The organism is Amycolatopsis orientalis DSM 40040 = KCTC 9412 (genome assembly GCF_000478275.1).
Lineage (GTDB): Bacteria > Actinomycetota > Actinomycetes > Mycobacteriales > Pseudonocardiaceae > Amycolatopsis > Amycolatopsis orientalis.
Genome location: NZ_ASJB01000031.1, coordinates 115,343 through 173,013 on the forward strand (window position 1 = coordinate 115,343; position 57,671 = coordinate 173,013).

41 protein-coding genes and 1 pseudogene (2 of these 42 running past the window's edge) are annotated in these 57,671 nt (G+C 70.6%); 11 read left to right on the plus strand and 31 right to left on the minus strand.

Features of this window, described 5'->3' with window-relative positions; all coding sequences use genetic code 11:
- A protein-coding gene (locus tag L324_RS09630; RefSeq protein WP_037305776.1) for a nucleotide sugar dehydrogenase crosses the window boundary here: on the plus strand, positions 1 to 759 show its 3' portion. Its footprint begins 501 nt before the window's first position; 759 of the gene's 1,260 nt are visible here — the last part of the coding sequence; its start codon lies beyond the left edge, outside the window; it ends in the stop codon at positions 757 to 759.
- Between the two features lie 67 nt (positions 760 to 826).
- On the opposite strand, the gene asnB is transcribed toward L324_RS09630, so the two are convergent.
- Entirely contained in the window at positions 827 to 2,578 is a 1,752-nt protein-coding gene (gene asnB, locus L324_RS09635; protein ID WP_037305777.1) for an asparagine synthase (glutamine-hydrolyzing), read from the minus strand.
- A 104-nt stretch (positions 2,579 to 2,682) separates the two neighbouring features.
- Here asnB and L324_RS09640 point away from each other — a divergent pair, with 104 nt between their 5' ends.
- Both L324_RS09640 and L324_RS09645 read left to right on the plus strand, forming a co-directional pair.
- Positions 2,683 to 3,090, plus strand: coding sequence for a VOC family protein (locus L324_RS09640; RefSeq protein ID WP_037305939.1), 408 nt, complete (start codon positions 2,683 to 2,685; stop codon positions 3,088 to 3,090).
- 358 nt (positions 3,091 to 3,448) lie between these two features.
- Positions 3,449 to 4,084, plus strand: coding sequence for a carbonic anhydrase (locus L324_RS09645; protein ID WP_037305778.1), 636 nt, complete (start codon positions 3,449 to 3,451; stop codon positions 4,082 to 4,084).
- Here L324_RS09645 and L324_RS09650 read toward each other — a convergent pair whose 3' ends face one another.
- The 11 genes from L324_RS09650 to L324_RS09700 all read right to left on the minus strand — a co-directional run bounded on the left by L324_RS09650 (position 4,085) and on the right by L324_RS09700 (position 14,094).
- The gene (locus tag L324_RS09650; protein ID WP_037305782.1) at positions 4,085 to 4,657 is read right to left on the minus strand and encodes a hypothetical protein; all 573 of its coding nucleotides are present in this window, start codon (positions 4,655 to 4,657) and stop codon (positions 4,085 to 4,087) included.
- Positions 4,654 to 5,181 carry a DUF6286 domain-containing protein gene (locus L324_RS09655; protein WP_037305783.1) on the minus strand — a complete coding sequence of 176 codons (528 nt, stop codon included), beginning with the start codon at positions 5,179 to 5,181 and terminating at the stop codon, positions 4,654 to 4,656. Before L324_RS09655 ends, L324_RS09650 begins: the two co-directional genes overlap by 4 nt.
- A complete protein-coding gene (locus L324_RS09660; protein ID WP_051173809.1) occupies positions 5,178 to 5,591 on the minus strand; it encodes an Asp23/Gls24 family envelope stress response protein in 414 nt (137 codons plus the stop codon). Before L324_RS09660 ends, L324_RS09655 begins: the two co-directional genes overlap by 4 nt.
- A gap of 4 nt (positions 5,592 to 5,595) precedes the next feature.
- On the minus strand, positions 5,596 to 5,772 hold the full coding sequence (locus tag L324_RS43065; protein WP_037305786.1) for a hypothetical protein: 177 nt from the start codon (positions 5,770 to 5,772) through the stop codon (positions 5,596 to 5,598).
- On the minus strand, positions 5,769 to 6,065 hold the full coding sequence (locus tag L324_RS09670; protein ID WP_037305787.1) for a hypothetical protein: 297 nt from the start codon (positions 6,063 to 6,065) through the stop codon (positions 5,769 to 5,771). The genes L324_RS43065 and L324_RS09670 overlap by 4 nt, the downstream gene beginning before the upstream one ends.
- Positions 6,062 to 6,532, minus strand: a complete 471-nt coding sequence (locus L324_RS09675; protein ID WP_037305788.1) for an Asp23/Gls24 family envelope stress response protein — start codon at positions 6,530 to 6,532, stop codon at positions 6,062 to 6,064. The genes L324_RS09670 and L324_RS09675 overlap by 4 nt, the downstream gene beginning before the upstream one ends.
- A 161-nt stretch (positions 6,533 to 6,693) precedes the next feature.
- Positions 6,694 to 8,292 (minus strand): ABC transporter substrate-binding protein, encoded by a 1,599-nt coding sequence (locus tag L324_RS09680; RefSeq protein ID WP_037305791.1) that lies wholly within the window; start codon positions 8,290 to 8,292, stop codon positions 6,694 to 6,696.
- Positions 8,293 to 8,302: 10 nt separating this feature from the next.
- Complete coding sequence (locus L324_RS09685) at positions 8,303 to 9,205, minus strand: serine hydrolase (protein WP_037305792.1); 903 nt, start codon at positions 9,203 to 9,205, stop codon at positions 8,303 to 8,305.
- Complete coding sequence (locus L324_RS09690) at positions 9,202 to 10,590, minus strand: serine hydrolase (RefSeq protein WP_037305793.1); 1,389 nt, start codon at positions 10,588 to 10,590, stop codon at positions 9,202 to 9,204. The genes L324_RS09685 and L324_RS09690 overlap by 4 nt, the downstream gene beginning before the upstream one ends.
- A gap of 121 nt (positions 10,591 to 10,711) precedes the next feature.
- Positions 10,712 to 12,346 (minus strand): PucR family transcriptional regulator, encoded by a 1,635-nt coding sequence (locus L324_RS09695; RefSeq protein WP_152546777.1) that lies wholly within the window; start codon positions 12,344 to 12,346, stop codon positions 10,712 to 10,714.
- 182 nt (positions 12,347 to 12,528) lie between these two features.
- Positions 12,529 to 14,094: a sigma-70 family RNA polymerase sigma factor gene (locus L324_RS09700; RefSeq protein WP_152546778.1), complete on the minus strand. Its 1,566-nt coding sequence runs from the start codon at positions 14,092 to 14,094 to the stop codon at positions 12,529 to 12,531.
- 353 nt (positions 14,095 to 14,447) lie between these two features.
- Between L324_RS09700 and L324_RS09705 the strand changes: the two genes are divergently transcribed.
- Positions 14,448 to 14,858 carry a hypothetical protein gene (locus L324_RS09705; RefSeq protein WP_037305795.1) on the plus strand — a complete coding sequence of 137 codons (411 nt, stop codon included), beginning with the start codon at positions 14,448 to 14,450 and terminating at the stop codon, positions 14,856 to 14,858.
- Between the two features lie 112 nt (positions 14,859 to 14,970).
- Positions 14,971 to 15,285 (plus strand): hypothetical protein, encoded by a 315-nt coding sequence (locus L324_RS09710; protein ID WP_152546779.1) that lies wholly within the window; start codon positions 14,971 to 14,973, stop codon positions 15,283 to 15,285.
- An 89-nt stretch (positions 15,286 to 15,374) separates the two neighbouring features.
- On the opposite strand, the gene L324_RS09715 is transcribed toward L324_RS09710, so the two are convergent.
- Positions 15,375 to 15,809, minus strand: coding sequence for a hypothetical protein (locus L324_RS09715; protein WP_037305799.1), 435 nt, complete (start codon positions 15,807 to 15,809; stop codon positions 15,375 to 15,377).
- Positions 15,810 to 16,082: 273 nt separating this feature from the next.
- On the opposite strand from L324_RS09715, the gene L324_RS40885 reads away from it, so the two are divergent.
- On the plus strand, positions 16,083 to 16,484 hold the full coding sequence (locus tag L324_RS40885; protein WP_051173811.1) for a hypothetical protein: 402 nt from the start codon (positions 16,083 to 16,085) through the stop codon (positions 16,482 to 16,484).
- A gap of 212 nt (positions 16,485 to 16,696) precedes the next feature.
- Positions 16,697 to 17,457 (plus strand): annotated as a pseudogene (locus tag L324_RS09725) (SDR family NAD(P)-dependent oxidoreductase).
- Between the two features lie 82 nt (positions 17,458 to 17,539).
- Here L324_RS09725 and L324_RS09730 read toward each other — a convergent pair.
- The 9 genes from L324_RS09730 to L324_RS09770 all read right to left on the minus strand — a co-directional run bounded on the left by L324_RS09730 (position 17,540) and on the right by L324_RS09770 (position 43,726).
- A complete protein-coding gene (locus L324_RS09730) occupies positions 17,540 to 18,475 on the minus strand; it encodes a TauD/TfdA family dioxygenase (RefSeq protein ID WP_037305802.1) in 936 nt (311 codons plus the stop codon).
- Entirely contained in the window at positions 18,472 to 19,749 is a 1,278-nt protein-coding gene (locus tag L324_RS09735) for an ATP-grasp domain-containing protein (RefSeq protein WP_037305803.1), read from the minus strand. The genes L324_RS09730 and L324_RS09735 overlap by 4 nt, the downstream gene beginning before the upstream one ends.
- Positions 19,746 to 21,017 carry an ATP-grasp domain-containing protein gene (locus L324_RS09740; protein WP_037305804.1) on the minus strand — a complete coding sequence of 424 codons (1,272 nt, stop codon included), beginning with the start codon at positions 21,015 to 21,017 and terminating at the stop codon, positions 19,746 to 19,748. The genes L324_RS09735 and L324_RS09740 overlap by 4 nt, the downstream gene beginning before the upstream one ends.
- The gene (locus L324_RS09745) at positions 21,014 to 26,446 is read right to left on the minus strand and encodes a non-ribosomal peptide synthetase/MFS transporter (RefSeq protein WP_037305805.1); all 5,433 of its coding nucleotides are present in this window, start codon (positions 26,444 to 26,446) and stop codon (positions 21,014 to 21,016) included. The genes L324_RS09740 and L324_RS09745 overlap by 4 nt, the downstream gene beginning before the upstream one ends.
- Positions 26,443 to 29,481, minus strand: a complete 3,039-nt coding sequence (locus tag L324_RS09750; protein ID WP_037305806.1) for a non-ribosomal peptide synthetase — start codon at positions 29,479 to 29,481, stop codon at positions 26,443 to 26,445. Before L324_RS09750 ends, L324_RS09745 begins: the two co-directional genes overlap by 4 nt.
- Positions 29,482 to 29,579: 98 nt before the next feature.
- Entirely contained in the window at positions 29,580 to 34,928 is a 5,349-nt protein-coding gene (locus L324_RS09755; protein ID WP_037305944.1) for a type I polyketide synthase, read from the minus strand.
- A 10-nt stretch (positions 34,929 to 34,938) separates the two neighbouring features.
- Complete coding sequence (locus L324_RS09760) at positions 34,939 to 38,403, minus strand: non-ribosomal peptide synthetase (RefSeq protein WP_037305807.1); 3,465 nt, start codon at positions 38,401 to 38,403, stop codon at positions 34,939 to 34,941.
- Positions 38,400 to 41,828, minus strand: a complete 3,429-nt coding sequence (locus tag L324_RS09765; protein ID WP_037305808.1) for a beta-ketoacyl synthase N-terminal-like domain-containing protein — start codon at positions 41,826 to 41,828, stop codon at positions 38,400 to 38,402. The genes L324_RS09760 and L324_RS09765 overlap by 4 nt, the downstream gene beginning before the upstream one ends.
- A gap of 488 nt (positions 41,829 to 42,316) precedes the next feature.
- The gene (locus L324_RS09770; protein ID WP_037305809.1) at positions 42,317 to 43,726 is read right to left on the minus strand and encodes an alpha/beta hydrolase family protein; all 1,410 of its coding nucleotides are present in this window, start codon (positions 43,724 to 43,726) and stop codon (positions 42,317 to 42,319) included.
- Between the two features lie 217 nt (positions 43,727 to 43,943).
- On the opposite strand from L324_RS09770, the gene L324_RS09775 reads away from it, so the two are divergent.
- On the plus strand, positions 43,944 to 44,954 hold the full coding sequence (locus L324_RS09775) for a hypothetical protein (RefSeq protein WP_152546780.1): 1,011 nt from the start codon (positions 43,944 to 43,946) through the stop codon (positions 44,952 to 44,954).
- Between the two features lie 122 nt (positions 44,955 to 45,076).
- On the plus strand, positions 45,077 to 46,636 hold the full coding sequence (locus tag L324_RS09780) for an alpha/beta hydrolase (protein ID WP_037305812.1): 1,560 nt from the start codon (positions 45,077 to 45,079) through the stop codon (positions 46,634 to 46,636).
- Between the two features lie 275 nt (positions 46,637 to 46,911).
- Here the strand turns inward: L324_RS09780 and L324_RS09785 are convergent, their stop codons facing one another.
- From L324_RS09785 to L324_RS09805, 5 genes are all read right to left on the minus strand, one after another.
- Positions 46,912 to 47,394 carry a hypothetical protein gene (locus tag L324_RS09785; protein WP_037305814.1) on the minus strand — a complete coding sequence of 161 codons (483 nt, stop codon included), beginning with the start codon at positions 47,392 to 47,394 and terminating at the stop codon, positions 46,912 to 46,914.
- A gap of 322 nt (positions 47,395 to 47,716) precedes the next feature.
- Positions 47,717 to 48,151, minus strand: coding sequence for a hypothetical protein (locus tag L324_RS09790; RefSeq protein WP_037305815.1), 435 nt, complete (start codon positions 48,149 to 48,151; stop codon positions 47,717 to 47,719).
- Between the two features lie 112 nt (positions 48,152 to 48,263).
- The gene (locus L324_RS09795) at positions 48,264 to 50,027 is read right to left on the minus strand and encodes a hypothetical protein (RefSeq protein ID WP_037305816.1); all 1,764 of its coding nucleotides are present in this window, start codon (positions 50,025 to 50,027) and stop codon (positions 48,264 to 48,266) included.
- 96 nt (positions 50,028 to 50,123) lie between these two features.
- A complete protein-coding gene (locus L324_RS40890; RefSeq protein ID WP_051173812.1) occupies positions 50,124 to 51,008 on the minus strand; it encodes an AMIN-like domain-containing (lipo)protein in 885 nt (294 codons plus the stop codon).
- A 326-nt stretch (positions 51,009 to 51,334) separates the two neighbouring features.
- On the minus strand, positions 51,335 to 52,507 hold the full coding sequence (locus L324_RS09805; protein WP_152546781.1) for a hypothetical protein: 1,173 nt from the start codon (positions 52,505 to 52,507) through the stop codon (positions 51,335 to 51,337).
- Between the two features lie 173 nt (positions 52,508 to 52,680).
- On the opposite strand from L324_RS09805, the gene L324_RS09810 reads away from it, so the two are divergent.
- Positions 52,681 to 53,163, plus strand: a complete 483-nt coding sequence (locus L324_RS09810; protein WP_051173813.1) for a DUF6069 family protein — start codon at positions 52,681 to 52,683, stop codon at positions 53,161 to 53,163.
- 1 nt (position 53,164) lies between these two features.
- Here L324_RS09810 and L324_RS09815 read toward each other — a convergent pair whose 3' ends face one another.
- Positions 53,165 to 54,055: a universal stress protein gene (locus L324_RS09815; RefSeq protein ID WP_037305818.1), complete on the minus strand. Its 891-nt coding sequence runs from the start codon at positions 54,053 to 54,055 to the stop codon at positions 53,165 to 53,167.
- A 177-nt stretch (positions 54,056 to 54,232) separates the two neighbouring features.
- Here L324_RS09815 and L324_RS09820 point away from each other — a divergent pair, with 177 nt between their 5' ends.
- Entirely contained in the window at positions 54,233 to 55,273 is a 1,041-nt protein-coding gene (locus L324_RS09820) for a zinc-dependent alcohol dehydrogenase family protein (protein ID WP_037305819.1), read from the plus strand.
- Positions 55,274 to 55,332: 59 nt separating this feature from the next.
- On the opposite strand, the gene L324_RS09825 is transcribed toward L324_RS09820, so the two are convergent.
- The 3 genes in view from L324_RS09825 to L324_RS09835 are tightly spaced (at most 22 nt apart) and all read right to left on the minus strand, a layout consistent with a single transcriptional unit that may run on beyond the window.
- Positions 55,333 to 56,028: a CBS domain-containing protein gene (locus L324_RS09825; RefSeq protein WP_037305820.1), complete on the minus strand. Its 696-nt coding sequence runs from the start codon at positions 56,026 to 56,028 to the stop codon at positions 55,333 to 55,335.
- 22 nt (positions 56,029 to 56,050) lie between these two features.
- A complete protein-coding gene (locus L324_RS09830; RefSeq protein ID WP_037305821.1) occupies positions 56,051 to 57,640 on the minus strand; it encodes an ABC transporter permease in 1,590 nt (529 codons plus the stop codon).
- Positions 57,637 to 57,671: the final stretch of an ABC transporter ATP-binding protein gene (locus L324_RS09835; protein WP_037305824.1), read on the minus strand. It continues 868 nt past the right edge of the window; 35 of the gene's 903 nt are visible here — the last part of the coding sequence; the start codon falls outside the window, past its right edge; its stop codon occupies positions 57,637 to 57,639. The genes L324_RS09830 and L324_RS09835 overlap by 4 nt, the downstream gene beginning before the upstream one ends.

Consider the following 57,671-nt stretch of genomic DNA (forward strand, 5'->3'; position numbering starts at 1 on the left):
AAGGTCGTCGGCGGCCTGACGTCGTCGTGCGCCGCCGCGGTGGCGGGATTCTACGGCCGGTTCGTCGACGACGTCGTCCCCGCCAAGGGAACGCGCGAGGCCGAAATGGCGAAGCTGCTGGAGAACACCTACCGGCACGTGAACATCGCGCTGGTGAACGAGATGGCGGTGTTCTGCCACGAACTCGGCATCGACCTGTGGGACGTCATCTCGTGCGCCGCCACGAAACCCTTCGGTTTCCAGTCGTTCCGGCCGGGTCCGGGTGTCGGCGGGCACTGCATCCCGATCGACCCGAACTACCTGTCGTACAAGGTGCGCACGCTCGGCTACCCGTTCCGGTTCGTCGAACTGGCGCAGGAGATCAACTCGCGCATGCCGCGTTACGTCGTCGAACGGGCGCAGGCCATGCTCAACGAATCCGGCCGGGCGCTGCGCGGTGCTCGGGTGCTCCTGCTCGGCGTGACCTACAAACCCGACATCGCCGACCAGCGGGAGTCACCCGCGCAACCGGTCGCGGCGCGGTTGCGGGCGCTGGGCGCCGACGTCGTCTACCACGATCCGCACGTCACGGACTGGCGCGTGCACGGCGACGCGATCCCGCGCGTGACCGACCTGGCCGGGGAACTCGCGTCGGCGGATCTGACGATCCTGCTGCAGAAGCACACCGCCTACGACGTCGACGTCCTCGCCGCCGGCGTGCGCCTGCTGCTGGACACCAGGGGTGCCGTTCCCCACGACGCTCACGTCGTCGCCCTCTGACACCCTCGCGTTCAGTCCTCTGGATGCGGTTTACCCCCGCATTTAGAGGACTGAACGCGTATCGGGTCTAGAGCACCAGCCGGACGCGGTAGGCCCTGAGCCAGTCGTTGAGCTGCAGGGTGGTCTCCAGCGCGGGCCGGGTCAGCCGTCCCGCGGGGAACTCGTCGTTCAGCAGCGGCGAGAGTGGTTCGTCCTTCGCGAGGATCAGCTTCCGCAGCCGGTCACGCAGGATCCGGTCGTAGGAATCGTCCTCAATGGACGGATACGGGGTCTTGGCACGGTCCAGCACCTCGGCGGGGAGCAGCTCCTTGCCGACCGCGCGCAACAGGCTCTTCTCCCGGCCGTCGAAGTTCTTCATCGACCACGGGACGTTGAAGGTGTACTCGACCAGCCGATGGTCGGTGAACGGCACCCGCACCTCCAGCCCGGCGGCCATGCTCATCCGGTCCTTGCGGTCGAACAGCACCTGCGCGTGCCGGGTCAGCCCGAGGTAGGTGACCTCGCGCATCCGGGCCTCCAGCGGATCCTCACCGGCCACAGTGGACAGTTCGGCGACGGCGGAGTCATGGCTGTCGCGTTCGTACTCACGCAGCCCGAGTTTCGTCATCAGGTCCGGCGCGAACAGCAGGTCGAGGCCTTCGTGGCGGCTTCGTCCCGAATGGACCCACGGGAAGGTGCCCGACCAGACCGCCTCGGGATTCCGGTACCAGCGGTAACCACCGAAGACCTCATCGCCGCATTCTCCGGACAACGCCACCGTCGACCGCTCCCGGACCAGCCGGAACAGCTCGTGCAGCGACGCGTGTTCGTCACCCTTGGCGATCGGCAGGTCGTACGCGGTCAGCACGGCCGCTTTCACCGGCGGCGCGAGAAGATCCACGGTGGTGTGCAGGATCTCCTCGTACCGCGCGCCCACGTGGTCCGCGACCAGGCGCGCGTGCACATGGTCGAGGTTGTCGCCCGGCTGGTCGGTCACCTTGACCGAATAGGACCGGACGTCGGAGGTCCTGGCCGCGAGCGCGGTCAGCGTGCTGGAGTCGAGTCCGCCCGACAGCAGTGTGCACAGTGGCACGTCCGCGACCAGCTGGCGGGTGACGGTGTCCTCCAGCAGCTCCCGGACCCTGGCGACCGTGGTGGCGAGGTCGTCGGGATGCTCCCGGACCTCCAGCGACCAGTATTTCCGAAGGTCGAGCCCATCGCGGCGGACTCGCAGCGTATGCCCGGGCGGCAGCTCGCGCATCCCGCGGAAGACGGCGTGCCCGGGGTTCTTCGCCACCGAGAGCAGATCCCGCAGGCCGTCCGCGTCGAGGACGCGTTCGGCGAGCGGGTTGGCGAGGATCGCCTTCGGCTCCGAACCGAAGAGGACACCGTCGGCGGTCGGGTAGTAGAAGAGCGGCTTGACGCCCATGCGGTCGCGGACCAGCAGCAGCTCGTCGCCGTCCCAGATCGCGAACGCGTACATCCCGTTGAGCCGGTCGACGAACGCGTCGCCCCATTCGAGGTAGGCGCGCAGGACGACCTCGGTGTCACTGCGGGTGTCGAACCGATGGCCGCGGGCGGTGAGCTCCGCGCGCAGCTCACGGAAGTTGTAGACCTCACCGCTGTAGGTGAGCACGGCCGTACCCGCCGTCATCGGCTGGCGGCCGCCGTCGAGGTCGATGATGGACAGCCGCCGGTGCCCCAGCGCCGCGTGCGGGGAGAGCCAGATCCCGCCGGCGTCGGGCCCCCGCTTCGCCATGGTGTCCGTCATCGCCTCGACCGTGTCGCGTTCCCGCGTCAGATCCCGCCCGAAATCCACCCAACCGGTGATGCCGCACATGGCTCCAGCCTCGCACCGGGACGGCGGTCACGGAGACTCCCGTATTGCCGGACCGATCAGGAATCGAGAAGCGCCCGAAGCCGACCTCACCTAGCGTGATCGCCATGGACATCAGCATTCACGGGAGCTTCCTCCCGCAGAACGACCCCGAAGCCGCGCTGGCCTTCTACCGCGACACCCTGGGCTTCGAGGTGCGCAACGACGTCGGCTACGACGGCATGCGCTGGATCACCGTCGGCCCGCCCGGACAGCCCGTGTCGATCGTGCTGCACCCGCCCGCCGTCGACCCCGGCATCACCGAGGACGAACGCCGCGTCATCACCGAGATGATGGCCAAGGGCACCTACGCGAGCATCCTGTTCTCCTCCGACGACCTCGACGGCCTCTTCAAGCACCTCCAGGAGGCGGGCGCCGAGATCATCCAGGAACCGACCGACCAGCCCTACGGCCTCCGCGACGGCGCCGTCCGCGACCCCGCCGGGAACCTGATCCGTATCCAGCAGCGCGTCTGAGGGCGACGAGGTGCCGACCACGGGAGGGCCCATGCCGAGCCCCGAGGAGATCCGGAACGGGTGAGGCGGGGTCGAGCATCGCCCGGCTCAGGCCGGAGGGCAGTGTCGTGCTGACCGACCTCGTGGCGGAGATGCCGGACATCGCCGCCACGACGGGCGACGGCGCGAGGAAGCATCACCATCGAGACCACGGTGTGCAGCGCCGCCGACCTGCCCTTCGGCGACGGCCGGGTTCGCCCGCGTGCTCAAACCCGGCGTGCGACTCCGCCCGTCAGGCGCTCGGCTCCATTCCTGTGACATGTGCAACGAGACCTGCGTCATGTCCGATTCGCCGTTTTTCGAGCGGTAGTCTCTCCCCATGATCGACGCGCAACTGACCCCCTCCGAGGCTTTCGACCTGTTGCTCGCCGGAAACCGGCGGTTCGTCGCCGGAACACCCGAGCACCCGAACCAGGACGCCGCCCGCCGCGCCGAAACCGCACCCGGGCAACGCCCCTTCGCAGCCCTCTTCGGCTGCTCGGACTCCCGACTGGCCGCCGAGATCATCTTCGACCGCGGCCTGGGTGACCTCTTCGTCATCCGCACCGCCGGCCACGTCGCCGGTGCGGAAGTGCTGGGCAGCATCGAGTACGCCGTCAGTGTGCTGGACTGCCCGCTGGTCGTGGTCCTCGGCCACGACTCCTGCGGCGCGGTCGCCGCCACCCGCGCCGCCCTCACCGACGGTCTCGGCACCAACGGCTTCGTCCGCGACGTCATCGAACGCGTCACGCCCAGCGTGCTCGCCGCCCGCGCCGCCGGCCTCAGCGAAGACGACGACATCATCGCCGAACACATCCGCCAGACCGTCGACCTCCTCACCGACCGCTCCCGGCTCCTCGCCGACAAGATCGAATCCGGCCAAACCGCCATCGCGGGCCTGTCCTACCGGCTCGCCGACGGCAGCGCCCGCGTGGTCACCACCCGCGGGGTATCCGCGGAAGCGACCACCGGCTGACTAAAGGGCGCGGGCGCCCGTCTTGGCGGAGAAGCGGAACTCGACGGTCACCGGCAGTGTGTCGAGGTCGAGTGCCTGCCGCAGCCGCGGCAGGCCGTCGGTGTCGATCCGGCGGCGGATTTCGGTGACGTCGCCGTCCTGTTCGGCGCTGATCACCAGCGCGACGGCCGGTGCCTGGTGGGTCCCCGCGAGCGTCGCGTGCGCGGCGTGGACGCCGGGATAGTCCGAGACCTCGGTGACGAACGGCTCGATCGCGGCGCCCGCGGCCAGCTCGGTGCGACCGGCGGCGGGATCGGTCTCGAAGCGCCAGGTGTGGGTCTTGGGCTTCCGGGTCAGCTGCGCGACGAGCCACCGCAGCACGAGCAGCCCCAGCACGACCGCGACCGCGACCGCGACGTAAAGCGCCCAGGTCGGTGGCTGTCCCGTACCCGCCACCAACGCGGATTCCGGTCGCAGGACGGTGAGCCTGCCGGAATGGGTCAGCAGGGTGAAGACACCGGCCGCGATCAGGACGAGACCGGACAAGGCGAGCAGCGTGCGATTGAGCCGGGCGGGCCGGTTGAGGCTGGTCATGACGTGCTCCTGGCGCTGCGGACCTTGACCTGGACGGCCGGGCGCGGCGCGGGGTCGATCTGGTCGAGCCGGTGCGTGATCGCGCCGCGAACGGCTTCGGCGAGACCATCGGTGGTCGCCCGCCCGGTGCTCACTTTCGCGGACACCTTGCGGGACTTGAGTTTCACCGTCGCGCTGGACACACCGTCCACTGTGGCGGCCGCGGCGCGAAGGGTGGAGCGGTAGCTTCGTCGCGAGGCTCCGGAGTCCAGCTCGCCTTGGAGCGGCAGGACGGTGAGCCTGCCCGGCAGCACCGCCGCCAAGAACAGGATCAGCCCCAGCAGAACCGCGACGCCGCCGATGACGGCCGTCGCGAGGTCACTCCAGCGCAGATCGTGCAGGGTGCCGGCGACGGTTTCGTAGCGGATCCAGGGCGGTTCGCCGAGAAGCATCTGGACCGCGACGACCGCCACGAGGGCGCAAGCGGCGAGCAGGACGATCGCGGTGAGAGTCGCGGGAACGCTGCGGCGTGGGCGGCGTTTCACTGGACCCTCCTGGTTTCGGCGGTAGCGGTGTGCAGCGCGGTGACGGTGATGTCCACTCGCGACACCGTGAGACCGGTGAACTCTTCGACGCGGCGCATCAGATGGCGGCGGGCGTCCTCCGTGGTACGCGAGACCGACATCGGATAGCTGATGGAGATCCTGACATCGAGGCTCGCGGTACCGCCGGTGACTCTCGCGGTGACCTTGGCGCTGTTGTCGATGTCCTCGCCGCCGACGGCGACACCGAGCACGCGGCTCGCGGCGCCGCCGACACCGTCGACCTCGGTCACCGCGTGCGCCGCGATCCGTTGCACCGTGCTGTCGGAAATGGTGAGGACGCCCCGGTCTCCGGCGTCGGCGGGAGCCGTCCCGAGGGTCGCGCCCGGCACAGTGGACAGAGTGGCTGTCATGGGGTCAGCCCCTGTCGCGGCCGGTGAGTTGCGAAAGGTCGAGCTTGCCGTCGAGGACACGGCCCGCCAGCAGTCCGAGGGCACCGAGGACCAGGACGACGATGAAGGCGCTGAACCCGCCGAAGGCGGCCGCGAGGCCGAGAGCGAGCCCGGTGAGCAGGCCGAGATGCGTGGAATTCATGGTTTCTCCTTGGCTGGCGCGGAGGCGATATCGCCGATCCGCACATGGACCGGGAGGCCGATCGGCCCCACCGCCGCGCGGACGTCGTCACCGATCTCGACGGCTGTCGCCGGGTAACGCCCGGTGACCCCGATGGTGATCTCGTCGTCGCGGACGCGGACCCCCGCGATCCGGCGCCCGCGCAGGAGGGTGGCGATCTCGCCGAACCGGCCGCTGTGCAGACCCGCGACATGGGGTCGGGCCCGCACAGCGGCGGCGATGCGGTCGGCGTCGATCTCGACGCCGGTGGTCACTGGACGCGGCCGGTGTCGCTCTTGGCGTCCTCGTCCTCGTCGTCGCCGGGGATGTGGACGTCGGAGACGTTGATGTTGACCTCGACGACCTCGAGTCCGGTGATCTGCTCGACCGCGCCGATGACGTTCCTGCGCACCGCGCGGGACAGATCGGCGATGGACACGCCGTATTCGACGAGGATCTGCAGGTCGACCGCGGCCTGCTTCTCGCCGACCTCGACCGACACCCCCTGGCTCGCCGAGGCCGTGGCACCGGGGATGCGCTCACGGATCGCGCTGAACGCCCGGGCCGCACCGCCGCCCAGGTCGTACACGCCGGAGATCTCCCGCGTGGCCAGTCCGGCGACCTTCGCCACGACGGTGTCGGCGATGGTGGTGGCACCCTTGCTCGACTCCAACGCGCCCGTGCCGGCCTTCTCCACCTGGGACGACTGGCTGGGAACCTTGGTGGCGGTCGAATTCGTCATGACTTCTCCTCGGGTCGGTTCTAGCGGTCTCGATGGAAGTTCACGCTCGCTCCATCCTTACTTCCACACCACTAGGACCCCGCCCTGAGGAGATCGTCACGACCCCATCGTGTGACACCCGTCCCTCCCGGCACCGAGCTGGACGCCCCCGGGCGCGCCGGTCAGTCGTACATCCGGATCGACGACGGCTGGAGGAAGGTGTTCGAGATTTCGAACCTCGCCTTGTTCCCGAAGGTCGGGAGCACCGAGTTCGCGAACTGTGCGACGTCCTGGCGTTCGAACAGCGCCGTCTCCGCGGCCAGCCAGTCCGGGCAGCCCGCGTCCCCGGCCTGGGTGGCCGCCTTGGCGACCAGCGCGTCGTACCGCGGGTTGTCGATATGCGCGAAGTTCGTGCCCTCCGGGGGACGGCTGCCGGATACGAACGGGACCAGCTGGCTCGGCAGATTCAGGCTGACCGGTGCCAGCGAAAGGTCCCAGTCGCCGGTGGCGAACATCGTCTGGCTGATCGCCGGGCTGTCCAGGCCCTTGAGCGTGACGTCGACGCCCGCCTCCTTCCAGCCTCGCTGCATCAGCTCGGCGGCCGGTGTCATGGTCGCGCCGATCTGCGTGCCGTAGATGGCGGTCAGCGCGAGACGCTTGCCCTCCCTCACCCGGATGCCGTCCTGGCCCGGTTTCCAGCCCGCCGCGTCGAGCGCGCCCTTGGCCGCGGCGAGATCGAAGCCGGGGATGTGCCCGGTGGCGGAGTCGCCGGTGCACGCCGGGGGTTCCATGGTGATCAAGCTCCGGACCGGGGCGCCGGTGTCCCGGGTCAGCACCTTGGCGACCGGGGCGAGGTCGACTGCCTGCACCAGCGCGCGGCGCATCGCCTGGTCCGCGCCGAACCGGCCGGGTGCCTGGTTGAACCACAACTCGCCGAACGCCACGGTCGTGTCGGCGTGGAACAACCCACGCGCCCGCAGCCGCTGCTGGTCCGGCCCGATCACCTGGGCGGCGTTGAGTTCGCCGGACAGCAGCAGGTTCGCGACGGTCGTCATGTTCGGGATGACCCGGATGACCACCTTGTCCGGCAAGCCTTTCTGCCGCGGATCGAAGGTACCCGGCCCCCAGTTGTAGTCCTTGCGCCGGGTCAGCGTGTAGTGGTCGTTCGGGACGATCTCGGACACGGTGAACATGCCGGTTCCGTGCTCGCCCTTGGCCAGGGTCTTGCGGTCGGCGAGGCCCTTCGCGCAGACGATCGGGACGTTGCCGACGTTGCGCAGCAGGAACGCGTCCGGTGCCCCGCTGGTGACCTTCACGGTGCCCGCGGAATCGTCGGCGACCGCCTTCGTGCCCACCTGCACCGTGTTGCCCGCGATCGGTGACTTGTTCGCCGGGTCGCCGATGAAGTTGATGTTCGCCGCGACGTCCTTCGCGGTGAGCGGGCTCCCGTCGGGACAGGTGATGCCCTCGCGCAGGGTGAAGGACGCGGTGGTCGTGGTGGCGTCCCAGCGCGCCGCGAGCCCGGCCTCGGGCTGCCCCTTGCCGTTCATGCCGAGCAATCCGTCATAGAGGTAGCGATCGATCTCACCGGCGACCGAGAGCACGGTGAGCGCCGGGTCGAGCGTTCCCGGATCCGAAGCGACCGAATAGGTGAAAGTCCTGCCGTCGGCCAGTTCCCGGTTCGCGGCCGGATCCGTCCCGGAGGGCGCCGGTGCCGTGCACGCGCTCACGGTCAAAGCCACCACGACTGCCGTCACGGCGGTGTGCCGAGCAGTTTTCATGGGAGTTCTCCTACGGTGTCACGTTTTCGGCGAGAAGGTGGTCGACGGCCAGCCGGGCGGCGGCGCCGATCGACGCGTCGACCTCGGGAAGGCGGTCGTCGAGGGAATGGGCGCGCGTGAACACCGCGACCGCGAACCGGCGGCCCCCGGGCAAGGTCAGCACTCCCGCTTCGTTGCGGATTCCCGGCAGCGTCCCGGTTTTCGCGGCTATCCGCACCCCGGACGGGAATCCGGAGGACAGCCGGTGCGGCCAGATCTGCTGGGCCATGATCGTCCGGACGCGTTCGCAGGCTTCGGGTTCGCCTGCCCGGTCGGTCCAGATCGCGTCGAGCAGTGCGGTCGTCTCGCGCGGCGTCGACGAGGTTTCCCTTTCCGGATCGCACATCGACAGGTTCCGCACCTGTTCTTCGGTGGCCTCGGCCAGCAGCGCGTCGATCTCGGCGAGTTCGGTCCCGCCGAGTTCGGCGACCCCGATCCGGAACGAGTCCTCGCAGGAGCCGATCAGCCGGGTGCGGATCAGCCCGAGGTCGGCGACCACCCGGCAGATGGTCTCCTGGCCGAGCCTGTTCCAGATCAGGTCGGTCGCCGCGTTGTCGCTCATCGTGAGCATGAACCAGGCGAGGTCGCGCCAGGTCATCTCGACGTCGTCCGCGCAGCCCGCGGTGCCGATGCCGCCGATCCGGTACCGCGCGGTCACCTTCGTGTACTCGGTCTCGTCGAGCCGTCCTGCCACCACTTCCCTGGCATAGGCGAGCGCGATCGGGATCTTGAACACCGAGGCGAGGACCACCTGATCATCGGCGCCGACCGACACCTCGGCACCGTCCGGCACGCCGACCTCCCTCGCGTGCAGCGACCCTTCGGCACCCGCGGCGGCGAACACGGCTTCGATCCGTTCGCGGATGTCGTTCACCGTGACACCCGCCGGTCCGCACGTCCATTGTGGAGGAACCGGGCACGGCCGGTGCCGTCGTCGCCGACGAACTCGTGGGCCACATAGGCGCCGGGGACTTCCGGGATGACGGCGACGAAGGTTTCGCCGTGCCACGGCAGCAGTTCGACCGTGCCCGAGGGCTCGTCGAGTTCGGCGAACTCCCCCTTCGGAGTACGCCGCAGCCAGAGCCGGCCGCCCTCGGCGGTAACGACGGTGGAGACGACCCGCGACGAGTACTCCCCCACATACCGGGAGAGATCGGCCGGGGCCTGCCCGGCATCCGGTTCGGGCAGTGGCGGGACCGTGACCCCGGCGAGGTCACTCATCAGCTTGGTGGCGATCTTGTGGTAGACCTTCAACGTGGCTCCGCCGTTGGTCATCAACGCGAACGCGACGCCGCGTTCCACCGCGATCCGCAGGAAGGCCGACTGGCCGATCGTGCCACCGTCGTGGCCGATCACGGTGCCGCCCTGCCAACCGAAGTCCACCCAGCCGAGGCCCCAGTGGGTACCCATGATGCCGAGATCCGGCACGGCGACCTGCCGCTCGCGCATCGCGCGCACCGACTCCGGCGACAGCACCTGGACGCCGTTGTCGGCCTTGCCCTCGTTCAAATGCAGGCGGGCGAAGGTCAGCAGATCGCGCGGGCGCATGATCAGCGTCGCACCGGCGGGCGCGTTGGAGCGGGCGAGCGACCAGACTTTCGTGGGCACCGGTTCGCCGCCCGGTTCCGGCAGGCTGTGGCCGACCGCGGCGCGATGGCGGATGGCGTCCTCGGCGCCGCAACCGGCGTGGGTCAGGCCGAGCGGGCCGATCAGCCGCTCGCGTACACAGTCGTCCCAGCACTGGCCTCGCAGCACCTCGACGATGCGGCCGAGCACGCAGTAGCCGGCGTTGCTGTAGGAGAACCGCTCTCCCGGCGGGAACAGCTGCGGCATATCCGCCAGCAACGGGATAAGCTTCGCCACCGCGTCCTCGCCGCTCCCGGTGTCGGCGAAGACGTCGCCTTCGAACCCGCCGGTGTGACACGCCAGCTGCCGGACGGTGATCGTGGCCGCGGCGCGGGCGTCGGCGACCCGGAACTCGGGCAGGTAATCGCGCACCGGACGGTCGAGGTCGACCAGGCCCTCGTCGACCAGCTGCATGATCAGCGTGATCGTCCAGATCTTGGAGATCGACCCGATCTGGAACACCGAGTCCGTTGTGGACTCCACCCCGGTGCTCGTGTTCACGACACCCGCCGCGTGCTCGACGATCTCGCCGTCGGCGAACACCGCGATCGCGGCACCGGGAACCTGGTGCCGGTCCAGCAGGGAGGCGAAATTCTCCCGGAGCCAGGTATCGATTTCCGAAATTTTCGACATGCGCACCTCTTGTCCGGTGTGGATGGTCCGGCGTTGCGGGAATGCTAGGTCCCGGCGGGAGGTCCTTTGTTCGTCCGGACCGAGGAGAGCGGAGGGGAAAGTTCGTCCGCACGGACGGGAGTCAGGCTTCTCCGGGCCGCATGCCATGAAGCAGCAAATGCAGCTGCACCATCGCCGCGAACCGGTCCCGGGGATCGTCGAGGTCGATTCCGCCCACCTCGGCCAGCCGGCGCAACCGGTAACGGAAGGTGCTCGGATGCACATAGGCCGCCGCCGCGGCGGCGTTGGCGTCCCCGAACGCGTCGAGCCAGCACCGCAACGTGTGCACGAACTGGGACTGGTGTTCCCGGTCGTAGGCCAAGAGCCTCGCGATCGGCCCGGTCGCGACATCGCCGCGGGCCGCGGACAGGTCCGCCAGCTCGAGCATCAGCGCGTCGACGTGCGCGTCCTCGGCCGTGAGCACCCGGTTGGAGCCGCCGTCGGCGAGCAGCACCCGCAACGCCCGGTCCGCCCCACTGCGGGAGTCGTACAGGCCCGCACCCTCGAGTGCCGGCGGTCCGACGCCGATCACCGCGGAGACCCGGTGCCCGATTCGTTCCAGGAACGCGGTGGCGACGCGCACCGAGCGTTCCTGATGATCGCCGTGGTTTCGGGGCACCGGCACGATTCCGTACGCGACGTCGCCGATGAGCGCGACCGCCGATCGCGGCTGGACCGCGCTCAGATGCATGGCGAACGCGTCGGCGACCCGCTGGCGTTCGGTGGCGAGCCAGGGATCGTCGCCTGCCGGGTCGAGCAAACCCAGCGCGAGAACGACAGCTGGTTGACCCAGCAGGCCGAGACGTGCGACGGCTTCCGGGGCCTGGCGTCCGCCTTCGAGCGCGGTACTCACCAGATCGGCTCGCAGCCGACGTTCGACATCGGCTCCGGCGCGCAACCGGAGCAGGTGCAACGCCACGATCTTCGAAGCGTCCGTCAGCGCCGCCGCACGTTCCTCGCTCAGCGCGTGATCGACCACGGCCCAGATCGAGCCGAGCACCTCATCGCCCGCCCGGACGGCGACCACCACCCGGGGACGGTTCTCGCCCTCGTCGTCGTCCGGATGGAAATAGACCGGTCCCGTCTCGCTGTAGAGGCGGTCGAAGAAGCCGCTCTTCTCCAAGCCACGGGTGTAGCGTTCCGGCACTTGGCGGCCGAGGATCGTTTCGACCCGCGGCGGATCGGTCTCGTCCTGGCGGCCGGAGAACGCGAGCACCCGCGAGTCACGGTCCTCGATGGTGATCGGCGCGTCGAGCAGCGCGGCGATCGCGTTGGCGAGCGCGAACAGGTCGCCGGTCGGGATTCCGCCGAGTGCCTGCGGGGAGACGTCGCCGACGTCGCCCTCGGCCAGCAACGTGCGGAGCATCGCGGCCAGCTGCGTCCACGACGCCCTGTTCGCCAGCCCGAGCAACGCGACGCCGGAGGACGCCGCCGCCCGCGCCGGCCCGGCCGAAGCGGCGACCGGCGAACGCACGACCAGCGCGGACGCGCCCCGTTCGCCGAGTTCGTGCAGCAGCTTGACGATCTCCTCGGGATCGCGCACCCCGACACCGAGCACCACGGCCCGCTCGGGGAACTCGGCGTCGTCGTACGGGTCGTGGATCACCACGCCGCCGAGGTGGCGACGGGCGGCCCGGCCGACCGCGATCGGCTCGAGGAGCACGTCCCCGAGTGCTTCGATGACGCGACTCAGACTCGTATGCGGTTTGCTCGGCACCGGTGTCCGCACTCCCGAATATCGATCCGGCCTCGCCCGGACCGGCTGGTGAGGACCCTAGGAGGATTCGGGGGCGGCCCGTTCGTCCCGCCGGACGAATCCCAGGGGTGAAGTTCCTCCGGGAGAACCAACCGGGACGAGATGCCGAGGAACCCGCCGCACGGCCGACGACAGGACCGGCGTCATTTCTTCCCCTTGACGGTGAGGGGAATGTCCAACCGGACCGGACCGGTGGTCGCCGTGAGGGTGCCGTCGGCGGCTTTCGGTCCGGCGAGCAGGCGGAAGACGAACGTCACCGAAGCGTCCGGCGGGAGCTGCTGCTTCGCGGTACAGGTCACGGTGCCGCTGCCCGCGGGGCAGCCGATCGATCCGGCCGGAGGGTTGCCCGGTCCGACCACCTTCACGCCGTCCGGCAGGGTCAGTGTCACCGTCATGGGCGCGGCGGGCGCCGAACCTGTGTTGCGGACGGTGATCGGGAAGTCGGCGGGTGGTCCGCCGGTGGACATCGTGAATCCGCTGGGTCCCTCCGCGACCAGCGAGGGTGCGGTGGCTGCCGTGGTGTTCGTGGTCACCGGCGTGGTGGTCACCGGCGTGGTGCCGCTCGGCTGGCCGGTCGTGGCCGGCGCTGTCGCCCCGGTCGAGATGGGGGCGGACGCCCCGCCCGGTGGCGGCGTGGTCGGAGTGCCCGCGGTGCTGCTGGACGCGGGTGGCGCGGCAGCGGTCGCGGGGGCCCCCGCCCGAGGCGGCGGGCCGAGCGTCCCGATCCCCACCGCGACGGCGAAGACGACGGCCGAAGCCGCCGCGCCGAGCAGTGCGGGCGCGCTGACGGCGGACGCGGACGCACTCGCCTTGGCCGTCGCGGCCAGATAACCGGCGGCGCCCGCACCGAGCACGATCGGGGCGACGATGCCCCGCAACGCGCCGTTGACGTCGGCCAGTTCGGTGGCGACGGCCTGGCAGGCGGCGCACTCGTCCAGATGGGCGTTGAGCTGGATGGATTCACGCCGGGACAGGCCGCCACGAGTCCACGCGCCCAGTTTGCCGACCGCCGCCTGGCACCGTTCGGCGGGCTCGCCCGTGACATGGGCCTGGAGATACGCCTTCCGCAGGCCCTCGCGGGCCCGGTAAGCAAGCGCGGCGACGCCGTTGGGGGTGAGACCGAACGTCGACGCGAGTTCGTCCGGCGACCGGTTCTCGATCGCGGTATGCCACAACACGTTCTGCCAGCGCTCGGGAAGGTCGGCGAACGCCCTGGTGATCAGCGCGCGTTCCAGGCCCGCGACCGCCGTGTCGCGGAAGGGGACGCGCGTGACCCGTTCGACGCCGGGAACGGCTTCCAGGTCGTCCGCCAGTTCGAGCCGGCGCTGCTGCCGGAAACGGTCGTAGGCGGTGTAGCGCACGGTCGTGAGCAGATAGGGGCGGAACGCGGAGCCGGGTCCGCCGCCCGCGCGCAGGGAAATGAGCACCTTCGCGAAGGCGTCCGAGACCAGGTCTTCGGCGTCGGCCGACGACTTCGCCAGCTGAAGAGCCAGATTCCGGGCGGCGTGGACGTGGCGGGCATAGAGGCTGCCGTACGCCTGGACGGTCCCGCCGCGCACGGCCTCGATCAGTTCAGCGTCGGAGAGCGGGCTCGGCTGTTCTCCGATGCCGAGAGCGTCGTCGAGGTCGGCGCGCATCGCGTTCGCGTCACCGGCACGCCACCGCTCCACGTCACGTTCGTCGAGGTGCCCGAGCACAGGCGTCGCCACTTTCCGGATGCCAAGGATGATGAGCGTTCCACTCGGCCCTGTCCAGGGCTTCGCCCACTTTGCCACGCCCTTCACCACCGGTCATCAGGCCGATACCGCACTGGGCGATATGCGGGCAGCCGGTTAGACCGTTCGGAGCAAGAGGGTGTCCGCACTCGCTCGAGGGCCGAAGTGCCGTGTTCGCCAAGTGCGCGGCTCCGCGAACAACAAGCCCTTCAAGAATCCATTGTGGACGAACAGCGCGCCGAGGATGCCGCCGCCGGGCGATTACTCGTCAGGTAATCGACGGCACTCCTCCTCGACAGCAGAATCGGCTTTGCTCACGAACGCCCTTTCCAGCGAAGGAGAACAGCATGACTTCCCCTGCCATCACCGATAAAGACGTCACCGCTCCGGCCACCTTCCTGCGGCGAGCACTCATGCTGGACGCGCTCGTGACAAGCGGGAACGGACTCCTGTACCTGCTCGCGTCCGCACCGATCGCCGAGTTCTTCGGCATGCGGAGCACCCCGCTGCTCGCTGTCGGCGCATTCCTGGTGGCGTACGGAATCATGGTCGCCGCCACAGCGAGGCCATCGCGGCCGGCACCGTGGCCCACCAGGCTGGTGATCGAGGCGAACATCGGCTGGGCACTGGTCAGTGTCGTCGCTGCCGTGTTCGGGTGGCTCGGGACGAACCCGATCGGCACCGCATGGACGGTGGCGCAGGCGTGCGTGGTCGCCGGCTTCGCCGCGCTGCAGTGGGTCGGCCTGAAGAAACCGTAGAGAAGCTTCGACCTGGCCGGCGCACTGACGTCGTTTCGGGAAACTGCCGCACCGGCAGGGCGAGCACTGCCATGCTCTAGCCGACATCGGACACCGGATCCAGGGAGTTTCCATGATGAACCGGACAATCAGGCTCTTGGGCGCGAGTTCGCTCCTCGTCGCATGCGCCACTCTCGCGGCACCGGGGGTAGCGACCGCCGCGCCCACCGGATGCTCGTCGGTGTACATCACGAACGGGACCGGCGCGGAGGCGAGCTGCACCGGCGGCACCGGTACCTTCCGGATCAGGATCGACTGCCGGACGCCGGGACAGTCCAACACCTACCCCCGCACCGGGATCTGGGCGCACCCGGGGCTGCAGAAGAGCACCATCTGGTGTTACTCCGGCGACCTGGCGTCCGGAAAGACCATCAACTACGGCACCTGAGCCGCGTCCGGTCCCGGCGAAAACGCGTGTTTCGCCGGGAACGGCCGGGTGGCAGCGATCTTCGTCAAACTGGACGCTTCAGTATCCGTTCAGCCGTATCCCCGCACTTTCTCGCGACGTGAGCGGAAAAACAAACCCACTACTCCCGGATTACCCGGAAGCGACCATCGACCGCCAGGCCATTCGGCTGCCGCCGGGCGCCAGCCGAACAAAGTCTTCCTGAAGTGCAACTCAAGCTCCCCATCGACCAATGCTCGCGTGAATGACGCGAACTCTTCGACGTCCTCCGGCAAAGCCTCGTCCACTTCGAACGGATCCAGATCGTCGAGGAACAATTCCCCGACGCTTCCGGTCATGCGTAGCTCCAGGCGCGGCGCGCCCGAAACAGCCGGCTCGAGCCGGGCGACCGTCTCGGCATCACCACGGTCGACGGTGAACGAGACCGTCCCGTCCGCGATCAGCCCGCGGTAGGCGGTTCTGATCGCCCCCACGAACCGGTCGGCTGATGGCCGCGCGTAGCTCATCGTCGTCCCTTGACCCCGCGGTACATGTACGAAATCCGGAGAATCCTGTCAGTGTACGGCGGGAAACCGCGGCCAGCCGCGCAAGTCGGTAAATCCCGGGCCGGACATGCGTTTTTCTCGGCATACACTTACGGGTGCCTTCTCGTATTTGATATTCGTTCAGTGGTCCACTCATGGCAGGAGCCGGTTCGATTCAGCCGACTTTGTTCCGGTGGTTCGGTTTTCGCCGGCAGGCCGGGACTCGCTCTTCACCCTGATTCAGGAGTTCCGCTCATGAACATGAACCTTACCCGTATCGCGGCTTCGTCCTTCGCCGTCGGTGTCCTCGCGATGCTGACCATGGCACCGATCAGTGCCGCCGCGTCCACCACGAGCCTGGCACCGGCGAACGCTCCTCCCGCCGGTTGTGCCACCGCCATCGCCGCCGCGGTCGACACCGCGAACTCGGCCACCGCCGCCGCGGCCAACGTCGCCGACTCGGCCGCCGCCGCGGCCGCCGCCAAGGCGTTCGCCGAGGGCGTGCTCACCGGGACACCGGCCGCGATCAACGACGCCGCCGCGAACCTGGGCGCTTTCACCACCGCTGCCGCCACCGCCGCCGCGGCGAGCGCAGCCGCGCACGCCACGGCCGCGAACGCCACCATCGGCGTCATCGTCGCCTGCGTCAAGGCGTAGTTCCGTCGGCGAGTTCGTGGACCTCGAACCTTCGAGGTAGAAGTTTCGGCCCGTCACGTGAGAACTTCTCACCTGGCGGGCCGAATCATGTGACCTCGAGTCTCGGAAAGCTCCCTGCCTTCGCCCCCGTCCACACCCCGGGGCTATAGCTCGACGGCCGTGCGGACCAGCTGGGCGAGGGTGCGGGAGCGGCTGTGCGGGGGCCAGGCAATGTGGGTGACGACGGGAGGCGCGTCGGTGAGAGGTACAGCGGCGTGCTCGGCCCAAAGCCAGGTGCGGGAGGAGTCGGGGCAGATGGCCGCGGCGCGTCCGAGGGCGATCAGCTGGGCCAGCTGGGTCTGATCGCGGACCTCGGGGCCGGGGCCCGGTGGAGAAGTTGCGCGCCGCCGGGGTGGACGCGTTCGGTGTGCCGCTGGAGGTGACCAGCGACCACAGTGTCATCGATGCCGCGGAACTGATCGAACGGGAGGCAGGGAGCCTGGACGTCCTGGTCAACAACGCCGGGATCTCGGGAGAGCCCGGTCCGGGATGGGTGCAGGACCCCACCACACTCGACCTCGGCGTGGTCCGCACGGTCGTGGAGACCAACGTCCTCGGCGTCATCCGGGTGACCAACGCGATGCTGCCGCTGCTGCGGCGCTCCCCGTCGCCGGGCATCGTCAACGTCTCCAGCAGCGTCGGTTCCCTGACCCTGCAGGCGGATCCGGACATCGACATCGGCCCCGTCATGGCGGCCTACGCGCCGTCGAAGTCGTTCCTCAACGCCGTCACCGTGCACTACGCGCGGCAGTTCGCCGGTACGGACATCCTGATCAACGCCGCCTGCCCGGGTCTGGTCGCGACCGACTTCACCGGCTTCCACGGACCCCGCTCCGCCGAGCAGGGCGCGGCCATCGCGATCCGGCTCGCCACGCTTCCCGGTGACGGCCCGACGGGTTCGTTCTTCTCGGATGACGGCGTCATCCCCTGGTGACCCGAACAGGAAAGGAGGTTTCGTAACCGGAGAACAAATCGAGGCCGGCGGCGAGTACATCCCGCCGGCCCCGAAGCCCGGGTCACGTCATCGCGACCAGGGTCCGCCGGGTGCCCGTGAACGGTTCGCGTCCGTGGGCCATCAGCATGTTGTTGATCACCATGATGTCGCCCGGCTGCCACGGGAACGCGTAGCTGACCTCGTCGTAGGTGGCCTTGATCGTGGCCAGGTCCGCCTGCGGGATCGGTGAGCCGTCGGCGAGGTACGCGTTGCGGGGCAGGTCCTCCTCGGGGTACAGCTCCAGCAGCGCCTCGCTGACCTCCTCCCCCAGGCTCGACACGTGGAACAGGTTGGCCTGGTTGAACCACACCGTCGCGCCGGTGTGCGGTTCCGCGACGAAGGACGGGCGGATGTGCCGCGTGCGCAGGCCCTCGTCGGTCCACTCGTACGTCTGCCCGTTGCCGGTGCAGTAATCCGCCACCGCCTGGCGGTCTTCGGTCTGGAACGCCTCCTGCCAGGTCAGCCCGAGTCCTTCGCGGAACGCCCTGGTGTAGGTGACGCCGCCCGCGAACCGCTCACGCAGGTCCGGCGGCAGCAGGCGGTACATCGCGCGGCTGTCGGCGATCGGCGTCGCGCCGCCGGTCTCGGCCGCCTTGTCGCACAGGAAGAACAGGCGGTCCGGCCAGTGTGCCGAGTACGAGTTCTCGTTGTGCATCGGGATCGACTCGGCGGGCGGGTACTCCGTCGAGGTGTAGATGTTGCCCGAGACCGCCGATCGCGGCGTCGACCGTTCCGTGTAGGTCAGCAGCGAGCCGCCGATCTCCTCGGTGACCTGGTTGAACACCGTCAGGTCGGCCGGCATGCCGCGCAGCAGGATCGCGCCGTGCTCGCGCAGCCGGTCTCGCAGCGCTTCGCGGTGCGCGCGCACCCAGTCCAGGCCCGTGGCCGCGTACACGGTGATCTTCGTGTGTTCGTTGCCCTCGACGGTGCCGGGGTTCGCCGCGAGTTCGGCGGTCATGACTCCTCCAGTTCGAATCGGATCAGCTTGGCGGCCTCGGCGTGCAACGCGGCGAGGTCTTCGGTGTCGGCGAATCCCGCGGCGAGGACGTTCACCGCGTAGATCTCCTGGTCGTCGGTGAGCAGCTGGCCGGGGCGCACGATCGTGACGACCTCCAGGACCTCGGGCAGCTCGGCGACCTCGTCGGTGCCCTCGACGCGGACCAGCCGCCCGGTGCCCTCGGCGTAGAAGATCAGGTAGCCCACCGGCACCGGCAGGCCCGCACCTCGTGCGGGCGGTGGTGTGCCCAGTGCGAGCGACACGGCCTCGGCGGTGACGTCGATGCCGGTCGCGAGCTTCAGCAGCACGGGCTGGGCGCCGCCTGCCGGGCGGCCCGCGTTCACCTCGACGATCACCGGGCCCAGCTCGGCGTCGTCGATCAGTTCCACGTGCGCGCAGGTGTTGTCCAGGCCCAGCGCGAGCACGGCCGCCGTGGCCGCCGCGAACAGCCGTGCGGTGTCCTTTTCGGACAGTTCGAGCGGCGGGCAGACCATGCCCAGCTCGAATTTGCGCTCGTCGATGAGCGGCTTTTCCACCACGGCCACCGGCTCCGCGGCGCCGTCGCGTACCAGGACGTCGACCGCGTACTCCGGTCCACGCAGCAGACCTTCCACGAGGAACGCCTTCAGGGGGTCGATCGGCGACGGTCCGCCACCGACGGGCCGGTGGTACCGGGCGTCCTCCGACAGCGGCAACCGCTCGGACAGCAGCCGGTACGCCGCCGCCAGCTCGTCCACAGTGGACACCGTGCGCACGAGGTTGCTCGCCGCCCCGTTGACCGGTTTGACGATCGCCGGGAGCCCGACCGCCGAAGCCACCGACGCCGCCTCGTCCGCCGACGAGATCAGCGCGCAGCGCGGCCCCGGCAAGCCGGCCGCGGCCAGCGCCTGCCGGACCGCGAACTTGTTGTGTGTCACGGTGAACACCGACGCCGGGCAGCGCGCGACACCGAGCAGTTCGGCCGCGCGGGCGACGCTCGCGATGATCCCCTCGGCGGCGGTCACCACCCCGGCCGGACCTGCGTCCCGCGCCCGGATGGCCTCGGCGACGGCTTCGGCGTCACGGACGTCGTCGACGACGACGAAGCCGTCCACCAGGTCCGCCAGCTGTGCCTGCTCGGCCGGTTCCAGGGGCTGGGTGACCAGCTCGGCCCGCAACCCGTTCGCGCGCACGGCGGCCACGACGTCGGCGATCCACTGCCCGGCGGTCTCCCGGACCACGAACGCGGTGTTCACACGTCCTCCAGTTCCAGCCGGACGAGCTTGCTCGCTTCGGCGTGCAGGGCGGCGAGGTCGTCGTGATCGGCGAATCCGGCCACGACGAGGTTGACCGCGTAGGTCTCCTGTTCGTCGGTGAGCACCTCTCCCGGCGAGACGGTGGTGACGACCTCGATCACCTCGGGCAGTTCGGCGATCTCGTCGAGTCCGCCGATGCTTCTCAACCGGCCCGAACCGGCCGCGTAGAGGATCAGCATGCCCAGCGGGATCGGCAGTTTCGCGGGTTCCCGCACCGGCGGAGGAGCGCCCACCGCGAGCGACGCCAGCTCGGCGAAGACGTCGATGCCGGTGCGCAGCTTCGCCAGCAGCGGCATGATCGACCCCGCCGGGCGGCCCGCGTTGACCTCGACGATCGTCGGCCCGCGGTCGGCGTCGTCGATCAGCTCGACGTGGGCGCAGGTGTTGTCGAGCCCCAGTGCGGTCACCGCGGCGACCGCCGCCGCGGTGACCAGTCCGGCCCGGTCGCCGGTGAGCCCGGCGGGCGGGCACGACAGCGCCAGCTCGAACTTCCGCTCGTCGATCAGCGGTTTGTCGAGGATTTCGACCGGCTCGGCCACGCCATCGCGGATCAGCACGTCCACCGCGTACTCCGGACCGGACAGGAACCCTTCGACGAGGAAGGTCGTCGAAGGATCGAGTGTCCCCAGTGGACGGTGGTAGCGCGGATCCGCGGATTCGGGCAGCCGCGCGGCCAGCAGTTCGTACGCGGCCGCCAGCTCGTCCACAGTGGACACAGTCCGGACGAGGTTGCTGCCCGCCCCGTTGACCGGTTTGACGATCGCCGGGAATCCGACCGCCGAAGCCACCGACGCCGCCTCGGCCGCCGACGAGATCAGGGCATAGGCCGGTCCCGGCAGCCCTGCCGCGGCGAGGGCCTCCCGGACCGCGAACTTGTTCGCACACAAGGCGAATACCGACGCCGGGCAGCGTGCCACCCCGAGCAGCTCCGCGGCGCGGGCGGTGCTCGCGATGGCGCCGTCCGAGCCGGTGAAGATGCCCGCCAGCGCACCGCCGCCGATTTCCCGGACCTTCGCCGCGACGGCTTCCGGATCGTGGACGTCGTCGAGCGCGACGACGTCGTCCACCACTCCGTCCAGCGCCGCCCGCCCGGCCGCGTCCATCGGCGGGGCGAGCAGCACCACGCGGTGCCCGGCCGCCCGCATCGCCGGGGCGACCTCGCCGACCCAGTGCCCGCGGGCCTCCCTGACCAGCACTGCCGTACTCATGCGGCTTCCTTCCCGGCGAGCTTGCGCTCCCGTTCCTGCGCCCCGACCAGGTCGTCGGGCAGCGAATCGGGCACCTCGGTGTCGAACCTGCGCAGCAGCCGCAGCGAGAACCCGCCCACGTTGATCAGCAGCAGGATGAGCGCGAAGACGACGTAGGCGAGCCCGATGCCCCGGGTCTCACCGGTGCCGAGCACGGCGCCGACCGACCCGGTCAGCGCGCCACCCGGCGCCAGCAGCGGCGAGAACCAGCCGACGGCCAGCGGCGCCAGCACGGCGAACCCGATCGGCAGTGTCGACCACGTGATCGTCTGGTTGATCGCGAACACCCGGCCGTGGAACCGTTGCGGCACCTTGACCTGCACCAGCGTCGCGTAGATGCCCTGCGACACGGACATCGCGGCGGCGAGGAGGAACACCCCGGCCGCGACGACGATCAGCGACGGCCGCAGGCCCATCACCAGGCTGCCGAGCGCGATCCCGACGTTGCCGACGAGCACGCCGACCATCCGCCGGTGCCGCGGGCCGCCCCACAGCGCCATCCCGATCCCGCCCGCCACCGCGCCGACGGCCTCGGCCAGCGCCACCTGGGCGACGTCGGTGACCGAACCGAACGACAGCACGAGCGGCGAGAGCAGCACCAGCGCGGGGGCGAGGAAGACGTTGGCCAGCGCGAAGTACAGCAGCATCGTGCGGAAGCCGCGGTGGTTCCACGAGTACCGCAGCCCGCCCGCGATCGCGGTCAGCAGCGGTTCGCGCGGGCGCCAGCCCATCAGATCGGGGAAGCGCACCAGCAGCAGGCCCACGATCGCGAACGCGTAGCTCGCCATGTCCAGGATCAGGATGCCGGACAGCTGGATCGTCGCCAGCAACCCGGCCGCGATCACCGGCATCAGCAGCTGGGCGAACCCGGTGGACAGCTGCGCCAGCCCCATCGCGTGCCCGAGGTACTGCTTCGGCACCAGCTGCGCCACCGACGACTGATAGGCGATGCGCTGGAACGAAGCGGCCACCGACCCGAGCGGGATCAGCACGTAGAACAACCACAGCTGGACGTGCCCGGTGATCAGCAGCAACGCCAGTACCAGCTGGATCCCGCCCGCGATACCGCTGGCCGCGATCATGATCCGCCGCCGGTCGCCGCGGTCGACCAAGGCGCCCGCCACCGGCAGGACGAGCACGCCGAACAGCAGCGCGAGCGCCCACAGCAGGCCGAGGTCGGCGACCGAGCCCGTGCGGGTGTAGAGCCAGATCGGCACCGCGAACGACGTCAGCGCCGAGCCGGTCGAGGACACCAGCTGCCCGATCGTGATCGTGACGAACCGGGCCATGCTCGGCCGCACCGCGGGTTTTTCGTCCACTTCCGCCTGGTGAGTCTCGTGTACCGCCCAGCCCGCGTCCTCGCCGCGGACCCGGACGTCGAGTTCCCCGGGATCGTCCAGCGCCGGGTGCACCCGCGTGACGATCTCCGCGAGTTCGTCGGCCCGGTAGCGCAGGAAGAAGTGCCCGGCCCGGTCGAGCACCACGAGCCCGGTGGTGTCGGTGAGGAACTCCCATTCCCGGTACCGCTCGGCGTAGTAGTCGGTCACCGGGTCTTCGGAGCCGACGACCGACACGATCGGCGCGCGCAGTTTGGCCACCCGGGCGTCGAGCAGGCCGCTGAAGTACTCCTCGGCGGCGCGGCTGTCGGCGCGCATGTTCGTGATGATCCGGTCGGCCTGCGCCGGGTCGAGGTCGTCGGTGTCGACGCCCATGCCCTTGAGCCAGTTCGAGTAGTACCGGTTGCTGCGCAGCTTCTCCAGCCGGGTGCGCAGCGAGCCCACCGGCCCCTTCATCCGGGCGAACGGGAAGATCGCGCCGATGTAGACGACCTCCAGTTCGCGGCCGCGCTCTTCGAGCAGCCGGGCGACGCCGACGGCGAGCGCGTTGCCGACCCCGCAGTGGCCGTAGATGGCCAGCGGGCCGTCGACGCGGTCGAGGATCTCGTCGGCCAGCCGCTCGACCAGCTCGTCGAAGGGCAGAGCCTCTTCGGTCAGCCCGACGTCGTGGCCGGGGATGGCGACCGAGTAGAGCGAGTAGCCCTCCGGGAGCGCGTCGGCCAGCGGCTGGTAGACGATCGCGCTGCCGCCGCCGTAGGGGAAGCAGACGTAGGTCAGCGTCCGTTGCTTCGCCGGCTTGGTCAGCTCGTACAGCAGATGACGCGGCCGATCGGCGGTGTCGTCGTCCATGAAGGACGCCAGTTCGCGGATCGTGCGGTGCTGGAACAGGTCCATGACACCGACCTGACCGGCGTCCGCCTTGCCGATCCGCGCCACCACCTGGGTGGCCAGCATCGAGTGCCCGCCGAGGTCGAAGAAGTCGTCGTCGACGCCCAGTTCGTCCACTTTGAGCACGTCGCGCCAGATCTCGGCCAGCAGGGTCTCGACCGGGGTCGACGGCGCGACCAGTTCCTTGGTCGCGTCCCGGGACGCGACCGGGGCGGGCAGTGCCTTGCGGTCGAGCTTGCCGTTCGGGGTGAGCGGCAGCTCGTCGAGCGTGACGAACGACGGCGGGACCATGTAGTCCGGCAGGCTCTGCTTGAGCGCCGTCCGCAACACGCCGGGTTCGGCGTCACCGACGACGTACCCGACCAGCCGCTTGTCCCCCGGCGTGTCCTCGCGGACGATCACGGCGGCGTCGCGCACCCCCGGCTGGGCGCGCAAGGTCGTCTCGATCTCCCCCAGTTCGATGCGGAGGCCGCGCAGCTTGACCTGGTGGTCGATCCGGCCGAGGAACGCGATCGTCCCGTCCGGGCGCCAGTGCGCGAGGTCACCGGTGCGGTACATCCGTCCACTGTGGAACGGATCGGGCACGAACCGTTCGGCCGTCAGCTCCGGGCGGTTGTGGTATCCCAGGGCCAGGCCGACGCCGGCGATGTGCAGTTCGCCGGGGACGCCGACCGGGCACGGCCGTCCGGCGGGGTCGAGCACGTAGATCCGGATGTTCTGGATCGGCGCCCCGATCGGCACCGACGCGACCTCGGCGAGCGCGGCGGGCGTGCAGTGCCAGGCGGTGACGTCGATGGCGGCTTCGGTCGGGCCGTAGAGGTTGTGCAGCTCGCAGTCCGGCAGCCGCCGGGTGAACTCGCGGGCGGCGTCGAGCGGCAGCTCCTCGCCGCTGCACACGACCCGCCGCAGCGCCGTGCAGGTCTCGACGCCTTGCTCGGCCAGGAAAAGCGTGAGCATCGACGGCACGAAGTGCGCGGTGGTGATGCCTTCGGACGCCAGCAGCTCACGCAGGTATGCCGCGTCCTTGTGGCCGCCCGGTTCGGCGAGCACGAGCCGCGCGCCGGTGATCAGCGGCCAGAAGAACTCCCAGACCGACACGTCGAAACCGGCCGGGGTCTTCTGCAGCACCGAATCGGTGCTGTCGAGGCGGTACGCGCGCTGCATCCAGTCGAGCCGGTTGACGATGCCGCGGTGACCGTTGGGCACGCCCTTCGGCTGCCCCGTGGAGCCCGAGGTGTAGATGACGTACGCCGGGTCGTCCGGTCCGGCGAGCGACTCGGGCGGGCTGCCCGGTTGTCCGGCCGTCTCGGCAGGGTCGTCCAGGACAACGGCGGTCGCGTCACCCGGCGGCAGCGTTTCGCGCAACGCCGCCTGCGTCAGCACGACGGGCGCGGCCGCGTCCCGCAGCATGAACGCCAGCCGGTCGGCCGGGTACTCCGGGTCGAGCGGGACGTACGCGCCACCGGCTTTCAGCACGCCGAGCAGCGCGACGACCAGCTCGAACGACCGCTCCGCGAACACCCCGGCGAGCACGCCCGGCCCGACGCCGAGGCCACGCAGCCGGTGCGCGAGGCGGTTGGCCCGTTCGTCCAGCTCGCGATAGGTCAGCGACGCGCCGCGGAAGGTCACCGCGGGCGCGTCCGGCGTCCGGGCGGCCTGCTCCTCGACGAGCGCCTGCAACGTGGTCTGCGGGAACTCGGCGGTCGTGGCGTTCCAGCGCTCCAGGACGAGTTCGCGCTGCGCGACGTCGAGGATGTCCATTTCGGACAGTCGCCGGTCCGGGGCGGCGACGATCGAGCGCAGCAGCGTGACCAGCCGCCCGGCCATCCCGGCGACCGTGTCCGCGGTGAACAGCGCGGTGTTGTAGACGAGCTTGCCGATCAGCCCGCCTTCGACCTCGATCGCGTGGAACTCGAAGTCGAACCGGGTCGCGGGCAGGTCCATCGGCAGCCAGCGGAAGTCCACTTCGGACCGTCCGGCCGCGCCCATCCGGCCCATCTCGTAGTTCTGCAGCACGAACATCGCCTGGAACACCGGTGAGCGGCTGACGTCACGGGGTACGCCGAGCGCGTTCACCAGCCGCTCGAACGGGACGTCGGCGTGGTCGAACGCGTCCAGCACATGCCGCCGGGTGCGTTCGAGCAGTTCGGCGAACGTCGGGTCGCCCGCCAGCTGGGCGCGCAGGGGCAGCATGTTGATGAACATGCCCGCCACGCCCTCCAGTTCGGGCAGGCCGCGCCCGGCCGACGACGAGCCGATCGCGAAGTCCTCCTGGCCCGAGTACCGCGAAAGCAGCACCTGGTAGGCGGCCAGCAGGGTCATGAAGAGGGTGACCCCGTGCTCGCGGCTCAGCTCGCCGAGGGCGCGGGCGAGGTCGCGTTCGACGAAGAACTCGTGGATCGCGCCGTCGAAGCTCTGTTTGGCGGGCCGGGGCCGGTCGGTGGGCAGTTCCAGCGGCTCGACGCCGGTGAGCTGCGCCTTCCAGTGCTCCAGCTGCCGGTCGAGTTCGCCGCCGGTGAGCGTGCGGCGCTGCCAGTGCGCGAAGTCGCCGTATCCGATGCTCAAAGCGGGCAGCTCGGCCGTGCCGCCGGTGCTCAGGGCGTGGTACTGCGCGGCGAGGTCGCGCAGCAGCAGGTCGACCGACCAGCCGTCGCCCACGATGTGGTGCGTGCACAGGACGAGCAGGTGCTCCTCGTCGGACACCCTGGCCAGCGTCGCCCGCAGCAGCGGTCCCGTGGCCAGGTCGAACGTCTCGGCCGCGGCGGCGTCGACGGCGGCACGGGCGGCTTCCTCGCTTCCGGCGTCCACTATGGACATACGAACCGGGGCTGCGGGTTCGATGTGGACGTTTGGCTGTCCGTCTTCTCCGGCGGGGAACCGCATCCGCAGTGCTTCGTGCCGCGTGGGCAGAGTGTCCAAAGCGGACTGGAGCGCGGCGACGTCGAGCCTGCCGGTCAGCCGGATCGGCACCGGGATGTGGTACGACCCGGTGCCCGGCGCGAACTGCTCCATGAACCAGACGCGTTCCTGCTGATAGGACAGCGGGACCACGGCGTCGGCTGGGCGCGGCGTGATGGTCGCGGCCTGCTCCGTGCGCCGTCGCAGCCGCCGTTCGAGCAAAGCGCGGCGCGCGGCCGCGCTGCTGGTCTCGTCGATCGTGGTCATGAGGGCTCGCCTTCGGCCAGCTGACGCTGGACCTCTTCGTCACTGAGCTGGTCGAGGTCTTCGGCGAGCCGCCGTTCGATCTCGGCGGCGAGCCCGGCGACGGTGGTGAGGGTGAACAGCCCCCGCACCGGGATGTCGACTTCGACCTGTTTGCGGATCCGGGCCATCGCGCGGATCGCCAGCAGCGAGTTGCCGCCGCGGGCGAAGAAGTCGTCGTGCGCGCCGAGGTCGTCGACCCCGAGCAGCTCGCCGAGCACCTCGGCGACGAGTTCTTCGGCCGCGGTCCGGGGTGCGACGTACGCCGGCGCCTCGCCGGGTTCGGGATCCGGCAGCGCGGCCCGGTCGAGTTTGCCGCTGGCCGCCATCGGCAGCGCGTCGAGCGTCACGAACCTGGTCGGCACCAGGTAGTCCGGCAACGTCTTCCGCAGAGCGTCGGCCGCCCCTTCGGTGCTGCCGACGACGTAGCCGACGAGCGTGTCGCCGCGGACCGCCACGGCCGCGTCCCGCACCTCCGGCAGCTCGCGCAGCGCCGCTTCGACCTCACCGGGCTCGATGCGGTAGCCGCGCAGCTTCACCTGCTCGTCGATACGGCCGAGGTAGTCGAGCGTGCCGTCGCGGCGCCAGCGGGCGAGGTCGCCGGTGGCGTACATCCGGCCGGACGAGCCATCCACGAACTTCTCGGCGGTCATCTCCGGCAGCCCGAGGTAGCCGCGGGCCAGCTGCGCACCGGCGATGTACAGCTCTCCCGGCACGCCCGGCGGCACCGGCCGCCGCCGCTCGTCGAGGACGTACACGCGGGTGCCGGGCACCGGGCGGCCGATCGGGACGGCTCCGGACGGCAGCCGGTCACCGGGTGCGATCCGGTGCACGACGCAGCCGACCGTGGCCTCGGTCGGGCCGTACTCGTTGACCACGAGCGTGCCGGGGTGCCGCTCCCGCCACGGCTGAACGGCCTCGGCCGTCAGTGCTTCGCCACCGAGTACCAGCTCACCCGTCGGGAACAGCTCCTCGGCGAGGACGGCGAGATGCGTCGGGGTCGCCTTGACGAACGTCGGGCGGCCGCCGTCGACCACCGCGCCTCCGGCGGTAAGGGTGCCGAGCAGGGTCGTCACGGTGAGGTCGAACGACGGCGACGTGTGCAGCAAAGCCCGTCCGGCCAGGCCGGGGTATGCCTCACGCGCCCACGCCAGGTAGGTGTCGACGGCCCGGTGCTCGACCTCGACGCCCTTGGGCCGCCCGGTCGAGCCCGACGTGTAGATGACATAGGCGACGTCGCCCGGCCCGGCCGCCGGTTCCGGGTCCTCGGTGGCCGCGGCGGACCACTCGGCCGGGTCGTCCAGGGCCAGCGTCTTGGTGTCCACTGTGGACTCTCCGGTGACCAGCACGTACGGGACCCCCGCGTCGGCGAGGATCAGTGCCTGCCGGGCGGCCGGGTTGGCCGGGTCGAGCGGGACGTAGGCCGCGCCGCTCTTCAGCACCCCGAGCACGCCGGTCAGCAGGTCCGCCGAGTTCGGTACGCAGACGCCGACGACCGTGCCGGGACCGGCACCCAGCTCGCGCAGCCGGTGGGCCACGCGATTGGCTCGCGCGTTCAGCTCGGCGTACGTCAGGCGCACCCCACCGAGGTCGACGGCGGGCGCGTCCGGCGTCCGCCGCACCTGGGCTTCGAACCTGGTGTGCACGGGCTCGGCATCCGAAGTGGACAGTTCTGCCGGGTTCCAGCCGGTCAGGACCAGCTCACGCTCGGCGTCCGACAGCAGTGGCAGGTCCGCGATCGACTGAGCCGGATCGGCCAGCGCCGCGGTCAGCAGCCGCACGTAGCGCCCGGCGACGGCTTCGGCGGTCTCGCGGTCGAACAGGTCGGTGCGGTAGACGAGCCTGCCGTCCACGGCGGTCAGGTCGATCGCGATGTCGTCCTTCGCGGTGGCCGAGCGGATCGGCTCCAGCCCCGAATCGGGCAGGAAGTTGAACCCGAGCTGATACAGCGCCTGCACGCCGGGATCGCGCTCGGCCCCGACCGCCTCGGCGACCGCCTGGAACGGCACCTGGCTGTGGTCGATCGCCTCCAGCAGCGTGGTCCGGACCCGGCCGACCAGCTCGGTGAACGCGGGTGCGCCCGAGCAGTCGACGCGCACGGCCATCTGGTTGACGAACATGCCGATCAGGTCGGCCAGCTCGGGCAGGTCGCGGCCGGCGACCGGGACGCCGACGACGATGTCGTCCACTCTGGACAGTCGCGACAGGAGTGCCGTATAGCCTGCCAGCAGCACCATGAAGGGCGACGCCGACAGGTCCCTGCTCAGCTCGCCGACCCGGTCGATCAGCCCGTCCGGGAGGGCGAAGTCCACCTGGTCACCGGCGAACGTCAGCTCCGCCGGCCGTGGCCGGTCGGTGGGCAGGCCGTGTACCGGCGGCAGCCCGGCGAGCTGCTTACGCCAGTAGTCCAGCTGTTCGCTGGAGGCTTCGAGCTGCCCGCGCTGCCAGGCCGAGTAGTCCGGATACTGGATGGCCAGCTCGGGCAGCTTCGGCTCGCGGCCCTCGAACACGGCGTCGCACGCCTCGCCCAGCTCGGCCCCGAGTACCAGCACCGAGGCGGCGTCGAACACGGTGTGGTGCACGACGAACGTGAGCACCCACTCGTCGTCGGCCAGGCGGCACACCTGGGCGCGCCACGGCGGCGGCGAGTCGAGCGGGATGGCCTCGCGCGACACCTCACCGGCGAGTTCGGCGAGCCGGTCGTCGCGGGCGTCGGCGGGCAGGTCCCGCAGGTCGTGCTCCTCGGGCTCGATCGGCACCTCGGCGTGCACCACCTGCATGAGCGCGCCGCCCTCCATGCGGAACGACGTGCGCAGCGCCTCGTGCCGCCCGACGATGAGGCCGAGCGCGGCGCGCCACTGCGCGGCGGTCAGCGGGCGGTCCAGCCGGGCCTGGCAGTGCAGGTTGTACACCGGGGACGCCGGGTCGAGCTGGCCGGACAGCCAGATCCGCTCCTGCCCGAACGAGGCCGGGAAGGTCCATTCCTTCGTGTCGCTCATGATTTCCTGTTCAGTGGGAGGCCAAGCGAAAGTGGCGTGGTGGGTCCAGGTGGTCGTGAGTGGCAAGTGTCGTTAGAACGGCACTTGCCACTCACGACTCAGCGCTCGAGCTTGGGGATGGTGGTCCGCGCGGGTTCGGCGGGCGCCTCGGTCTTGCCGGCGCGCAGCTCCTCGATCCGCTCGGCCAGAGTGGCCACTGTGGACGCTTCGAACAGCGTCTTCATCGCCAGCCGCGTCCCGGTGGCCTTGCGCACCTGGGCGATGAGCTGGATGGCGACCAGCGAGTTGCCACCGAGGGTGAAGAAGTCGTCGTGCACGCCGATCTTCTCCACGCCGAGCAACTCGGTCCACTGGCGGGCGATCTCGGCCTCCAGGTCCGTGCGCGGGGCGACGTAGTCGTCCTCCGACACCTTCACCGGAGCTTCGCCGGGCTCGTCCAGTTCCTCGGCGCTGACCCGGTGCTCGATCAGCTCCCGCACCGGGAGGGTGGTGATCACCACCTGCCCGCCGAGGCCGGGGGCCAGCGCCCGGACGAACGCCTCGGCGCCGTCCACCGGCCGGATGCCGGTCGACGTCCCGGCAGACTCCACCGTGTCCACAGTGGCCGCCGTGGCCGCCGTGGCCGCCGTGGCCGCCGAATTCAGACCGCCGCCGACGGCGTCCTGATCCACCTGGCGCAGCACGAAGTCCTCGATCGTGACGAGCACGCGGCCGGTCTCGTCGCACAGCGAGAGGTCGGCCGCCACCACCTGGTCGCCGCCGGAGTCGCGGTAGCGCAGGTGGCTGCGGAAACTCGCCGGGAGCGCGTCGTGGACGACGATCCGGCCGTAGCTCATCGGCAGGTAGGTGCCACTCCCCCTGCCGCGGCCGAACGCGGTCGCGACGTCCAGCAGTGCCGGGTGCAGCCCCCACGCACCGAGGTCATCCGTCGCCGCGTCGGGAGCGGTGATCGTGGCCAGCTCTTCCTCCGCGCCGATGCGGTGTTCGCGCAGCGCCGCCCAGCGCGGGCCGAAGGTGACCATGCTGGTGCGGCCGGTGCCGAAGCCGTGCCCGTCGTCGATCGGCTCGGTCCGTCCGGCCACCGCCTCGATGTCCACAGTGGACGCCGACTCGGCCGCGACCCACCCGGCGGAGCCGCGCACGTGGGTCCGGCTCGCGCCGGCGACGTGGCTGGTCACGGTGAAGTCGTCGCCGTCGAATTCCACGCGGTACTCCGCGGTGGCGCCGTCCGGAACGCCGAACGGCTCCAGGAACGCGACGTCGCGCAGTTCGACGACGTGCCCGTCACCGGGCTTCGGCAACGCCGCGGCCACTGCCGCGCGGACGATCTCCAGATGTCCCGTACCGGGCACCACCGGCACCCCGGCGATCCGGTGCTCGTCGAGCAGCCAGTGCGTGGCCGCCGAGACGAGCCCGTGCGCGCCGTCTTCGGTGCGCGTGGTGAGCACAGGGTGTTCGACCGGGCCGAGCGCCCGCGACCGGGTGGTGCGGATGGTGGTCGGCGCGGCCACCTCCGCGGCCATGCCGACCTCGTCCCAGCCACCCCAGGCGTGCGAGACCAGCCGCGCCCGCCAGCCGTGGTCACCCCGCGCGTAAGCGTCGAGGAAGTTGTTGGCGGCGCAGTAGTCGACCTGTCCGATGCCGCCGATCACCGCGGTGATCGACGAGCACAGCGCGACGAAGTCCATCGGCAGATCGGCGAACGCCTCGGCCAGCGCCAGCGTCCCGGCGATCTTCGGGGTCAGTACGGCCTCGGCCGCGGCCCGCTCCTTCACCTCGGCGACGCCGCCGCCGGGCAATCCGGCGGCGTGCACGATCCCGTCGAGGCCGCCGAACTCACGCTCGGCCAGTTCACGCACTTCACGCAGGCGCGCCGCGTCGGTGACGTCGGCGGCGACGACGTGCACGACCGCGCCCGCGGCCTCCATCCGCCGCACGGCGAGCATCGTGCGCCCGGCGCGGTCGGTGCCGCCCTGCGCGGCGAGGTGCGCGTCCCATTCCGCCCGCGGCGGCAGCCCGGTGCGGGCGAGCAGCACGAGCTTCGCCCGCACCCGGCGGGCGAGGTCCTCGGCGAGCGTGATGCCGATGCCGCCGGTCCCGCCCGTGATCAGGTACCGGCCGCCATCCCGCAGCACCGGTTCGGCGGACGCGGGCAGTTCCAGCTGGCTGTAGTCCAGCACCCAGCGACGACCGGCCCGCAGCGCGACCTCGGCCGCCACGTCGGCCGGGCGGAACAGCTCGGCGACGGCGTCTTGCGGGCGGTCGACGTCGATCCGGCGCACCACAGTGCCCGGGCTCTCCAGCGGCACCACCCGGGCGATGCCCGCGAGGGTCGCGTGCTCGGGACGGGTCAGATCGGTGCCGGTGACGTCGGCGGTACCGGTGCTCACCACGTCGATCCGCACCGGCTCACCCCAGGCCTGGACGAGGTTGAGCAGGCTGAAGAACCCGTGGTCCTGCGCGGCCATACCGCGCTCGGCCCCGGCCAGTGTCCAGGCGTGCACGACCCGCTCGGGCCGGGTGGGCAGCGCGGCCACGAGCGCGTCGTAGTCCTCACGTACCCCTGGCCGGACGGTGAATCCGGTCTCCGTCGCGGCGAATCCGTCGCCGGGACGCACCTCGGTGACCGCCACACCCGCGTCGCGCAGCAGGCCGGGCAGGACGTCGTCGACGGTGAAGACGATTGCGTCCGCGAAAGGCTCGCGTCTCAGATCCGGTTCCGCCTGCCGCCACGCCGGGACGGCGAACCACTCGGACAGGGGCAGCGGACCGCTCCGCCGCGCGGGCTGGGCGGCCGTGATCGGGTCCGGGTCGACCCAGTACCGCGTGCGCGCGTACGGGTAGCCGGGCAGCGGCACCCGGTTGCCGGGAGCGCCGAACGTCTTCGCCCGGAGAGAAACCCCGTTCGTCCACAAGAGACCGGCCGCGCCGTACAGGGTTTCGACGTCGCCGATGCGCTCGGTACGGCCCGGCAGGCTCGGCTGCGGCGCGGGCATCCCCTTCGGGACCTGGCCGCGCGACAGCCCGGACAGCTGATGCCCCGGGCCGCATTCGACGAGCGCCCAGCGGCCGCCACGGGCGAACAGGTTCTTGACGCAGTCGCCGAACCGGACGGCCTGCCGCAGATGGGAGGCCCAGTACGCGGGATCGGTGGCCTGGGCGTCGGTGATCCAGTCGCCGGTGACGTTCGACAGGAACGGCAGCGCGGGCGCGGTGCGGGAGACGGCGGCGACGGCCGCGGTGAACTCGGCGAGGACCGGGTCCATCATCGGCGAGTGAAACGCGTGCGAGGTCACCAGCTCGCGGCACTGCACGCCGCTGGCCTTGAGCGTCGCTGCGAAGTCCGCGACCGCGTCCGGCGGTCCGGCCACGACGCACGTGCCAGGTCCGTTCACCCCGGCGATCGCGAGGGTGCCCGGCAGCCGCGTGACGACGCTCTCCTCGTCGAGCTGGACGGCCAGCATCGCCCCGGCGGGCATCGACTGCATCAGGCGGCCGCGGGTGGCGACCAGGTTCAGCGCGTCCGGCAGGGTGAAGACCCCGGCGACGGTGGCGGCGACATACTCGCCGACCGAGTGACCGATCATCGCCGCGGGCCGCACTCCCCAGCTCTGCCACAGCATCGCCAGCGCGTACTCGACGACGAACAGCGCGGGCTGGGTCACTCGGGTTTCCCGCAGCGCCTGCTCACCACCGCGCCCGAAGATCAGGTCGCGCAGCTCCGGCAACTCCGGTTCGAGCAGCCGGAGGCACTCGTCGACGGCAGCGGCGAACACCGGCTCGGCCTCGTACAACTCGGCGCCCATCCCGGCGTACTGGGAACCCTGCCCGGGAAAGAGGAACGCCACGTTCGTCTCCCCGGCCTGTGCGGACACGAGACGCCGGGAGTCCCGCAGCCCGTCAACAGCGTCCTCAAGGTCACGGGCGACGACGGCCGCGCGGTGCGGGTATTCGGTGCGCCCGGCGGCCAGGGTGTGGGCCACGTCGGCGAGATCGAGGTCGACGTCCCCGGCCAGCCGGTCGGCCAGCCTCTCGACGGCGGCCGAGAGCGCTTCCGCGGTGTTGGCCGACACCCGCAGTAGATGCGCCGGGTGCGGCGTCCGGCACCGCTCGCGGACCGGCGCCTCCTCCAGCACGACGTGCGCGTTGGTGCCGCCGACGCCGAACGAGCTGACGCCCGCGCGCCGCGGCGCCGGGCCCGCCTCCCACTTCGTCACCACGCGGGCCGGGTAGAACGGGCTCGCCGGGAAATCGATACCGGGGTTGGGTTCGTCGTAGTTGATGGTCGGCGGGATCAGCCCGTGCTCCATGACCAGCACGGCCTTGATCAGCGAGACCACGCCCGCCGCCTGCGACAGATGGCCGATGTTGGACTTCACCGAGCCGATCGCGCACCAGCCGGTGTCCTCGGCCCCGTTCCCGTACACAGTGGACAGTGCGGTGATCTCCATCGGGTCACCCAGTGCGGTGCCGGTGCCGTGCGCCTCGACGTAGCCGATGGTGCGCGGGTCGATCCCGGCCATGCCGACGGCCTGCGCGATCGCCTCGGTCTGCCCGGACACGCTCGGCGCGGAGAAGCCGACCTTGGTGGCGCCGTCGTTGTTGATCGCGTTGCCCAGTACGACACCCCGGATGTGGTCACCGTCCTCGATCGCCTGCGACAGCCGCTTCACCAGCACGACCCCGGCGCCGCTGCTCCAGACCGTGCCGTTGGCGCCCGCGTCGAACGTGCGCACGTGGCCGTCCGGCGAGGTGAAGCCGTCGACACCCATGTAGCCGATACCGTGCGGCATCTCCAGGTTGACCCCGCCGGCCAGCGCCATGTCGCACTCGCCGTTGCGCAGTGCCTCGCAGGCCAGGTGCACCGCGACCAGGGACGTCGAGCAGGCGGTGAACACCGCGAGGCTCGGGCCGCGCAGATCGAGCTTGTACGACACCGACGTCGTCAGGTAGCTCGGCTGGTTGCCGGTCGAGATGCCGATCCCACCGTGCTGCGAGGCCATGATCCGCTCGTTGCGCAGCAGGTTCTCCTTCAGGTACCCGGTGCCCCCGGACCCGCCGTAGACGCCGATCGCGCCGTCGAAACGGGCCGGGTCGTAGCCCGCGTCGGTCAGCGCGGCGTGGCACGACTGGAGGAACAGCCGATGCTGCGGGTCGGTGATCTCGGCTTCGCGGCTGGTCATGCCGAACAGCTCGGCGTCGAACTCGTCGAAGCCGTCGACCATCGCGGTGGCGTTCACCCAGCTCGGATCGTCCACAGTGGCCGGTTCGGCGCCGCGGGCGATCATCTCCTCGCGGGTGGCGGGCACGATCGACTCGACGCCGTCGACGAGGTTGCGCCAGAACTGCCGCGCGTCACGCGCGCCGGGCACGCGCACGTCCAGTCCGACGATCGCGATCGGTTCGGCTCCGGGATCGCCGGTGCCGGTTTCGGGGAGGTGGGTCACGGTGGTGCTCCTATTCGGGACCGGCCGGGCCGGCGGTGCGACGGGGTCTTCTGGTCTGGATGCGGCCGCGGCGGGCGGCGACGCGCTCGGCGGCGCGGGCCAGCTCCGGGGCGGCACCGCCGCCGGAGTGCAGGTGCGCGGCGAGGGCACGGACGGTGGGATGGCTGAACAGGTCGACCATCGGGATCCGGCGGCCGAGCCGGGCGGTGAGCTGGGCGTGCACCCGGGCCAGCGCGAGCGAATGCCCGCCCACGTCGAAGAAGTTCTCGCTGTGCCCGACTTCGGCGACGCCCAGGACGTCGCACCAGGCACGGGCGATCACGGCCTCGGTCGCGGCGAGCGCCGCAGGGTCCGCCACCGTCGGCCGGGCCAGGGCGCGGGTCGTCCTCGCGTCCGGCGCGGCGGTGCGGACGCCCGCCCGCGGCAGCTCCGGCACGGTCGTCCCGACCGGCGCGTCCGGCGCCGCGGCCAGCGCGGCGAGCAGGGCGACGTAGTCCTCGGCGAGCCCGGCCATCCGGACGTGGTCGAACAGGTCCGGGTTGTACAGCAGCTCGACGCCGTCGTCGTGGACGTACACCGTGAGGTCGAACGGCGACCCCGGCTTGTCGACCGGCAGCCACGCCGAGGTTACGCCGGGCAGGTCCAGCCGCGGCTCGCTGAAGTTCAGGACGTTGAACATCACCTGCACGAGCGGGGCACGCGCGGGATCACGGGGCACGCCGAGCGCCTCGACGAGCCGCTCGACCGGCGCGGCCGGATGCGCGGTCGCGGCGAGGAGTTCCGCGCCGCCGCCGCGGACGTGCGTGGCGAAGTCCGCGGCGTCGTCGGCCCGCAGCCGCACCGGCACGATGTCCACGAAGAACCCCGCGACCTCCTGGAACTCGGCGAGCTGCCGGTCCGCGACGACCGTGGCGACCAGATGGTCGGTCGCGCCGGTGAGCCGCCGCAGCAGCTGGCCGAACGCGGCGAGCAGCACCCCGGCGCGGGTCGTGCCGGTGCGGGCGGCCAGCGCCCGCACCGATTCGTCGGCACCGTCCGGAAAGGACTGACGCAGGCTCGCGCCCCGATAGGTCTGCACGGCCGGGCGCGGCCGGTCTCGCGGAAGATCCACTGTGGACGGTGCGCCGGTCAGCCGCCCGGTCCACCAGGCGACGTCCACGGCCTCCCGGCGTTCGTCGCGTCCGGCCCGCCAGACCGCGTAGTCCGCGTAGGACGCCACCGGTGGTGGCAGCGGCTCACCCCGGTAGGCCGCCGACAGGTCCGCGCACAGCAGCTCCTGCGACCAGCCGTCGAACACCGCGTGATGCAGGGTGAAGCCGAGCACGTGCTCCGTCTCGCCGAGCCGGTAGAGCCGCACGCGCCAGGGAGCCTCGCGGTCGAGACGCACGGGCGTCGCGGCGTCGGCGGCCAGCCGGGCCCGCAGGCCCTCCTCGGTCACCGGCGCCACCGGCAGCGGAACCTCCGCCGTCGGCAGGCGGTCCGCCAGCGGCGCGCCGTCGACGGCCCGGATCCGCCAGCGGAGTACGTCGTGCCGCTCGGCGACCGCGCGCAAGGCGTGACGCAGCGCGTCGACGTCCAGCGCGCCGGTCAGCCGGAATGCCATCGTGATGTTGTACGGCGCGGCGTCCGGGGCGAGCTGGTCGAGGAACCACAGCCGTCGTTGCTGCGGCGACAAGGCGGGCGCGTGCCCGGTGGTCAGCCCCGGCCCGGTCAGCGGGGACGCGGCCGCGACCCGCCGGGTGAGCCCGTCGAGCGTGCCACCGGCGAAGACGTCCTCCGTGGCGACGTCCGCGGCCAGTTCCGCCCGCAGCGCCGCGACCAGGCGCATCGCGGCGATCGAGTTTCCGCCCGAGGCCAGGAAATCCGTCCCCGCGCCGTCGCCGAGCACGCGCCGCCAGAGGGCCGCGACCGCGCGTTCGACCGGGGTGCCGAGCGGGCCGAGGTCCTCCCGGTGTCCCGCCAGCGCCGCTTCGGCCAGGTCGCGCAGCGCGGGCCGGTCGATCTTGCCGGTGACCGGGTTGACCGGCAGCCGGTCGAGCACCCGGATCGCGGCCGGGCGCATCGCCGCGGTGAGCCGGTCCCGGCCGAGTTCGTCCACATCGGACGGTGCGGACGCCGGTGCCAGGAAGGCGACCAGCCGGGTGCCGCCCGGCCCGGGGACGGCCGCCACGGCGGCGGCGTCGACGTCCGGATGGGCCGTGAGCGCGGCCTCCACCTCGCCCAGCTCGATCCGCTGGCCGCGGACCTTCACCTGCCGGTCGGCTCGGCCGGCGAATTCGAGACGGCCGTCGGGCAGCTCGCGGGCCAGGTCGCCGGTGCGGTAGAGCCGTTCCCCCGGCGTGGTCGGGTCGTCGACGAACTTCGCGGCGGTCAGCTCCGGGCTGCCGAGGTAGCCCCGCGCGAGGCCCGGCCCGCCGATGAGCAGCTCGCCGATCTCGCCGGGCGCGACCAGCCTCAGCTCGGTGTCCACGACGTACGCCCGGTGGTTCGGCGTCGGGCGGCCGAGCGGCAGCGGGTCGGCGGGAATGCCGGTGACCTCGTCGGTGACGACCACGACGGTGGTCTCCGTCGGACCGTAGGCGTTGAAGAACCGCCGTCCCGGCATCCAGCGCGCGGCGAGTTCCGCGGGCACCGGCTCACCACCGCAGGCGATGAGGCGCCAGCCGGGAACGGCTTCGGGGTCCACCATGGACAGCAGCGTCGGCGTGACGAAGCCCCACTCGACGTCGTGCTCGACGAGGAACCGCCGCAGCCGCTCGGGGTCGGCCCGGTCGGCGGCGCTGGTGAGCTGGACCGATCCGCCGTGCGCCAGCGGGACGAACACGTCCATGGTGAAGGCGTCGAAGGCGAGCGAGGAGATGCCGAGCGCCCGGGCGCCGGGCCGGATCCCGAGGGCGGCGGCGAACCCGGTCACGAACGCGACCACGTTGCGGTGACTGGTCAGCACGCCCTTGGGCCGTCCGGTGGAGCCGGAGGTGTAGAGGAGGTGGACGAGATCGTCCGGCCCGGCGGGGCATTCGACAGACCCGACAGGCCCGTCCGCGGGCGGGGGCACGTCGAGGGCCTCGATGCCTTCCGTGGTACCGAATTCGGCCCGCGCGCGGTCACCGACGACGAGGGAGATCCCGGCGTCCGCGGCGATTTCGGCCAGCCGTGCCTTCGGGCCGCCGGGTTCGAGCGGCACGTAGGCGGCCCCGGACAGCAGCACGCCCACGACGGTCGGGATCAGCTCCGGGGTCCGGTCGGCGCAGACACCGACGCGGGTGCCGGGTCCGGCGCCCCTGGTCCGCAGCAGCCGGGCGACGCCTGCCGCCGACGCGACCAGTTCGCGGTAGGTGAGCCGGGCGTCACCCTGCCGGACGGCGACGGCGGCCGGGGTGCGCGCGGCCTGGGCGAGGATCAGCTCGGTGAGGGTGGTGTCCGGATAGGACAGTGGCGGGCCGTGGCCACCCGCGACGGGCAAGGTGTCGGTCACCGAGGGGTCTCCTGGTCGGTTGCGTGGTGAGACGGTGGGGCGATCCAGTGCCGCTCCCGCTGGAACGGGTAACCCGGCAAGGGGACGCGGCCGGGATCGCCGTCCACTCCCCCTTCGAGCTCGCCGCCTGCGGCCCAGTGGACAGCCAGGTCCCGCTTCGCCCCGGCCGGGCCTTCGACGTCGGTTCCGTTCGCCAGCAGCGCGTCGAGGGCGGCGACCGCCGACGTGGCCGAGTCCGCCACCACGGCGGCCCGGCACGCGAACGCCCTCCGGACAGAAAGCGTGTAGGCCACGTCGCCGAGGTCCGGTGCGTCAGTGGCGAGCCGCTCGCGCAGCCGGGACACCGCCTCACGCAACGCCTTCGCGTCACGGGCGGACACCGGCAGCACGAACGGACCGCTCGCCGCCTGCCGTGGCGGGGCGGCGGGGGCCTCCGCCACGATCATGTGCACGTTCGTGCCGCCCATGCCGAACGAGCTGACCCCGGCCACCCGCCGCTCGCGGGCGGGCCAGTCGGTGGCCTTCGCCGGGACGTACCAGGGGCCGCCCGCCAGGTCGACCTCCGGATGCGGGGCGGTGAAGTGCAGGCTCGGCGGGATGACGCCGTGCCGCACGGACAGCACGGCCTTGATCAGCCCGGCGACGCCCGCCGCCGCGTCGAGGTGCCCGATGTTCGTCTTCACCGAGCCCAGCGCACACGTTCCCGGGGGCGCGTCCCGGTAGACGCGGTTGAGCGCGGCCACCTCGATCGCGTCACCCAGCGGGGTGCCGCTGCCGTGGGCTTCGAGCAGCGCGACCTCGTCCGGCGCGATCTCCGCGACGGCCAGCGCCTCGGCCACCGCGGCCGCCTGCCCGGCCGGTCCCGGTACGGCGTAGCCCGCGCGGTCCGGGCCGTCGTTCGTGATCGCCCAGCCGGGCAGCACCGCGTAGACGTGGTCGCGGTCGGCGACCGCGTCCGCCAGCCGCCGCAGCACGACCACCCCGGCGCCCGAGCTGAACCCGGCGCCCGCCGCGTCGACGTCGAACGCACGGCACCGGCCGTCCGGCGAGACCAGCCCGCCGCCGCGGTACCGCGGCCACGTCACGTTCGCCCCGCCGGCCAGCGCGACGTCGCACCGGTAGTCCGCGAGGCTCTGCGCGGCCAGCGCCACCGCCGCGAGCGAGCTGGAGCACGCGCTCTGCACGGCCACCGCGGGCCCGGTCAGGCCGAGCCGGTAGGCGACCTGGCCGGGCAGGTGGTCGGTGAGCTGGCGGCCGGTCAGCCGCCCCTCCCAGTCGTCCGGGTCGACGTCACCGGTCACCGCCGGGTTGCCGAACAGGTGGAACAGGAAATAGCGGTTCACCGAGGTCGACGTGAACACCCCGACCGGCCCGGTCTCGGCGGCGGGGTCGCGTCCCGCGTCCTCGAGTGCCTGCCACGCCGTTTCGAGGAACAGCCGGTGCTGCGGATCGGTCCGCGCGGCCTCGTCGGCGGTGAACCCGAAGAACCCGGCGTCGAACTCCTCGACACCTTCGATCCGGCCGCCCGCGCGCACGTACGCCGGGTCGGCACGCAGACCCGGACCGATGCCCAGCGCCACCAGCTCGTCGTCGGTGTAGTCGTGGATCGAGTCGGTGCCCGCGCAGAGATTCCACCAGAACGAGGCGGCGTCCGGCGCGCCGGGGAACCGGCAGGCCAGCCCGACGACGGCGATGAGGTCCCCGGCCGGTTCCTCCGCGGCGGCAGGCGGCGGAGCGTCCGAAGTGGACTCCGTGAACCAGGCGGCCTGCCCGGCGATCGTCGTGCGCTCGAACAGGGCGAGCAGCGGCACCTCCACCCCGAACTCGTCGGCCAGCCGCGCCTGCACCCGCCCGAGCCGCAGCGAATCGCCACCGGCGTCGAAGAACGCTTCGGTGCGCCCGACCCGGTCACGGCCCAGCACCGCGCACCAGATCCGGTGCACGCGTTCCTCGGCCGGGGTCAGCCGCTCTGCCGGGACGGTCGCGGCCGTCCGCGGGTCCGGCAGCGCCCGTTCGTCGAGTTTTCCGGTGACGGTCAGCGGGAAACCGTCGAGGACACCGACGGCGGCGGGCACCGAGTAGCCGGGCAGGACCTCCGCCAGCGCGGCCCGCAGCACCCGGCCGTCCGGACGCGGGCCGGCCGCGGTCACGTAGGCGAGCAGGTCGCCGTCGCGCACGATCGCGCGGGCTTCGGCCACGCCGGGCTGTTCGGCGAGCCGGGCCTCGACCTCGGTCAGCTCCACCCGGAAGCCGCGGACCTTGACCTGCCGGTCGAGCCGGCCGAGGCAGACGAGGTTCCCGTCCGGAAGCCGCAGGCCGAGGTCGCCGGTCCGGTAGCGGCGGCCGCCGTCGGCCGTCACCCCGAACGCCGGGCTCGGCTGGTCGAGGTAACCGTCGACGAGATGCCGTCCGCGTACTTCGATTTCGCCGCTGTCCAGCACGGTGAGCGTGAAACCGGGCAGCGCGCGCCCGATCGGCAGCGGCCCGTCCGCGTCCGGGTCCAGCTCGGCGGCGGTCGTCCGGTAGTGCGCGGCGAAAGTCACCTCGGTGGCGCCGTAACCGTTGACGAACACGCAGTCCGGGGCGAACCGGCCGCGGCGGACGTCGGCGTGGGTCGCCTGCTCGCCGCCGAGCAGCACGGTCCGCACGGACGGGAGGCCGGTCTCGCCGAGGACGTCGAGCAGGTGCCGGTAGACCGTGGGCGTCGAGTGGTAGACGGTCACCCCGTGCCGGCCCAGCTCGCGCGCGGCGTGGGTGAGGCCGTGCGCGCGCAGGTCGACCGGCACGAGCGCGGCACCGGTGAGCAGTGCCGGGTAAAGGTCCGGGATCGCCGCGTCGAAACCGAACGACGCGAGCAGGCTGAGCCGGTCGGCCGCGGTGATGCCGAGCGCGTCGATCTGGTTGTCGACGACGTGCAGGAGGTTGCGGTGGGTCTGCGCGACGGCCTTCGGCAGGCCGGTGGACCCGGAGGTGAACAGCACGTACGCCGGGCTGTCCGGATCGGATTCGGGCACCGGGAGCGGCGCGGTCTCCCGGCCCGCGCGCACCAGCCGCGCGGATCCGGTGCGGCACAAGGACTCCGCCAGCTCGACGTACTCCGGATCCGCGAGCACGGCGGTCACCCGCGCGGCCGCGACCTGGTACTCGAGACGCTGCCGGGGGAACGTCGGGTCCAGCGGGACGTAGGTGCAGCCCGCGGCCAGGGTGCCGAGGATCGCCGCGATCGCGGCGCTGCCGTGCCCGGTGACGAGCCCGACCCGCTCCCCCGGCCGGACACCGGCGTCGCGCAAGCGCAGCGCTCGGCCGCCCGCGAGCCCCGCGAGCCCGGCGTAGGTGAGCCCGGTGCCGTGTTCGAAGACCGCGATCCGGTCGGGCGACTGCCGGGCGTGCGTGTCGAATCGGCTGACGCAACCGGCTTGTGTCATCGGGCGTCGAGCAGTCGCTCCGAGGTTTTTCGGGCGCGCGACAACAACGGCGTGGACTTCATCTTGCTCCCCAGTGAAGATTCAGGCGAAGAATTACGCAAGGTTAAGACGCACGGTCGCGCGGAGGAATACGAATTCCGAGGATTTAGTCCGAACGATCTACCGATATTGGACCATACGTCGCAGCTATCCCCGTCATACGACCGAATCCGCAGCCCAGACGGGAGTTTTCGACCGACCTTCAGCCACCGTCCACACTCGACTGATCACTTTCAGTGAGGTGTCGGATATTAACGAACACCATGCCCCGGAATACGTTCACGAACAACCGGCCGACGAATTCGCCAAATCGATTCAGAATGTGTTCCGGACATAGTGCGTTCGAATCCCGGTCCGGGCAGCGCGGAAATATCGCCCTGACGGGAGCGGCGCCCCGCCTCGTGGGCGCCTTCCCCGCCAAAGCAGGGAAGGCGCCCACCCAGGGTGGATCAGAACGGCAGCGGCGCCCGGACGACCTCCAGCTCGGCCGGGTTGACCACCGGCCGCGTGCCGGCGGTTTCGAACCCGACGTCGGCCCAGCGGCGCACGATGTCGGTCGCCGCGAGGCGGTCACCGGCGGCGAGAAGAGAGATCTTCGCGCCGTGGTGCGCACCGGGTGCGGTGTACAGGTGCGAGTCGTACGGACTCGGCGTGAACCGCTCGGCGCTCCAGGGGTCGTTCTCCCCGTAGACGAACATGATCCGCTGCGCGGAGGTGCGCACCCACCGGTCCACGTCGACCATCGGGTCCGGGTTGTGCGCCCGGTGCAGCTCCGGCGGCACATTGGAGTACACCGACGACGAGTCCGGGTACTTCAGGTAGGGCCGCACGTGCGCGAACTGCGGCTGCGGCCAGCCGAGTTCGGTCATCGCGTGGAAGTAGTACGGCGTCATCTGACCGAGATCGCTGTCACCGAACGAACCGAAGGCGACGGTCTTGTCGATGCACTCGAAGATCTGCTCGGTGGTGGCGGAGACCGGCGGCACCTTCGCGCACTCGCCCTGGCCGAGGAACTGCCAGAACGCCCAGCCGAGCATCATCACCGACTTCTCGAAAGCCTGGTCGAGGCTGCCGACGATCTTGTCGTAGGTCCAGCCGAACTTGGCCGCGTACTGCGTCAGCAGCGCGACCATCTCCGGCCGCCGCTTGAACGCCTCCACCTGGAGATCGGCGAGCGCGGTGCGGCAGGCCTCGGGGCCGACGGACGCGAAGAACCGGTCGTAGGCGCTGTCCTCGTCGTTGTCGCGGTCGTTCGGCGCCACGTACGCGACGACACCGTCGACATCGCCCGGGTAGAACCGGCTGTGGTAGACCGAGGTCATCCCGCCCTTGCTGGCCCCGCTGGAGAGCCACTTCTTGGGGTAGAGCGGCTTCAGCGCGTTCACCAGCCGGTGATGATCGGTCGCCGCCTGCCAGATGGTGAGCTGGTCCCAGTTCACCGGCTCCGGCCGGGACGGCGGGAAGAACCTCTGCTCGGTCGAGATCTGGTTGCCGCCGACGAGCTGCGTCGTCTCGGTGCGGAACGAGGTCGGATAGAGCCCGTACCCGGTGGTGTGCAGGATCATCGGGCGGTCGACCGCCTTGTGCACCAGGCTGAACCGCTGCTGGAAGGTGGCACCGTCCGGCCGGCGGTGGTCGACGGGCTGCGTGTAGGAGAGCACGAAATAGCGATGCTCCGGGGCCGGTGGCGTGCCCTCCGAGAGCACCGTCAGACCCGGGATCCGCTTGAGCTGGTCGACGATGTCGTCCTGTGGCGCGGCATCCGCCGCACCCACCGGACCGAGCAGTCCCGCGACCATCGCCACCGCGGCGCCGACGGCCGCGGTTCTCCATGATTTGGTGAACAAAATCGAACTCATTTCTCGGACATGTCGTCCCCCCAGTCGGTGACGACGACGAGAGTTTGGCCGAAATCGCCGTATTCGTCCCCCGAACGGGTGAGGCCACGGTGTGGCGGCCGTCACAGCGGCAGTGTCGTCCGAGGATCTGTGTCAGCTGACGCAGACACCCTGCCCGCGGATCTGCGAACGTCCCGATCAGCCGGAAGGACCGGCTGACTCAGATCAGGGGGACGACATGACGCCTACACCGAAATCTCGCAGAACCGCCGTGGTCACCGGGATGATCGCGCTCGGCGCGCTGCTCGCCGCGCCCGCCGAAGCGGCGACGGCCCAGGAAGTGGCGTGCACCTGGCAGGCCAAGACCCTGCCGGTCCCGGCGGGGACGGTCTCCGCCTCGGTCGACGGCACCGACGGGCGGGGCGAATTCTCCGGGCAGGTCTCGGACGGCTCGGTGTCGCGGATCATCCGGTGGAAGCACGGCGGGTTCACGCTGCGGGACATCCCGGCCGGCTACGAGCGAGCGTCCGTGAACGACCAGAACCGATGGGGAGACATCGTCGGCTACGCCGCGACACCCGGCTCGGCCGACTACGCGTCGTTCGTCCTTTCCGGGAGCACCTACCGGTTCCTGCCGACGCTGGAGGGACACCGCTACCCGCGCGCTTCGGCGATCAACTCCCGCGGTGACGTGGTCGGCGTCGTCGCCCATCTCGATCCGTACTACGAGGTCCCGGTGCTGTGGCCGGCGGGCGGGAATCCCGTCGCGATCACCAACACGCAGAATCTCTCGAACCCTGTCGACATCGACGACGACGGCACGGTCCTCTTCGGCGACGGTTCGGGCGGGCCGTACACGTGGAAGGACGGTGTCCTCACCTCCTACGCGCTTCCGGCGGGTTATGACGACTCCTCGCCGGTCGCCATCAGCGCGGGCAAGGTGATCGCGTCCCTGTCGGCGGACGGCCGTTACACCGGCGACGGTTTCGTCTGGGACGGCCCGCGGTCGCCGCGTCGCCTCGAACGCAACACCGGCGTCTTCGCCATCAACCGGTCGGGAGTGATCGGCGGCCAGATCGACACCCAGCAGATCGGCCCGCCCGCGGTGTGGGACGCCACCGGGCAGCCGACGCGGCTTCCGCTGCCGGACGGCGCTTCGGGCGGCCGGGTTTCGGTCGTGGGTGACGACGGACGGATCGGCGGCACCGCCGGATGGTCCACGCCGGTCGCCTGGCGCTGCGCGGGCTGAGATCGGCCCCTCGCATTCCGCCGTCGGAATGCGAGGGGCCCCAGCATGATCTTGGCGAATACGCGGACGAGCGGACGGCGTTGCCGCTACAGTCCCCCGGTCCGATCGAACTGGGGGTTCGAATGAGGAGATTCCTCACCATCGGCCTGACCGCGCTGCTCACCTTGAGCACCGCGGCGGCCGTCAGTACACCGGCGTATGCCGCTTCGCAGCTCGACTTCGGGGCCTGTCCGGCGGATATCGCCCAGGCGTACCCGGCGCTGAAATGCGCGACGGTCAACGTCCCGCTCGACTATTCGCGGCCGTTCGGCGCGCGGATGGACGTGCTCGTCTCGAAACACGCCAGCACCGACCCGGCGAAACGGCGTGGCGTGCTGTTCGTCAATCCCGGCGGCCCGGGGATTTCGGCGGCGATGCTGCCGGGCAGGCTGTCCCTTCCGAACGCGACCGGGTACACCCGGCTGCCCAAGGAAGTGCTCGAGGCCTACGACATCGTCGGCCTCGATTCCCGCGGCACCGGCCACAGCCAGCCGCTCAGCTGTGTCGGCGAGGACTACTGGCGCGGGCTCCAGCCCGACCCGGACCGGCCCGAGGAACGGGACAAGAGCTGGGAGACCTGGAAGGCCTTCGCCCGCTCATGCGCGGAGAAGAACGGCGAAAAGCTGAAGTACACCGGCAGCCGCAACGTCATCCAGGACATGGACCGGGTACGCACGCTGCTCGGCGAGGAGAAGATCAGCTACCTGGGATATTCCTACGGCACCTACCTCGGCAGCGCGTATGCCGAGCGGTACCCGGACCGGGTGGACCGGATGATCCTCGACAGCTCGATGAATCCGGTGGAACCGCAGATGTGGTACCACAACTCGACCGGTCAGGTCACCGCGGGCGTCGCCCGTGAACGGGCCTACCTGAGCTGGATCGCCAAGTACGACAACGTGTTCCACCTCGGCAAGAGCTACGAAGAGGTGAACGCGGCCTGGCGGAAACTGCTCGGCGACTTCCGGAAGTCGCCGCACGGGCCGTCGAAGAACGTCGGCGCGGTGGAACTGATGGACGTCTACATCGCCAACCTTTCCCACGAGCTTTACTGGGAACCCCTCGCGAAGGCGATGGCCGACTACGTCCTGCGCGGCGACGACCGTGCCGTACTGGACTGGGCGACTCCCTCGGGTGGCGCGGCGGGCGAGAGCTACATCGCCGGGATGATCTCGATCGCCTGTGTCGACTCCGAGGCTCCGACGGACCGGGCGAAGATCGAAGGAGACTTCGGTGAGCTGGCCAAGACCAGCGATTTCGCCTGGTACAACGTGTCGATCCCGTCCGCCTGCGCCCACTGGCCGGTGCGTGACCAGCGGATCGTGCCGTCGGGAAGGAATCTGCCGCCGACTCTGCTGTTCGGTGTCGAAGGCGATTCCGCGACGCCGTACGCGAACACGGTCGCGATGCACAAGCAGCTGCCCGGTTCGGTCCTGGTGACCGAACGCGGTTCGGGTACCCACTGCGTGTTCGGCAGCCACCCGGCGATGGCCAATCCGGAGGCCCAGCGGATCGGCAAGGAATACCTCGTCGACGGCGTGCTGCCGAACGGTGACCTCGACATCGCGCCGCATCCGCTGCCGGTGCCGACGGCGGGAACCGCGGCGGCCGCGCGGCCGGCCGTCGTTTCGCAGCACTCGTGACACGCGCTGACCCGCCCCCGTTCCCACCGGGGCGGGTCAGCGTCGCGAAAGTCCCGGAGACGGGAGGGTGTGTGGAAATAGGGACAGTGAACGTCCCTGTTTCCACACACCCCTTACCCTGAGCGACAACGCGCGCTCTCGATAACCCGACACCGCGACCTTCTGCCGGATAGATCACCAGCGCCGTGGGCGCGCAGGGCCCAGTGCGCGGAAGACGTCATACCCGTGACGACGACGTTGTCCACTGTAGACAGTTCAGGGACGGTCCGCCTGACTCAGCGCAGGTAGTGGACCTCGCCTCGCAGCGCGGGTGCGGCCGGGCTGCCGCACCGCTGTTCGAAGGTAGCGTCAAGGGCAGTGAGTCCTTCGGCGCCGCGTTCGACGCGGCTGATCGTGAACGTCGAATAGTCGTCCGTACAGCCCAGACTGGTGACGATCGCGAGGATGTGGGCTCCGCCCGCGTGATCGTACGAGCCGACCTGGAGCGCGCCCGACGGACCGCTGAAGTCGAGTCTGAAATAGTAGCGACCGTTATCGGCGTCGGCGTCCACGCGCAGGACATCGCCGACCTCGCGGATCACCACCTCGTGCTCGGGCGAGTCGGCCCAGTACCCGCTCTTCCCGTCGACCGGGAAAGCACCCTGTTCGGCCGCGAAGTCGATGCTCGCGATCGGCTCGTCGGCCACCGCGACGGGCGCGAACACGCCGATCAGGCCCGCGGCGACAACGAGTGTGGTGAAAGCATGACGAAGCTTCATGATTCTCCTCGGTGAACGCCGCCCCCAGTGAGCGGACAGCACCGATCTTGCCAGCGGTTTCCTTCGCTCCACACGAGTAGAACTACTCTGCCGTATCCCCGGCGCGGATCCTTTGAGGGGTATTGAGGGGTAGGGCAGATGTCCCCAATGTGGCATTGGAGACGTTCAAGGTCTCCAATGCCGCATTGGGGACACCGGCACCGAAACACGGGCCCGGATCCCGTTCTGAAGGGAACCTTCGAGACGCTCCACGTCCGAAAGGGGGCCTTCAGGACATCCTGGTGCGGCCGCGGACGGTGTTCCGGTGGTGCGTCCCGCTTCCTCATTCTCCGGACAGGTCCGCTTCCGGCGGATACACCCAGGTGATGCCCAGCGAGCCCAGGCCGCGACTCACCAGATCCTGCCGGACTTGGTGCGCGGTGCATCCGCCGTAGACCAGGTGGGTCAGCCGCATCCTCTGCGGGTCACGGGTGGGCTCCGCGATCAAGCTGAGCAGGCCGTCACCATACGCGTGATGTTCGACGTGCTCGTGAGGACCGGCGTACTCCCCCTTGATCATGGCCTCGTAGTCGCGGCGCCCGTTTTCGGACAACGTCGCGTACAGCTCGTCGACCAGGACCTTCACCTGTGGCAGGTGATCCCGGTGGTGGGTGATCAGATTGGTCCGCCGCCAGCTGCCGTCGCCCTGCGATTTACCGGACACGAAACTCTCCTTCGGCTCCGCGGTGAACGCCCGCCCTTCGACCAACGGTGACACAGGGTTTCCTTGGCGCAAAAGGGACTTTCGAGCGGGGAGCAGCGGACCGAAGGTCCTCTCCGAGGTGGCGGGTCCGGACGGTCCGCGACACCACGGATCCCGTTCCAGCACTTCACCCGCGTCGACCCTCTCTGGCGACATCGACCTGCCAGGCGAACCAGTCCACGTCCTCCGGCTCGTCCCCCGGCGGTGTGCTCCGCGGGAAGTCACGGCGTATCTGATCCCGCAGGAAGTCGCGGAACCGTGGGTCGGCATGAAGCGGCTTGAGGTCGGGGTCACGGCCGATCCACTCCGACGCGAGCGGGTTGTCCGGCGCGTCGGCGACGAGCCGGAGCAGGTCCAAGACGCGGGCGAGGTCCGCTTTCCGCTCCGGGGCGGGGGCATGATCCCGGTCGGCGACAGTGAGGGTGAGCGTGCAGGCGAGGTTGTAGGCATGCTGCCACTGGTCCGTTCCCCCGATCCGCGCGCACAGCCGGTCCGCCTGGTCGCGAGCCTGACGCACAAAGACCGAATCCGCGACCCCGCCGTCGATCTGGCGGTTCCGGGCGCGACAGAAGAGCAGGGCCGACTCGGCCACGGCCACCTGCCGCCGCCATTCGGACCACGATTTCATCAAAGTCAGCCAGGAAGAACGCTCGGAACGGCGCCACAGGCAACTGGCGATCATCTTCGGCCAGGTCAGCGCGGCACGGTAGTCGGTGAGTTGCCGTTCGGCGTGGACCAGCAACGCATGCCGGAATCGGCACAGGTCCTCGGGCGCGTCGGAACGGGCGGTGGGGGCCAAGGACATACCGGCGCGACGCAGGTAAGTCACGATGTCGCGGTGTTCACGATCGTTCCGGTCCGGTAGCCAGCACGAGGCGAGGGCGTCGCCTGCGGCCATCACCAGTGACAGCCCGAGCCGGTACTGCGCGCGGCGGAACCGGGGATTCTCCGCGACGGTGCGGGCGTGAAGCCGCAGCGCGGCCAGCGGTAGCCCGCAGAGGTCGTCGAGCATCGCCAGCTCGTACCGGACGATTCCGGCTGCCGCGCCGTCGCGGGCCACCGAGGCCAGCCGGTCCCGCCGTATCCGCCGGTCGGCGACGACCTGCTCGTAGGTGGCCCCGGCCGCCGGTGCCGGCGGGCCGAGCAGGAATTGCGCGAGGTCTTCGGCGCGTTCTCGTACCGGCAAGATCCAGCGCGGGGTGGACCGGTCGCGCGCGAGGACCGCGGCGGCCACGAACGCGGCGGCGTGTTCGCCGGCATCACTCAAGCGAACACGGTCGAAGGTCGTCACCGCGACACTGCTGTCGGTGCGGCGGCTCCGGACGTCGACCGTCACCCACAACAGCGGGTCCGTGGCCACCTCGTCCGTCAGGACGGAGTCGAAGTCGGCGCAGCGCTCCGCGCGTAGCCGAACCACATACCGGCGTGGTGACGCGGTGAACAGCTCGGCGAGCCGGATCAGGGCGGCGACCAGAGTGCCCCCTTTGACCTCGCTGGCACTCACGATGGTGGCGACCTGGTCACCACTGGTCCCGCCCGGCACTCCGGCGGGCTTGCGCAGTGCCACGGCCGGCAGCCGGAATCCCAGTTCGGTCAGCAACTCCTTGGTCGCGGGAGTGTCGAATTCGACCGGCTTGGCGACATCGACCCCCGGGCTACCCCGCCACGCGGCGATCCAGTCGAGACCCACGATCGCCACCAGGCCGAGGATCGCCCACTGCCATCGGGCCAGCAGATCCGGCAAGCCAGGGACCCAGAGAAGGCCGACCGCCGACACGATGAGCGGCATGGCCAAGCGCAACGTCCGACGAGTGAACCCGAACGCCATCACCGCCAGGGAGAAGAGCAGCACAACGGTGACGGTCCATCTCAGCACCAGTGTGTCCACCACGTCCTCGCCCCCTCGACGGGAATTCCGGCCGCGCCTGTGCCCGGCGGGTCACCGCCGCCATCGAGACGGCGGTGGCCGGCAGACCGCGCCGTCCGGTCACGGCTCAAGGCATTCGGGAATCGAGTCGGTGTTCCCGGTGGGCCGCTCGGTACGGCCGGACGGGTCGAGGATCTTCACCCACCGAACCGCCGGGAACTGCTTGAGTGTCGCCATGATCTCGTCCGCGACGGTGAACGTGGAGCCGTGGCTCGAGCACCCTCCGGTCAGCTGGACCTTGGCGACGGAGCCGGTGATCGACAAGCCCGTGAACCCCGTCGCGTCGGAGTCGACGAACCGCAACCGTTGCGCGAGTTCCCCTTCGGTGGGACCCGCGAACAGCCGCTGCAGCGCGCCGCGCGCGAGTGCCGGAGGTATCACCGGGCGGCTGACCGCACGGGTGTAGGGCTCGACGCCTGACTCGAAACGGGTCAAATCCAGGAAATGCGCCCGGACGTCGACCGTCCGGAACGGCGTCGTGATGTCCAGGACGACCCGGCTGGGTCCGGTCAGGGTGAACAAGCGGAACGACGCCTGGCGTGCGAGACCGATTCCGAAGGTGAGCACCCCTTCGAAGTCGCCCGCGTTGACCACCTGCATCACGTTGGGCAGGGCATACGTCCGCCGAGGCGGCCCATAGGTGATGTCGCCGTTGTCGTTGTGACCGACGGCGGATGCCATCCGAAGGCGAAGGAACGCGTCTCCGACGATCGGCACCGGGTTCCCCGACGGATCGCCGATCACTTCCGGGACGTAAACCGCGTCGCGCTCGGCAGGCAGTGGACCGGCGAATTCGAACACCACCCGGTCGAAGTCGGTGTGGTGGGCCGCTCGGATCGCCACCAGTGTGGCCTGCTGAACCGGCGCCGCCGCGACGGGAAGCGCGGTGGCGGCCCCCAGGACAGGCAGCATCAGCGACACGGTGAGCAACGAAAGTCTGCGCATCACGAACTCCAGGGATCGGGTGCCACGGCACGGGGACGAACACCCTTCATCGTCGAAGTCCGGGGCCTGCGCCCGGCAGAGCCCAAAGTCCTCGCGGTAGCAGGCCCGTGGCCCCGCTTTCCCGGTCCGCCCGGACAGGGCCGCTCACTCTGGTTTCGAAGCGCGCCTTCGGTCGGGAAGAACGGCTCGTGGTGTCTTGCGCGGTAACGCGCGTGCGTGGGGACGTCTCCGGGGAAGGGCGCGACCTGAAGGGCGCTTTCCCCGCATACGAAGCGGGGAAAGCGCCCTTCGCCGCGTGAGACCCACACTCACTCAGGACCGCCGGATCACCGGCGCAGCCGCCACGCGAGCGCGTGCTGGAAGGTCCCGGCCCCGGTTTCGACCATCCCGGAGCCCACGGCGATCCCCTGGGCGTTGACCGCGTTGACCGTGCACGGAATCGTCGCCGAGGGACACGCGAAGTCGTGCACTTCGCCGTCTCGATCCCACCACACCGGTACCTCCCGATACGGACTCAGCACGGCGCGACCGATGGTGATGTCGTTGTCGCTCTGGTCGATCGCGTAGGCCAGCCTGCCCGTGGGGGGCAGGGCGAGCCGGGTGAGCCGGCCGTCTCGCCAGCGCACCGCTGTCGTCGTACCGAGGTCCTCGAAATAGGCCGAGCCCAGGATGGTCCCTCTTTCGTTGATCTGTGCGACCGAAACGCCCTGCCCCGGCAGGACGGTGCCGTGTCCCGCGGGATCCCAGACGACGCCCCCGATTCCTCCCGCGCCCACGTTGCCGATCACATGACCTCGGTCGTTCAGGTCGGTCAGCAGCGCGGGGCCCACGCCGGGCGGCGGGTCGAGCTTGTGCGGCACACCGGCGCGATCCCAGAGCCACGGGTGAATGTAGTCCTGCGGGTCGTATCCTCCACCGATGGCGATCCCGTGGTCGTTGATCGCAATGCCGAAGGGCCATCGCAGGCCGGGCAATTCGGGAAGAACGGTGACCTTCCCCGCACGGTCCCAGCGGACGACCTGCCCGACCAGCGGGTTGCTCCCTGCCCCGCCCAGGACGACTCCCCTGTTGTTGAGCGCGTTCGCTCCGAGGAAGGCGGCACCGGGCGGAGCCTCCAGGACGGTGACCTCACCATCGCGGTTCCAGCGCAGCGCACGCCGGCCGCCGTCGGCTTGCGACACGGTCCCGATGGCCTGCCCCAGATCGTTGACAGCGCTGGGCCGCGGGACCTCGGCGCTGTCCGGCAAGGTCTTCAACACGGTGAGCCTGCCTGCCCGGTCCCAGTTGGTCGGTACGTACGCCCCACCCGGACCGGCGGAACTCATACCCACGACGAAACCGGCGTTGCTCACATCAAGAGCTTCGGATGACACGACTTCGGAGATCTTCCCCAAGTCGAGGTAAGGGGTCTGTTGTCCAGCACTCGCCGGGGTCACCCCGGCGGCCATCCCCAACGTCAGCAACACCACGACTGCCCCGTTCGATGCGATCGATCGCATAAGCCCTCCTGTCGGAAAGTCCTGATCCGTCCAGGGTTTCGACGCCGAGAGGAACGCAGGAGGGGACAAGGTCCCGAGTTGACGGCCATGAGGACCGTGCGGGCCTAAAGTCCTTCGCCGTCAAGTTCGTCGGGCTCTACACGGCGGCCGCACCACCTTGCAGTGTCATCACCATGGAAAACGACTTCGAAACCGAAGAACGGCGAACGGTCAACGCGGGCAGGTTATGGGCGGGCGGTGCGGCGACGGCGGTCACCGCGGCACTCACCGCCGTGGTCGGCATCCTGGTGGCACGAGGACTGGTGAAGGTCCCGGTTCTCGCGCCCAGCGACGAAAGCGCCTGGGGTGGGGCCAATACCGTCACCTACGCGCTCGTCTCGGCCGCCGCGGCGCTGGCGGCGACCGCGCTGCTCCACGTCCTTCTGCTCACGACACCGAGGGCGAGGGCCTTCTTCGGCTGGATCATGGTGCTCCTCACCGCTATCACCGTGGTGATACCGCTCAGCCTGGGCGCCGGAATCGACGCGCGGCTCGCGACGGCGATCATCAACCTGGCCATCGGATTGGTGATCACCATTACGCTGTCCGGAGTCGGCGGCTCGGCGCTCCGGGAACGGCGGGGAACCGTGGCAGGCGGCCCCGGGATGGTCGCCTGAGTCATCCGGGCGGACGTCCCGTCGCCCGGACGACCATGACCGGACATCCGGCGTGATGGATCAGGGCGTGGCTGGTCGAGCCGATGGTCAGGCCGGCGAAACCTCCTCTGCCACGGCTGCCCACGACCACCAGCCGGGCATTCCCGCTCAGCTCGAGCAGGCGGTGCCGCGGCTTGTCCCTGACGATCACCTGGTCGACCTGAACCTCGGGATATCTCTTGCGCCAGCCCGCGAGACGCTGTCCCAGGACGCGGTTTTCGGTTTCGCGGACCGACTCTCCGGGGAAGGGCAGGGCGCCCTCGCCGGTGAACAGGCCCGCGACGTCACCGTCGTGCCACGCGTGCATGGCGACCAAGGGGGCCTTCCGGAGCGAAGCTTCCTCGAAGGCCCAGGCGAGCACTTCCTCGCTCAGGGGACTGCCGTCCACACCGACCACGACCGGGCCCGCCTGGCGCGGACCGCGGACGATCACGACCGGGCAGCAGGCTCCCGTCGTCAAGCGGGACGCGGACACGCCGGTGAACAGGCCCGCGACCTCTCCGGCCGGGGCACCGATCGCCAGAAGACGCGCGGTCGCCGAAACCTCGGTCAAGGCGGCGATGGGGCCCGTATCGACGGCGGCGGTCCGCACCTTCACGTCGGGGACCGCCGATTCGCATTCCGCGCGGAACTCGCGCAGCACCTCGTCGGTGATGGCTTCCTTCGCCTTCAGCCAGGTATCGGGAGGAAAAGACCGATTCCCGAACGGTGCGCCGTCGACGCCATAGGCCATCAGGAGCAGCAGATCCGTCTTGCGCAGGAACGCTTCGTCCACCGCCCACAGCGCGGCCGCCATCGAATGCGCCGAGCCGTTCACCGCCGCGACGACCGGTGCCGTTCCGAATTCCGTCATGAAGTGCTCCTCCGGCTCGCGAAGCGGACAGGGAACCGACTCCGCCGACGCTAGGCAGCCTGCGTTCGCCCGCGATGCGGCCGGACGTCACGGCCGGCCGGGGCTTTCGGCTCTGTGTGACGGGACGGCACAGCGAGACGCTCGAAGCCGCAACCCTTCCGTGGACTAGGAGAAAGCATGAAGGCACTGGTTTACGACGGTCCGGGGCGTCGAGCTTGGGTCGATCGCCCCCGGCCGGAGCTCGCCGCGGCGACCGACGCGATAGTCCGGGTGGACGCGGTCACCATCTGCGGAACCGATCTGCACATCCTCAAAGGCGACGTCCCGGCCGTGGAGCACGGCCGGATCCTCGGCCACGAAGCCGTCGGCACGATCATGGAGGTCGGCCAGGCGGTGACGACGCTGAAACCGGGCGATCGGGTGCTCGTCTCCTGTATCACCGCGTGCGGGCGCTGCGAATACTGCCGGAAAGGCGTCTACGGGCAGTGTCTCGGCGGTGGCGGCTGGGTGCTCGGCCACCGGATCGACGGTGTGCAGGCCGAATTCGTCCGCGTCCCGTTCGCCGAGACCTCGACTTACGTGCTGCCGCCCGGAGTGGCGGACGAGGCGGCGCTGATGCTCGCCGACATCATGCCGACCTCCTACGAGGTCGGAGCCCGCAACGGAAAAGTGCAGCCCGGCGACTGCGTCGCGATCGTCGGGGCCGGGCCGATCGGGCTCGCCGCCATCACCGCGGCGCACCTGTTCGGGCCGAGTTCCGTCGTGGTGATCGACAAGGAACCCAGCAGGCTCGCCGCCGCCAAGGACTTCGGCGCCGACGTCCTGCTCCAGCCCGGCGAGAATCCGCTGGGCGCGATCGCCGAACTCACCGGCGGCCTCGGCGCGGACGTCGCGATCGAAGCGGTCGGGCTGCCGGAGACCTTCGAACTGTGCACCACACTGGTCCGGCCCGGCGGGCACGTCGCGAACGTCGGCGTCCACGGTGCTCCCGCCACGCTGCATCTGGAGGACCTCTGGATCCGGGACATCACCATCACCACCGGCCTGGTCGACACCTCGAGCACCCCGATGCTGCTGCGGATGCTCGCGGCGGGGCGACTCGACACGTCCCGGTTCGTCACCCACCGGTTCGGGCTCGACGAAATGGACGAGGCCTACGACGTTTTCGCCCGGCCTCAGGAGAGCGACGCGCTCAAGGTCGCCCTCTTCCGCAGCTGACGACGTCCGGAGACCCGCCATCCGTCCTCAGTGGACGGATGGCGGGTCTTCCCATCCGGTCACGAATGCCGCTTCAGCGCCTCGATGACGCCCGTGCTGACCGGTTCCTCGATCGGCAGGTGACTGTCGTCCAGTCCCGCGGTGAGCCGCTCGCGGACATCGACCACACCGTCCAGCCTGCGGATCAGCGCCACGATCACCGGGATCATCCCGGTGCTCTCCACCTCTCCGCTCACCGTCACCACGCCGTTGTGCACGACGATCGACAAGGTGTCCGGATCGATCGACATCGCACGCCGGACGACCTCGGTCCGGACCTCTTCGCGCAGTTCCGAATCGGTCCGGAGGAAACCGCGCAGCAGATCGGACCTGCCGACGATGCCCACCAGCTTCGCGTCGTCGTCGACGACCGGCAGCCGGTGCACCCGGTGGTCCTCCATCAGCCGGACCGCCTCGTCCACCCCGGCGTCCCGCGACACGGTGATCGCGGGCCTGCTCATCAGCTCGTCGGCCCGGCTCCCGCGCACCTTGCGCCTCAGCCGGGGACGGAACCGCAGGAATCCGTGCCGGGTCTCCCGTTCCAGCAGATCGCGCTGAGAGACGACACCGGCCACTCTGCCCTTTTCGTCGACCACCGGCGCCCCGCTCAGCCCCCAGGACGTGAGAAGAACGGCGATCGCCTTGAACGGGGTTTCCGGCTTCACGGTCAGCACCTGGGTGCGCATCACCTCACCCACTCGACGGCGCGTGATCATCTCGATCTCCTTTCCGGAGGTTTCAGCTGCCGATGTCCCGGCGACGGAACCCCGCCACCCCCGCCGCGGCCAGCGCGCAGGCGATGAGGACGAGCCAGGGAAGGGACGCCATCCCCGCGGCCGAACCCGGCAGGTCCGGCAGATGGGTGAACGGCGAGAGGTTCAGGACCAGCTGGGGAACGCCGAAGAGCACGCCGAACTCGCCGACGACGACGATCGCGGCCAAGACGACCCAGACCAGGCCGAGCCTGCGCGGGACCAGGCCGAACAGGGCGCAGGCCGCCCCGGCGAGCACCCAGACCGCGGGTAGCTGCACCAGCGCCGCGGCGGTCAGGCGGCCGATCTCGGCGCCGACGCGGCCGGTCTGCGCTCCACTCGCGAGCCCCGCGCCCACCCCCGCGGCGAGGAGCGGGACGACGCTTCCGACGGTCGCGAGCGCCAGGTGGCCTGCCAGCAGCCGGGTGCGCGAGACCGAGGCGGCCAGCAGCGCTTCGACGCGAAACGCCTGCTCCTCGGTGTGCAGGTGGATGAGCGCGGAGACCGCGTACACCGAGACGACGACGCCGGCGATACCCAGCTCCAGCGCGAAGAACGCGTCCGACAACGCCTTTTCCCCGCCCAGGGCGCGAATGAGCTGTTCGGCCCGGGGGTTGTCGATGAACCGGCCGATGCCGTTGGCCAGATTGCCGAGCACGAGTCCGAGCAGCAGATAGACCGAGGTCCAGGCGAGCAGGCCGGTCCGGTTGAGCCGCCACAACAGTCCCCCGGTACCGCGCAGGCCGCGACCGGCGTGCGCGGGACCGCCACGGTCGGCCAGGAGACCCGCCCCCTGGTCGCGGCGGTCGTTGAGCCTGACCGCGAGCAGCAGGAGCAGCACCGTGCATCCGAGTGGCAGCAGGACGACCCACCAGCGCTCGCCCGCGAACGGCCGGATCTGCTGGACCCAGCCGATCGGGGAGAACCAGGACAGCCATTCCGGACCCGCGTCCCCGACGGCACGCACGAGATAGGCCAGCCCGAGCACACCACCGGCGATTCCGGTCGCCGGCCTCGCGGACCGGCACAGCTGCGCGGTGACCGCCGCGATCGCCCCGAACACCCAGCCCCCGGTCATCCAGCCCACGCCGAGCGCCACCGAGCCCGCCGGGGGCAGTCCGGCGGCGACCAGGCCACCGGCGGTGAGGATTCCGACGGCCAGGCCGGTCCCGCCGATGACCGCGAGCGCAGCCGCGAGCGGGGCGTGCCTGCCGAGCACACCGGAGCCGAGCAGGTCGAGCCTGCCGGATTCCTCCTCCGCGCGGGTGTGGCGGACCACCATGGTGATCATCAGCAGCGCGACCAGCGCGGCACCGAAACCGGTCAGTTTGAGCACCGCGGCGGCCCCGAGCGAGGTGGGATCGTAGATGCGCCCGTAGAAGGCGACCAGCGCCGGGACCGCGTTGACCGCCTCGGCGAACACGGTCAGTTCGCGTTGCGACGGATAGAGGTCCGCGGTGGCGGCGGCCGCGCCCGCGGTGGTCGCGGCACAGGCGAACGTCCACAGTGGAATACGAAACCGGTCGCGGCGCAGGGCGAGGCCGGTCAGCGCGCCCGTGCCGGTCAGCGCGCTCATCGGGGCTCCAGTTCACGGACCGGTTCACGGT

Excerpts from the sequence above, each read along its gene's own strand:
- asnB (WP_037305777.1), bottom strand. The coding sequence starts at position 2,578 with ATGTGCGGCATCACCGGTTGGGTGGATTTCGGGCGGGATCTGACGCGG.
- L324_RS09640 (WP_037305939.1), top strand. The coding sequence starts at position 2,683 with ATGGACATCAGCATTCACGGGAGCTTCCTCCCGCAGAACGACCCCGAA.
- L324_RS09645 (WP_037305778.1), top strand. The coding sequence starts at position 3,449 with ATGATCGACGCGCAACTGACCCCCTCCGAGGCTTTCGACCTGTTGCTC.
- L324_RS09650 (WP_037305782.1), bottom strand. The coding sequence starts at position 4,657 with ATGACCAGCCTCAACCGGCCCGCCCGGCTCAATCGCACGCTGCTCGCC.
- L324_RS09660 (WP_051173809.1), bottom strand. The coding sequence starts at position 5,591 with ATGACAGCCACTCTGTCCACTGTGCCGGGCGCGACCCTCGGGACGGCT.
- L324_RS43065 (WP_037305786.1), bottom strand. The coding sequence starts at position 5,772 with ATGAATTCCACGCATCTCGGCCTGCTCACCGGGCTCGCTCTCGGCCTC.
- L324_RS09675 (WP_037305788.1), bottom strand. The coding sequence starts at position 6,532 with ATGACGAATTCGACCGCCACCAAGGTTCCCAGCCAGTCGTCCCAGGTG.
- L324_RS09680 (WP_037305791.1), bottom strand. The coding sequence starts at position 8,292 with ATGAAAACTGCTCGGCACACCGCCGTGACGGCAGTCGTGGTGGCTTTG.
- L324_RS09690 (WP_037305793.1), bottom strand. The coding sequence starts at position 10,590 with ATGTCGAAAATTTCGGAAATCGATACCTGGCTCCGGGAGAATTTCGCC.
- L324_RS09705 (WP_037305795.1), top strand. The coding sequence starts at position 14,448 with ATGACTTCCCCTGCCATCACCGATAAAGACGTCACCGCTCCGGCCACC.
- L324_RS09710 (WP_152546779.1), top strand. The coding sequence starts at position 14,971 with ATGATGAACCGGACAATCAGGCTCTTGGGCGCGAGTTCGCTCCTCGTC.
- L324_RS09715 (WP_037305799.1), bottom strand. The coding sequence starts at position 15,809 with ATGAGCTACGCGCGGCCATCAGCCGACCGGTTCGTGGGGGCGATCAGA.
- L324_RS40885 (WP_051173811.1), top strand. The coding sequence starts at position 16,083 with ATGAACATGAACCTTACCCGTATCGCGGCTTCGTCCTTCGCCGTCGGT.
- L324_RS09730 (WP_037305802.1), bottom strand. The coding sequence starts at position 18,475 with ATGACCGCCGAACTCGCGGCGAACCCCGGCACCGTCGAGGGCAACGAA.
- L324_RS09740 (WP_037305804.1), bottom strand. The coding sequence starts at position 21,017 with ATGAGTACGGCAGTGCTGGTCAGGGAGGCCCGCGGGCACTGGGTCGGC.
- L324_RS09745 (WP_037305805.1), bottom strand. The coding sequence starts at position 26,446 with ATGACCACGATCGACGAGACCAGCAGCGCGGCCGCGCGCCGCGCTTTG.
- L324_RS09750 (WP_037305806.1), bottom strand. The coding sequence starts at position 29,481 with ATGAGCGACACGAAGGAATGGACCTTCCCGGCCTCGTTCGGGCAGGAG.
- L324_RS09765 (WP_037305808.1), bottom strand. The coding sequence starts at position 41,828 with ATGACACAAGCCGGTTGCGTCAGCCGATTCGACACGCACGCCCGGCAG.
- L324_RS09770 (WP_037305809.1), bottom strand. The coding sequence starts at position 43,726 with ATGAGTTCGATTTTGTTCACCAAATCATGGAGAACCGCGGCCGTCGGC.
- L324_RS09775 (WP_152546780.1), top strand. The coding sequence starts at position 43,944 with ATGACGCCTACACCGAAATCTCGCAGAACCGCCGTGGTCACCGGGATG.
- L324_RS09780 (WP_037305812.1), top strand. The coding sequence starts at position 45,077 with ATGAGGAGATTCCTCACCATCGGCCTGACCGCGCTGCTCACCTTGAGC.
- L324_RS09785 (WP_037305814.1), bottom strand. The coding sequence starts at position 47,394 with ATGAAGCTTCGTCATGCTTTCACCACACTCGTTGTCGCCGCGGGCCTG.
- L324_RS40890 (WP_051173812.1), bottom strand. The coding sequence starts at position 51,008 with ATGCGCAGACTTTCGTTGCTCACCGTGTCGCTGATGCTGCCTGTCCTG.
- L324_RS09805 (WP_152546781.1), bottom strand. The coding sequence starts at position 52,507 with ATGCGATCGATCGCATCGAACGGGGCAGTCGTGGTGTTGCTGACGTTG.
- L324_RS09810 (WP_051173813.1), top strand. The coding sequence starts at position 52,681 with ATGGAAAACGACTTCGAAACCGAAGAACGGCGAACGGTCAACGCGGGC.
- L324_RS09815 (WP_037305818.1), bottom strand. The coding sequence starts at position 54,055 with ATGACGGAATTCGGAACGGCACCGGTCGTCGCGGCGGTGAACGGCTCG.
- L324_RS09820 (WP_037305819.1), top strand. The coding sequence starts at position 54,233 with ATGAAGGCACTGGTTTACGACGGTCCGGGGCGTCGAGCTTGGGTCGAT.
- L324_RS09825 (WP_037305820.1), bottom strand. The coding sequence starts at position 56,028 with ATGATCACGCGCCGTCGAGTGGGTGAGGTGATGCGCACCCAGGTGCTG.
- L324_RS09830 (WP_037305821.1), bottom strand. The coding sequence starts at position 57,640 with ATGAGCGCGCTGACCGGCACGGGCGCGCTGACCGGCCTCGCCCTGCGC.